Raw genomic sequence first — 57,671 nt, forward strand, 5'->3', positions numbered from 1 at the left:
GGTGGGCATGCCGGCGAACTCGCGCATGCGGCGCCGGTACGTCTTCACGCACGTCCGTACCGCCTTGTCCTGATCCTCGGTGGAGAAGCCGTTGGCCCGGCCCGCGATCACGAAGCTGGCCGCCAGCCGTTTCACGTCCCATTCGAACGGGCCGGGCAGGGTCTCGTCGAAGTCGTTGATGTCGAAGACCAGGTGGCGTTCGGGCGAGGCCAGCAGTCGGAAGTTGAGGAGATGGGCGTCACCGCAGAGCTGCACGGTCAGGCCGGTGTTGGGGAGGGGGCCGAGGTCCGACGCCATGATGGCCGCCGCGCCCCGGTAGAAGCGGAACGGGGATTCGAGCATGCGGCCGTAGCGGATGGGCACCAACTCCGGTACCCGGGCCGCCGACTGACGCTCGATCACCTCGATGGGATCGGTCCGGTCGGCGTCCGCGTCCGACTCGAACCAGCCGTGACAGGACCGGGAGGCGCGTCTGCGTGCCTCCCGGCCGTGCGCGGCCCTCTCGGCCACGGTCGGTGACGCCTTGGATGCGCTCGCACTGGTCATGACACACACCTCCTGAACCGCCGGCCCGGCGTTCCGTCCACCCTCCTCGGCCGTGCGGTGCCCGGGGATCACCCGCCGGGGGTGATCCGACCGGCGGGGTGGGGGCGGGACGCTGGCCCGGTGAGGTCACCGCACCGCCGTGCGCCGACGGTGCGGAAGCGGCCCGCTCGGCCGCGAGGACGCGACACGAGGACGCGAGGAGGAGCCATGACCGAGTCCCCTGGCCCGGCACCGCGTACCGGGGCGGACGACTACAGGCCTGGTGGGGCCGGGGCCGGTCCCGGAGCGGGGGGCGGTGTGCCCGGTGGCGCGGGCGAAGCGCCCGGTCCGGCGGACCGTGGGCCGGGGGAGGCGGGCCGCATGCCGGGCGGGGACGCCTCCGCGGTGCTGGGTGATCCGGCGGAGGTGTTGGGGAGGGTCGGCCGGTCCTGGAAGTGGATCCTCGGCTCGGCGCTGGCCACGCTCGTGCCGGGCGTCATCCTCCTGGTCTGGCCGGACGGGACCCTGCACGTCATCGCGGTTCTGCTCGGGCTGTACCTGCTCGCGATCGGGGCGTTCCGGTTCGTCGACGTCTTCGCCCGGGAAGAGGCGGGCGAGCGGCTGCCGGGGCTCCTCCTCGCGCTGCTGTACGTCCTGGCCGGTGTCCTGTGCCTGCGGAACCCGCTGCAGACCATCACCGCGCTCTCGCTGATCGTGGGGGTCGTCTGGCTGGCGACCGGCATCCTCACGCTCTACACCGCCCTCGCCGCCAAGAGCCTGCCCCACCGGGGCTTCGTCCTCGGCGTGGCGGCGCTCGGCATCGTCGCGGGGATCGTGGTGCTGGCCCTGCCGACCGAGTCGGCCACGGCACTGACCCGGCTGCTCGGGCTGTGGCTCGTCCTGCTCGGCCTGGCCGAGGCGACGGTCGCCCTCGCCTGGCGGGCCGCCCTCCGCCGGGAGGGCCTCACGGGCTCCCACGCCCGTCCGACCACGGGCGCCGTCTGAGCTTCCCGCACACCCCGAGGAGGAGCCATGTTCCCGGGCAGCCACCCCGTACCACCGAACTCGGACCCGCCGGCCGGCAACCCCGGCCCGGCCGCCGACACCGGCCCGGCCGCCGACACCGGCTCGGGTGGCGACACCGGCTCGGGTGGCGACACCGGCTCGGGTGGCGGGGTCGCCAGGGGTGGGGGGACCGAGCGGGGCGGGCAGCCCGGTCGGACCGGCGAACCCGGGCCGGAGGGCCGGTCCGGGCCGGATGACGCCCCCACCCCCGGCGGGGCCGGCCCGGGTGGGACCGAGCCGGGCAGAGCGACCGGATCAGGCGGCAGCACCGACGCAGCCGACGAGCCCGAACCGGGCGAGGGGGCCGCGGCGGGTGGCGTGATCGGCGCAGGCGCAGGCGCCGGCGCCGGAGGCGGTGGGAGCGGCTCGGGCGAAGGGGCCGAGGCGGCCGGTGGGGCCGGCTCGGCGGCCGGGGGCGGTGGGCATGTGATCAGTGCCGAGGAGCGGGCCGAGTACGAGCGGCTGCGGCGGCACGCCGGTGTGCGGCATCGAGGGCTGCGCATGGCCGGGGCCGCTGTTCTGCTCGTGGTGACCCTGTTGCTCGCTCCGCTCGCCGTCGTCGCGGCCTGGGTCGAGGACACCGTCGCCGACACCGACCGGTACGTCGAGACGGTCGCTCCGCTGGCGTCCGACCCGGCGATCCAGAACGTCGTGATCGAGCGGCTCACCGACGAGGTCGTCAAGAACGTGGACGTCGAGGCGGTGACGGACGCCCTCACCAAGGTGCTCGCCGAGAACGGCGCACCGCCGCAGGTCGTGGCCGGCGCCGGAGCTCTCGACGGCCCGCTGCGCTCCGTGGTCAGGACCGTCGTGGACCGCAATGTCACCCGCGTCATCACCAGCGAGCTCTTCCAGCAGGTCTGGGAGGGCTCGAACCGGCGGGCGCACGCGGCCGTGGTGCACATGCTCACCGGCGAGCGGGAGGGCGCGCTGCGCGCCACCGGCGACACGATCCAGCTCGACGTGGGCGCCGTCGTCGACCAGGTGCGGGAGCGTCTCGTGGACGCGGGCTTCGACAAGGCCGCCGCCATCCCCGACAGCGACCGGACGATCACCCTGTTCCACACCGACGAACTGGGCAAGGCGCAGGACGCCATGCGGTTGCTGAACATCCTCGGCACCTGGCTGCCCGTGATCACGATCGCCCTCGCCGCCCTGGCGGTGTGGACCGCCCCCGGCCACCGGGTGATGCTGCTGATCACGTCCCTCGGCCTCAGCCTCATGATGGGGGTGCTGCTCGTCGCGCTGGTCGTCGTCCGCCGCGTGTACCTGGACGCAGTACCTCCCGCGACCCTGCCGCCCGACGCCGCCGCGGCCGTCTTCGACACCTTCCTGCGCTTCCTGCGCGACAGTACGCGCACCCTGCTCGTCCTCTTCCTGGCCACGGCCCTCGCCGCCTATCTGTACGGTCCCGGGCGGCTCGCACGCAGGGTGCGGGCCCTGTCCCGGCGCGGAACCGCGGCGGCCGGGCGGTCGCTGCGGAGCGCGGGACTGAGCACCGGGCGCGCGGGGCGCGGCCTGGCGGCCCACCCCCGCTGGACCACCGGTGTTGTCCTCGGGGCGGGCGCGCTGGCCCTGCTGCTCTGGAACCGCCCCACGGTCGGTGCGGTCGTCCTGGTCGCCGTCCTGGTGGTGGTCGTACTGGCGCTGGTGTCGGTGGTCGCCGCCGCGGCGGACCCCGCCCCGGAGGAGGCCGGTCTCACCCGCCCGGGGTGAGGCCGGGCGGCTCCGGTCGTGGGCACGCTGGGATCGGTGCCGACCGTGGCGCCAGGGGCGCGCCGAGGACGGCAGGACACCTGCCGGGCGAACGCCCGGGACGGAGGAGAGACATGAGTGGTCCGACGTACCTCGCGTACGACTACCCGCTGCTGAGCGTCTTCTGGTCCATGCTCCTGCTGTTCCTGTGGATCATGTGGTTCGTGCTGCTCTTCCGGGTCGTCGTCGACATCTTCCGCGACGACGACATGAGCGGCTGGGCGAAGGCGGGCTGGCTGGTCTTCACGATCCTGCTGCCGTTCCTGGGCGTGTTCGTCTATGTGATCGCCCGGGGCAAGAACATGGGCCGCCGCGAGGTGGAGCAGGCGCGTGCGCAGCAGGCGGCCTTCGACGACTACGTCCGGCAGACGGCCAGGGGCGGCGACGGACGGTCCAGCAGCGTCGACGAGCTCGCCAGGCTGTCCGAGATCCGCTCGCGCGGCGACATCACGGACGACGAGTTCCGCCGTGCCAAGGAACTGGTCCTGAGCGGCCACGGAGCCTCGGCGGGCACGGGCGCCGGCCCGACCGCCGCCGGGCGCTGAGGACGGCTCCCACACTCACCGCACGACACCGAATCGAGGCAACGGTATGACCACACACACCGGACACATGCACTCGACCAAGCGGTCACGGCCCTTCGCCGAGGGGCTGACGGCCTTCGCCGCCGTCATGCTCATGATCGCGGGCGTTCTCGACATCAGCCGGGGCATCATGGCCATCGCCGAGGACGAGGTATTCGTCTCCACCCGCGACTACGTCTTCCAGTTCGATCTCACCGGCTGGGGCTGGGTCCACCTCGCCCTCGGCGTCGTGGCCGTGCTGGTCAGCCTGGGCCTCTTCCAGGAGTCGCTGTGGGCCCGCGTCGCCGGCGTCGTCATCGCGGGCCTGATCATCATCGCCAACTTCCTGTCCCTGCCGTACTACCCCGTCTGGTCCATGTCCTCGATGGAGACAGCTCGTGCCGAGCGGCGCGGCCGAACAGTGCCGCGCCGCCGCCGGCGCGTTGCGGGTGGAGGCTTGGGTGCCGCCCCCCCAAGGCGCCGCCCAACGGGCGCCGTTCGCCCACGGGTGTTCCCAACTCGCCGCCGCGCGGCACCGGTTGCCGTCGATCCGTTCATACCCTCGGGCAACTCGGGCGTGCCGAGGGCCGTCTCTCTGTACGCTGCGACGCCTCTGTGACGTTCGGGGGCGCGGGGCGTGGTGAGTCGTGTGGGACGCCGATCCGTATATCTACCTGCATGTAGAGTCCTGCGGGTTCGGTGATCACGACCGCCGAATGTGCAGGGGGCAGTCGACCGGCCGGGTGCGGCCGAGGTGGGGGAGGGCCGGTGAGTGGTACGGGTAGGCGGCGCGCGGGTGCCGGAGGCGGGGGGACGCGGCTGACACGGCGGGGCCGGACGGTGAGCTGGCTCGCCGGCGGCGCGGCCCTGCTCGTCCTCGGTGTCGGCGGTGTCGGGGCCTGGGTCTACAAGGACCTCGACAACAACATCACGGGCGCCGACGTCGACGGCAAGCTCGGCGGGAACCGCCCGGTCAATCTGAGCCCGGGTTCGAAGAACATCATGGTGGTCGGCTCGGACAGCCGTGACGGGGCCAACGCGAAGTACGGCAAGGGCCTGACCACCATGCAGTCCGACACGCTCATGGTGCTGCACCTCCCCGCGAACCGGGAGTGGGCCACCGTGGTGTCGTTCCCGCGTGACTCGTGGGTCGAGATAGCGGCGTGCGAGAAGGGCGACGGCAGTACGTCGGGCCCGCACCTGGCGAAGATCAACGAGGCGTTCGCGATCGGCGGCTCCAGCGGTGAGGTCGCCGGCGCGGCCGCCTGCTCGATCAGGACGGTCGAGGCCAACACCGGTCTGCGCATCGACAACTTCATGTCCGTCGACTTCCAGGGCTTCAAGGGCATGGTCGACGCCCTGGACGGCATAGAGGTCTGCCCCGAGCAGGCCATCAAGGACGACAAGGCCCACCTCGACATGGAGGCCGGCTGCCAGACCGTCGACGGCGAGACGGCCCTCGGCTATGTGCGCACCCGCTACGCCGTCGGCGACGGCTCCGACATCGGGCGCATCGGCCGGCAGCAGGAGTTCATGGAGACCCTGGCGGCCAAGGCCAAGTCCCGGCTGACCAGCCCCACTTCGCTCTACGACTTCCTGCAGTCCGCCACCAAGTCGCTCACCACGGACGAGGATCTCGACGGTATCGACCCGCTCTACGACCTCGCCTCCCAGCTCAAGGGCATCCCGAGCGACCGGCTGACCTTCCTGACCGTCCCCAACTACCCCCGTGAGGCCGACGTCCCCGCCGACAAGGCCAACATCGTCTGGCAGTACCCGCAGGCCGCCGACCTGTTCACCTCCCTGGCCAACGACAAGGAGGTCGACAAGAAGAAGCTCCAGGCGCAGGCCAAGAACGACCTGATCTACGCCTCCGCCGTGCGCGTCCAGGTCCTCAACGGCACCGGTGTCTCCGGTCGGGCCGCCGCCGTCGCGGAGAAGCTGCGCGAGGCGGGCTTCACGGTCGTCGGCACGGGCAACGCGCCCGAGAACACCGCCACCACCACGGTCGCCCACCCGGCCGAACTCGCCAAGCAGGCGCGGGTGCTCGCCTCACGGCTGCCCGACGTCAAGGCCGCACGCTCCGCGGACGCGGCGGCGGGAGTGGTGACGCTGGTGGTGGGGTCGGATCTCGATCTGGAGAAGCTGCGGTGACACGGCGGCCATGACACGGTCCGGTGACACGGCGGCCATGACACGGTCGCGGAGACGCGCGGACTCGCCGCGGTCCGGTGGTGGCCGGGCCGCGGCGAGGGCGTGACGAGGGCGTGACGGGGGATCAGCTGCCGGTGAGGGAGACGGCCACGTCCGTGATGTTCAGGGGGAACTTGGACTTGGCGGCGTCGTTCACGAGCGTGGCCTGCCCCGTGAAGAGGTTGAGGGTGTAGAGGGAGGGGGTGCTCGCGCCGGGGGCGGTGAGGCTGGCGAAGGCCAAGTTGTCCACCGTCTTGCCGCCGCTCAGCGTGCTGTAGATGTCCATGCCAGCGTTGATCTGGGCGTCGAGGCCGAGGTTGCCGGTCGCGGCGAGGGTGCCGTTGTTGGCCGGCGACTGGATGACGACCTGGTCGCTGGTCGTGTTGATGTCGAACAGCGTGGTCGCCGTGGTCCCGTCGAGGTCGTTGTTGGTGTAGGCGGCGGCCGACACGCCCTTGGTCGTGCCCTCGATCGGCGGGGTGGTGAGGTTGAGGTCCTGGATGGTCGTGTGGTCATTGAGGTTGTGCCGCAGGTTCTGGCCGTTGTCGCTGATCACGCGCAGCCGGTCGGCCGCCGGGTTGAAGTCGACGCCGAAGTTCGTGCCGTTCAGCGCGTACTGGAGCTGGGACACCTTGGTGACCACGACGTCCTGGGTGCCCGTCGGGATCTTGATCGTGTAGATCCCGCCCTTGTTGCCCACGCCGTACAGCGTGCCGTTCTGCACCCGGAAGTCGATGCCGATGAGCGCCGTGTCGCCGCTGAGGCCGGTGACGGCCCTGACCCAGTTGAGCACGTCCGCCCGGTCGGTCCAGAACGCGGCCATCAGGGTGCCGTCACCGGTGATCCCGTAGGCGCGCAGGCTGGGGGCGGCGGCGGGGGCGGCGGAACCGGTGCCCGGTGTCCCGAGCATGAGTGCGGTCGACGTGACCATGACCGCCATCGCCGCCATGATTCTCTTTCGCGTGCCTGCCTTCATCGGAGTTTCCCTCCCGTTTGGGCGTGCGCCCGTGTCCGGTGTTCGGTCGAGGAATTTCCGTACTCCTGCCCGTACTGACAGCCGGAACCGTTCCGGAGTGGAGCCGGATCGATTGCGGTGTTCTTCCCCCACGGGCGGGTACGCGGCTCTCATTAACGACGCTTTACGACTCCTACACAAGCGGAAGCGATGACGGGAACGACCCGATCCGGGAATTTTGCGCACGGTGACAAAAACCTGGTCGGCCCACTTGCCGCCGTTTTATGCGGAGTGATGAACGCCGTCCGGATCTCGACTGTCGGTCCGTTCGTCCGGAATGACATGCTCGCTTCCATGGGGAGCCTCTTCGCGGAACTGGCCCGTCAGGCGCCGACCAACGCCCGCCGGGAGGTAGAGACGTACACGCGCGAGATCGCGGAGTTCGGGTTCCTGGACAAGGACCCCCGGGCGCGGGCGCAGACGCTGGACCAAGCGGTCTGGCTCCGGCACCGAACCGTCGAACTGGCGCCGGACAACAGGGAGTTGAGCGACAGCGATCTTGAGTACGTCGCGTCCATGGGGGAGCTGCGGGCCGGTGCGGGCATGTCCCTCGACGCGCGGCAGCAGGTGCTGCGGGTGCACACCGCGCTCATGCTGCGCGAGATCAACGAGGCGACCGAGGCCCAGCGCGGCGCCGGCGTGGACGAACTCATGCGGATGATGACGTGGTTCGCCCCGCAGGGCGAGCGCGGCATCGGCGCCTACCGGCAGGGATTCGTCCGTGTACTGCGCCGTCGAATGCCGTACGTCGAACAGATCGCCCTGCTGGCCCGGTCATTGCTGAACGGGGATCCCATAGCGGCGGAACTCGCCGAGGCCGTCGACATGGAACTGCCGGACCGGTACGCGGTGACGGTGTTCCGGCTGCCTGATCCTCCCCCGGTCGACCGCGTCCTGGAAAACGAGATCGAAACACTGGTGAAGAGCCACCGGGCCCCGATCGTATGGGGTGCGCGGGGTGGCGACGGGAGCGGTGAGCTCATCGCGCTCGTCCCCGTGAATTCCGATGCCGCGCGGGCGGAGAATGTGCCACCGCACACTGTTCCCGACCTCCTGCCCGAGCTCGCCCCGGAGCATGTCGCGGACCTCGTACGGGACGTGGCCCAGGCCCTAGGCCGCCCCTGTGCCGTCGGCACCGCGGACGCGCCGCTGCCCGAGCTGTCCGACGCGCTCGACAGAGCGCGTCGGATCAGTGACACCGCCCCGCTGCGGCGGGCCTCCGCGCGTCTGCGGCCGCACACCCTGGCGGACCTCTTCGTCGAACTCTCCGTCGCGGACGTGCCGTTCGTCGACGCATGGCTGCGCGCACTGTCCGACCGGCTGGCCGCCGGCCCGGACCTGCTGGTCACACTCGACATGTACTACCGCAACGACATGCACCGCGGCGCCACGGCGACCGCCCTCAACGTCCACACCCGTACCCTCGACTACCGCCTGCGCCGGGTGCGGGAGCTCACCGGCATGGACCCGGGCTCCACCCGGGGGGTGCGCGCGCTCAGCGCGGCCGTCGCCCGGCGCCAGTCGGGAGCGTGGCGCTGACCACGGACGCGCCCGACCCCGCGGCCGCCGTTCCCGGTGCCGTCGGCGATACGGCAGGCTGGTGCCGTGAGCAACAGTGACTCCCTCTTCATCAAGATCTGCGGTCTGCGGACCGAGCAGGACGTCGACACCGCCGTCGAGGCCAGCGCCGACGCCGTCGGCTTCGTCTTCTCGGCCAGCCCGCGCCGTATCGACGCCGCGACCGCCGCACGGCTGGGCCGCCGCGTGCCGGAGCACGTCCTGACGGTGGGCGTCTTCCGCCAGGAGCCCCTGGACGACGTGCGCTCCCTGGCCGCCGAGTCCGGGATCCGGGCGATCCAGCTGCACGGTCCCGACGACCGCGCCTACTACGACGAGCTGGCGGCCGACGGCCGGACCCTGATCCGCGCCGCCGCGTTCGACGACGCCGTGCCGCGCTGCGGCGAGTTCGGGGAGGACATGCTCCTGCTCGACGCCCCCGTCCCGGGCTCGGGAGTCGCCTGGGACTGGGCGAGCAAGCCGCTGGCGGCCTCCGGGGAGAAATGGCTCCTCGCCGGCGGCCTCACCCCGGAGAACGTGCGCGACGCCGTCGCCGCCACCGACCCGTGGGGCGTCGATGTCTCCAGCGGTGTGGAGCAGCGCCGAGGCGTCAAGGATCACGCTCTGATCAGGGAGTTCATCAAGGCGGCCCGCTCCGCGAGGTGACGGACGGCGGCCAAGGCGCCACATCGACGGCTGTGCGTCACGAGACCGGAGCTGTGAGTGGTGCCGCCCGCCGTTCCCCCGGAAGTGACCCTGGGGTAGGGTCCCCACGTCCCGGCTACCGGCTGAAGGTGGTCCGGTACGGGGAGTGTCGGAGGGGCGGCATGGTGAGGGAAACCCAGTCGGGTGAGGGCGTGTCCGTGGAACGGGACGGGGCGGGGCTGGAGGAGCTGTCTCCCGAACCCCTGCTGACCCGGGACTACGAGACGCGTCCGTCGTTGGTGTACGAGCGGCTGAGGCAGCGGCACGGCGCGGTGGCGCCGGTTGATCTGCTGGGCGTCCCCGCCTGGCTGGTGCTGGGCTACCGCGAGGCGTTGCAGGTGCTCCAGGACGACGCCGGCTGGCCCAAGGGCCTGGAGAACTGGCGGGCCAGGACCGAGGGCCGGGTCCCGGCCGACTGGCCGCTCGGCCCCTCCCTGGAGGTCAACCACGTCCTCATCCAGGGCGGCCCCGGCTACCGCACCCTGCGGACCGCGTGGGACCAGGCGCTCAAGCCCTTCCAGGACCCGCGCAACCCCCAGGCCAGGCGGCTGAAGACGGCCGTCACCGCGTACGCCGACGAGCTGATCACCCTGATGGGCCAGGCGGGCGGCACGGGGCTGGCGGACCTGTCCGCCCAGTTCTCCCGGCCCCTGCCGCTGATGGTGGCCAGCCATCTGCTGGGCTTCCCCGGCTCCCAGGGCGACGACGCCCTGATGGACATGTGGCGGGTGCTGGACGCGGGTCCCGACGCGGGGCCCGCCCTGGACCGGCTGCTCGGCGCGCTGGCGGAACTGGCCGAGCTGAAGCTGAAGACACCGGGGGAGGACTTCCCCTCGTATCTGCTGGCCGCCCACCCCGACCTCTCGCTCGACGAGCTGGCCCGCGAACTCTTCATGCTGCTCGGCATGACCTCCGACCACGTCGGCATCCTCGTCTCCAACACGGTCGTCGAGGTGCTCTCCGGCGAGGACAGCGTGCGGGCCAGCCTCTCCGCCGGCATGGTCCGGGAGGCCATGAACCGGGTCGTCATGCGCAAGCCGCCGCTGGTGAACTTCGTGCCGAGGTTCGCCGCCGAGGACACCGAACTCGGCAACTACACGATCCGCGCGGGCGACCCGGTCTGGGTCTCCTCCGCCGCAGCGCACGCGGACCCACTCTTCGCCGACCATGTGGCCCCCAGCACCACGGTCAGCACCCGGGCGCACCTGTCCTGGGGCGCCGGCCCGCGCCAGTGCCCGGCCCGCGAGCTGGCCTCGACGGTCGCGGCGGTCGGGGTGGGCCGCCTGTTCGAGCGGTTCGCCAACCTGGACCTCGCCCTCCCCGTCGACCAACTGCCCTGGCGTTCCTCGCCCTTCATGCGGGGCCTGCGCTCGCTGCCCGTACGGTACGAACTCGCGCCGACGCCCGAGCGACCGGCGGCGGACGGCGCGGCGGACGGCGCGGCGGCGGAGCCGACGGGGGACAGGGAGACGGGGACGACGGAGACGGTGACGCCGGACGCGTCCGCCCGCCAGCGCTCGTCGCTGTGGCGCTACCTCGCGGGCCTGATCCGCCCCGGCCGCTGACCGCCGCCCCGCGCCCCCGCCGGGCCGAGCCGACCTGCCCCTGACGGCAGGGCACCCGCTGGAGGAGGGCACCCTCGTCGGTCTCAGTCGGCCGTGCCCGTGAGCAGGCGTCGGGGATTGGTGATGCGGAAGGCGTACGCGGTCGGCCCGCCCAGGCCGAAGCCGGGCTGTTGCGGGGGCTCGGCGTAGGGGCGGTCGGAGCCCTGGACGACGGCCTCGACGCCCAGGGCGCGGACCACGGCTTCGACGGCGCTCGGCCCGTAGGAGGACGTCTCCACGAAGACGCCCGGGTCCACTTCGGCGTCACGGCCGTCGCCCCGCGCGGCGAAGCGCTCTCCGTGGAGCGGGGCGAGTCCGGCCAGCAGGGCGAAGCAGACCCGCAGCCGGGGGTGGCGGGGGCGGCCGAAGGCGCGGAAGGCGAACCACGCGGAGTGCATCTGCTGGACGTAGGGGACCATCGCGGGCCACCAGCCGGGCCCCTCGGCGCCGCCGGGTGCGGGACCGGGGTGGACGAACAGGGGCAGGTCGCGCTCTTCGAGGAGGTCGAGGAGCGGGGCGCAGCGGGCGTAACCGACCGCGTCGGCCAGGGCGTTCGCCGGGAGCTGGAGGCCGACGAAGCCCTGGTCCAGGACCTCTGCGGTGGCCTGCGCGTCGACGTCCCGTACGCAGGCCGCGGCCCACGCGCCGAACGGTTCGGGGAGCGCGGCGGATCCCTCGTGGTAGGCGTCGAGCAGGGGGCGTGCCTCGGCCTCCGGCAGCCACTCGACACCGATGGGGGAGGAGAGCGAGACGAGAGCACGGCCCAGGCCGTCGCTGTCGGCGAGTGCGGCGCGGCGGGCGACGTCATGGTCGGCGGGCGGCAGTTCGTAGGGCGGCTCACCGTCGAGGAAGAGGGTCCAGCCGTCCAGGAACGGCGGCTCGCTGCGTGACCTGAGGGCCGTCACCAGCGAGGGGGTCCACAGATGCTGGTGCACGTCGCAGTTGGTCATGACGCTCCTCCCACCCCGAACCGTATCTCCCCGGCACTGTCGTCGTGGCCCTTCGGACAGGAGGCAGAGTCACGGAATACAGGCAAAGCGGACACGGCCGGTGTGCTTTGGTGTGAACGTAACGTGCTGTTCACGTAATTCCATTGACTGTCATTCAGACACCGGCAACTCTGCATGACTATATTCAGTCGGGTAAGGGGCAGTCTTGATCAGATTCGACGCGGTGAGCAAGAAGTATCCCAACGGCACGGCAGCGGTGGACAACCTGTCCCTGGAGCTGGCCGAGGGCGGCATCACAGTGCTGGTCGGTCCTTCCGGCTGCGGCAAGACCACCACCCTGCGCATGATCAACCGCATGGTGGAACCGACCGCCGGCACGGTGAGCCTGCGCGGCCGGGACATCCGCGAGGTCAACGCGCCCGAGCTGCGCCGGGGCATCGGCTATGTGATCCAGCACGCGGGACTGTTCCCGCACCGCACGATCCTGGACAACATAGCCACGGTTCCGCTGCTGCTGGGCTGGAGCCGCAAGAAGGCCCGGGCCCGGGCCGCGGAACTGCTCGAACTCGTGGGCCTGCCAGCCGAGATGGCCAAGCGCTACCCCAACCAGCTCTCCGGCGGGCAGCAGCAGCGCGTGGGCGTGGCCAGGGCGCTGGGCGCCGATCCGCCGGTGCTGCTCATGGACGAGCCGTTCAGCGCGGTCGACCCGATCGTGCGGGCGGAGTTGCAGGCCGAGTTCGTCCGGCTGCAGAAGGAGCTCCACAAGACGATCGTGTTCGTCACCCACGACATCGACGAGGCGATCAGACTCGGTGACAACATCGCCGTGTTCCGCACCGGCGGCAGACTCGCCCAGTTCGACACACCCGAGCGGCTCCTCGGCAGCCCCGCCGACGACTTCGTGGCCGACTTCGTGGGTCAGGACCGGGGTATCCGCCGGCTCTCCTTCGTCGACGCGACCCGACTGCCGCTGCGCGACGGCCCGGTGCTGTCGTCCGCCGCTCCGGTCGCCGAGGCGCGGGCGGCACAGGCGCCCTGGGTGCTCGTCGTGGACGATGCGCGACGACCGCTCGGCTGGGCCGCCACCGCCGACCTCCCGGCGGCCGGCACCCTCGCCGATGCCCCCCTGACCCCCCTCGGGCACACGTTCAGCCTGGCCGGTGACTCCGCGCGGGCCGCCCTCGACTCGGCCCTCCTCTCACCCGCCCGCCTCGCCGTGGCCGTCGACGCGCAGGGCGCGGTCGCCGGAGTCGTGGACGCGCATGAACTCTCCACCGCGGCGACCGTGGCGACCGAGGTGAAGGGAGCGACGGAGGCGGAAGTCCCGGACGTGGACGAGCCCGGCACCGTCGACAAGTCGGCCGCTGTCGACAAGCCGGCCGTCGACAAGTCGGCCGCTGTCGACAAGCCGGCCGTCGACACCCGAGGCGGTGAGGACCGATGACAGGCGACGAACCGCTCGTCAGGTGGCAGTGGATCGTCGATCACACCGGCGAACTCGCCGAGTACACCGGCATCCACCTCAGACTCGGCCTGCTGCCCGTGCTGTTCGGACTGATCGTCTCCGTGCCGCTCGGCATCCTGTGCCACCGCTGGCGCTGGCTCTACCCGCCGGTGCTGACCGTGTCCAACATCCTCTACTCGATCCCGTCGCTCGCCCTGTTCATGATCTTCGTCCGGTACACGGGGCTGACCGAGCAGACCGTGATGATCCCGCTCACGCTCTACACCCTGTCCGTGCTGGTGCCCAACGTCGTCGACGGCCTCGCCTCGGTCCCCGAGCACGTCCGGCTCGCGGCGACCGCCATGGGCTTCGGCACCGTACGCAGAGTCGTCCAGGTCGAGCTGCCGATCGCCGTTCCCGTCGTCATCGCCGGCGTGCGCGTCGCCGCGGTCTCCTCGATCAGCCTCGTCGCCGTGGGACAGCTGATCGGCCAGGGCGGTCTCGGCTACTACATCACCCGCGGCCTCCAACTCGACTTCCCCACCCCGATCGTCACCGCGATCGCCCTGATCATGCTGCTCGCCCTCGCCACCGACGCGTTGCTGGTCCTGGCGCAGCGACTGCTCACCCCGTGGTCCCGGAACAAGGTGGCTTCGGCATGAACGACTTCCTGAACCAGATGCAGCTCGTGGGCGACTGGCTGACCTCCTCGGCGCAGTGGCACGGCGACGACGGCATCCCCCGGCGGCTCATGGAACATCTCACCTACAGCGGACTGTCGTTGCTGTTCGCCGCCCTCATCGGGCTGACGTTCGGACTGCTCGTCGGACACACCGGCCGGGGCGCCTTCGCCGTGGCCAGCGTGGCGAACCTCGCCCGCGCGATCCCCACCTTCGGCCTGCTCGTCCTCGTCGTCACGCTCGCCGGGATCAGCACCGCGCCCGTCCTGGTCGCCCTCGTCGCGCTCGCGGTACCGCCGATCCTCATCAACACCTTCGAGGGCGTACGGGGTGTGGACCCCGCCACCCGGGACGCCGCGCGCGGCGTCGGCATGACCGAGTGGGAGGTCCTCACACGGGTCGAGGTGCCGATGGCGCTGCCTCTGATCCTGCTGGGCCTGCGGGTCGCCGCGATCCAGGTCGTGGCCACCGCGACCGTGGCCGCGTACCCGGGCCTCGGCGGTCTGGGCCGCTACATCGTCGACGGACTCTCCCGCAACGACTACGAGTTGGTCATCGGCGGCTCCACGGTCGTCGTCGTCCTCGCGCTCGTCGTCCAGCTCGTGTTCACCGCGTTGCGACGCGTCGTCGTCTCGCCGGGCCTTCGGGTCTCGGCGTCGAAGTCCTGAAACCAGAGAGGAACATTCCATGCGAGGCATCTACCGAGGCGCCGCGTTCGGCCTCATCACCGCGCTCACGCTGACCGCCTGCGGCGGGGGCGGCGACAGCGACGACAACCCGCTGGCCGAGGGCGGCGACGGCGGTGGCCAGTCGATCGTCGTCGGTTCGGCGAACTTCCCCGAGAACCAGCTGCTCGCCGAGATCTACTCGCAGGCCCTGGAGAGCAAGGGCCTGAAGGTGACCCGCAAGTTCGACATCGGGGCCCGCGAGGTCTACTACGACCAGGTCGTCAAGGGCGGCATCGGCGTCCTCCCCGAGTACAACGGCGCCCTGCTGTCGGTGGCGGTCGACAAGAACAGCACCGCGACCAGCACCGAGGACATCAACGCCGAACTGAGGGAGAAGCTCCCGTCGTCGGTGGAGATCCTCGACTCCGCAACGGCCGAGGACAAGGACTCGGTGGCCGTCACCGCCGAGACCGCCGCCAAGTACAAGCTCAAGACCCTCGCCGACCTCAAGCCCGTCGCGGGCGACCTGACGCTCGGCGCCGGCTCGGAGTTCAAGACCCGTACGCAGGGCGGTGTCGGCCTGGAGAAGGTCTACGGCGTCAAGTTCGGCAAGTTCCAGCCGCTCGACGCGGGTGCCCAGAGCACCCTGGTGAAGCTGCTCAAGGACGACAAGGTGCAGGCCGCCAACCTGTACACCACCGACCCCGCCATCGTCGCGGACAAGCTGGTGGTCCTGGAGGACCCGAAGAAGCTCTTCTCCTCGCAGAACGTCACCCCGCTCGTCTACAAGGCCGCGGTGGACGACAAGGCCAAGGAGGCGCTCAACGCCGTCTCCGCCAAGCTCACCACCGAGGACCTGCTGGAGATGATGAAGAAGCTCGTCAACGACAAGGAGGACGCCGACTCCGTCGCCGAGGAGTGGCTGAGTTCGGCCGGCCTGGTGAAGTGAGCCGCGCCGACGGGATCGGCTGCTTCACCACCGTTCACCCAACCCCGCCCCGCCCGGCATCGCGCACCTCGCCGGGCGGGGGAGGGGACCGAGCACGACGACCGGCTGGAGGACCGGATGACGGATGCCGTCGGCGCGGCCGCGCGGCTTCAGGGGCTCTTCGAAGGACGTCGGCTCACCCCCACCCAGCGCCGCATCGCGGCCTGTCTGATCCGGCGGGCCGCGGACGCGCCCTACCTGTCCAGCGTGGAACTCGCCCGGGCGGCCGGAGTCAGCCAGCCGTCGGTGACCCGCTTCGCGGTCGCCCTCGGCTTCGACAACTACCCGGCCCTGCGCGACCACCTGCGGGCGGTCGCGGCCACCGGGCACGTCTTCGACGGACCGTCGGCCAACCCCTACCAGCGCGCAGTACAGGCCGAGATCGAGAACCTGCGGCACCTGGCGTCCCTGCTCACGGACCCCGAACCCGTCGAACGCGCCGGGCGTCTGCTCGCCGCCTCCCGGCCCCTCCCGGTGCTCGGCCTGCGCGCCTCCGCGGCCCAGGCGCGCGGCTTCGCCTACTTCGCGGCGAAGGTCCACCCCGACGTACGCCTCCTCGACGAGGGCGGTTCCCTGCTCGCCGACCGCGTCGACGCCGCCCGCCGGGCCGGTGCGAGCGCGCTGCTGTGCTTCGCGCTGCCCCGCCACCCGCGTGAACTCCTCGACACGCTCGCCGAGGCCCGCGCGATCGGCCTGACGGTGGTCACCGTCGCCGACGGCACCTTCGCCCCGGTGGCGGCCCACAGCGACGTGCTGCTCCCCGCCGCCGTGGGCACCGGTCTCGTCTTCGACACCGCAGGCGCCCCCCAACTCCTGGGCCAGGTCCTCCTGGAGGCGATGTGCGACGCGCTGCCGGACGCCCAGGCCCACCTGGAGGACTTCGACGCCCAGGCCGCCGCGCGCGGCCTGTTCGTCGACTGAGGGCCCGGCCGCGTCGGCGGACGGGCCCGGCTCACCGGGTGGCGCGGCTCACTCGGTGGAGCGCAACGCCTTCCACACGCGCGGCCGTACGACGCCGTCGGTGGCCAACAGCCCCTTGTCCTGCTGGAAGCTGCGCACCGCGGCCTCCGTGTCGGCGTCGAACTCGCCGGTCACGGCCAGGCCGTAGCCGCGCTTGCTCAGCATGCACTGCGCCTGGAGCACGCGGTCGCCGCTGTCGCCGAGGCGGGTGCGTCCGTTGCCGTAGTAGTACGTGCAGTCCGTGAGCCAGGCCGGGGTCGAGGGCTCGGTGGACGTTTCGGTCGGCTCCTGGGACGGCTCGGCGGGGGCGCTGCTCCCGGGGGCGGGCGCGGGCGCGTCGGTGTGCGGGTCGTCGCCCCTGCCCGCGTTCGTGCTTTTGTCCGAGTCGGAGGGATCGGTGTCGGGGCGCTCGGCATCGCCGTCGGCCGAGGCCCGCTCGTCCTTGCCGGACACCTCCGCGTCGCTCGATCCGCCGTCGGGGGCGGCGTCGGCACCGTTTCGGCCCGAGGGCGCGGACACCGTGACGTCGTCGTCGGGGAGCGCGTCGGCGGACCGTGTCGTCCCCCGCTGCGGCGAGGCGGTCGTGGTGGAGGGGCTCAGCAGGGTCAGGACGACGACACCGGCGGTCGCCGTGCAGACGACCGCTCCGGCGGCCCCGACCAGCACCCGCTTGCGGCGGAGCCGGGAGCGGGGCGGTGCGGGCGGTGGCGGCTGCGCCGAGGCGACGCCCGCGGGACTCGGGGCGGGGCCGGCTGCCGCTGCCCGGCCGGCCCGCGCGGGGCCGGGCTGTTCGAGGGGGAGGCTGCGCAGGGTCTCGTAGGCCCGCTGCCGGGCGATGATCTTGCTGCCCAGGGGTTCGGGCCACGGGGTGTTCTCGTCCCCGCCGCCCCTACCCGTCCCTGCCCCACTCTCGGCTTCGCTCGAGCGGGAGGTGCCCCCATCCAGGGGCTGCGCCCCTGTGACCCCCACGTGCGGGTTCGGTGGGGGCTGGTCGCGCAGTTCCCCGCGCCCCTCGTCGGGCGGCGAGGGCTGCGCCCCGCTGCCCGACGAGGCCGTCTCGATCAGCTGTGCCGGTGTCGGCCGCTGTTCGGGCTCCTTGGCCAGGCAGGCGTCGAGGAGGGCGGCGAGCGGGGCGTCGGCCGCCGCGATCTCGGCGATCACCTTCGGGTTGGGCTCCTCGAACGCCACCCGGTGCATGACGTCGACGCCGGTGCCGTCACCGAACGGCGCGCTGCCGGTCGCCGCGAAGATCAGCGCGCAGGCCAGGGAGAACACGTCCGAGGCCGTGCCGCAGTCGCCCGTGCGCAGATACTCCGGCGACATGTAGGCCGGGGTGCCTACCCGGTTGCCCGTGCCGGTGATCGCGCTCGCGTCGGCGGCCTTCGCGATGCCGAAGTCGATGACGTGCGCGCCCCACGCGGACAGCAGGACGTTGGACGGCTTCAGGTCCCGGTGCACGATCCCGGCGGCGGAGAGGTCGGCGAGCGCCTGCCCCAGCTCCGTCACCAGCCGTCGGACGGCGGCCACGGGCAGCGGACCGTCCTCGTGGACGGCCGCCGCCAGATCGAGTCCCGGCAGGAACTCGGTGGCCATCCACAGCAGTTCGTCCCGGAAACCCGTCCCGGCCAGCCGCGGCATGCGCGGTGTGCGCACGCGGCCGTGGACCGCCGCCTCCCGCTCGAACCGGCGGCGGAACCGCTCGTCCTCCGCGTACTCGGGCCGGATCACCTTCACCGCGACGAGGTCGGGACCGCCGTCGGCGGGACGCGCCAGATAGACGCGCCCCATACCGCCGCTGCCGAGCAGCCCGAGCGACACGTACGGGCCGATCCGGTCCGGGTCGCCGGGACGCAGCGGCAGCGCCCCCGCCTGCCGTAGCGCCGGAGCCCTGTCCGCTGATCCCGGTGGCCCCGGCCGCTGGTCTGACACAACACCCCCGAAATAACTTTTGGCGCACGTCAGTTCGCCCCCTGGAGCTGAGGCTAGCTCAGCGCGGGCCCGCGGTCCGGGTTTCGGTCACTTCCGACCCCTCGGCATCTCAGGAGACCGTGCGTCGCACCTCCGTCGTGCCCGAGCCGACCGGACCGACCCGCGGCACCGTGCCCGTGGGATCGGTGAAGCACCCGACCCGCACGCGGCGCTCTCCGCCGGGCGTGGTGCCCTTCACCCGGTACGCCGGGTCGGCGTGACGGCTCGTGTGGCACTGAGGGTCACTTAAGTCGCGGAGGGCCCGGGGGAGTGGCTGACCATGGGCGCGTCGGGAGGGCGAAATGTTCGAATGGTGTGCAGTCTGGGTCGGGAAGTGACGGGGCTCACATGGCACTGAGTGACACGATTCCTGTGGTGCGACGGCATCATTGCCGGGACCATGGTGTCCTCATGGCAGCTCGAAGGGATCAGGGATGCTCCGCAAGGTACTGGTCGCCAACCGTGGCGAGATCGCGATCCGTGCGTTCCGCGCCGGCTATGAAGTGGGCGCGCGGACGGTCGCCGTCTTCCCGCACGAGGACCGCAACTCGCTGCACCGGCTCAAGGCCGACGAGGCCTACGAGATCGGCGAACCCGGTCACCCTGTGCGCGCGTACCTCTCCGTCGAGGAGATCATGCGCGCCGCCCGGCTGGCGGGCGCCGACGCGGTCTACCCGGGCTACGGGTTCCTGTCCGAGAACCCCGAGCTGGCCCGCGCGTGCGAGGAGGCCGGCATCACCTTCGTCGGCCCCAGCGCGCACATCCTGGAGCTGACCGGCAACAAGGCGCGTGCGGTGGCCGCGGCCCGCGCCGCCGGCGTACCGGTCCTCGGCTCCTCCGAGCCCTCCACCGACGTGGACGAACTGGTGCGCGCCGCCGACGAGATCGGCTTCCCCGTCTTCGTCAAGGCCGTCGCCGGCGGCGGCGGACGCGGTATGCGGCGCGTCGAGGACCCGGCGGCGCTGCGGGAGTCCATCGAGGCGGCGTCCCGCGAGGCGGCCTCCGCCTTCGGCGACCCGACCGTCTTCCTGGAGAAGGCCGTCGTCGAGCCCCGCCACATCGAGGTGCAGATCCTCGCCGACGGCCACGGCGACGTCATCCATCTCTTCGAACGCGACTGTTCGGTGCAGCGCCGCCACCAGAAGGTCATCGAGCTGGCCCCGGCCCCGAACCTCGACCCGGCCCTGCGGATGCGCATCTGTGCCGACGCCGTCCGCTTCGCCCGGGAGATCGGCTACCGCAACGCGGGCACCGTCGAGTTCCTCCTCGACCGCGACGGCAACCACGTCTTCATCGAGATGAACCCCCGCATCCAGGTCGAGCACACGGTCACCGAGGAGGTCACCGACGTCGACCTCGTGCAGTCCCAGCTCCGCATCGCCGCCGGAGCCACCCTCGCCGACCTCGGACTCTCCCAGGAGACCGTCACCCTGCGCGGCGCGGCCCTGCAGTGCCGTATCACCACCGAGGACCCCGCCAACGGCTTCCGCCCGGACACCGGCCGCATCAGCGCCTACCGTTCGCCCGGCGGCTCCGGTGTCCGCCTCGACGGCGGCACCACCCACGCCGGTACGGAGATCAGCGCCCACTTCGACTCCATGCTGGTCAAACTGACCTGCCGGGGCCGGGACTTCAGCACCGCCGTCAACCGGGCCCGGCGCGCGGTCGCCGAGTTCCGCATCCGGGGCGTCGCCACCAACATCCCGTTCCTCCAGGCCGTCCTCGACGACCCGGACTTCCAGGCGGGCCAGGTCACCACCTCGTTCATCGAGCAGCGCCCGCACCTGCTCACCTCCCGGCACTCCGCCGACCGGGGCACCAAGCTGCTCACCTACCTGGCCGACGTGACGGTCAACAAGCCGAACGGCCCGCGCCCCGACCTGATCGACCCGTCCTCCAAGCTGCCGAGGCCCACCACGGCCGAACCCCCGGCCGGCTCCAGGCAGAAGCTCGTCGAACTCGGCCCGGAGGGCTTCGCCCGCTGGCTCCGCGAGTCCCCGACCATCGGCGTCACCGACACCACCTTCCGCGACGCCCACCAGTCGCTGCTCGCCACCCGGGTCCGCACCAAGGACATGCTGGCCGTCGCCCCCGTGGTCGCCCGGACCCTGCCGCAGCTGCTCTCCCTGGAGTGCTGGGGCGGCGCCACCTACGACGTCGCCCTCCGCTTCCTCGCCGAGGACCCCTGGGAGCGCCTGGCCGCCTTCCGGGCCGCAGCGCCCAACATCTGCCTCCAGATGCTGCTGCGCGGTCGGAACACCGTCGGGTACACGCCGTACCCGACCGAGGTGACCGACGCCTTCGTCCAGGAGGCCACCGAGACCGGCATCGACATCTTCCGGATCTTCGACGCGCTCAACGACGTGGGCCAGATGCGGCCCGCCATCGACGCCGTACGCGCCACCGGGACGGCCGTCGCCGAGGTCGCCCTCTGCTACACCTCCGACCTGTCCAACCCCGCCGAGCAGCTCTACACGCTCGACTACTACCTCCGGCTGGCCGAACAGATCGTCGAGGCCGGCGCCCACGTCCTCGCCGTCAAGGACATGGCGGGCCTGCTGCGCGCCCCCGCCGCCACCAAGCTCGTCACCGCGCTGCGCCGCGAGTTCGACCTGCCGGTGCACATCCACACCCACGACACGGCCGGCGGACAGCTCGCCACCTACCTCGCCGCGATCCAGGCCGGCGCCGACGCCGTCGACGGGGCCGTGGCCTCCATGGCGGGCACCACCTCCCAGCCGTCGCTGTCGGCGATCGTCGCCGCGACCGACTACTCCGACCGGCCCACGGGACTGGATCTGCAGGCCGTGGGCGACCTGGAGCCCTACTGGGAGAGCGTCCGCCGCATCTACGCCCCCTTCGAGGCGGGCCTCGCCTCCCCGACCGGGCGCGTCTACGACCACGAGATCCCCGGCGGCCAGCTCTCCAACCTGCGCACCCAGGCCGTCGCCCTCGGTCTCGGCGACCGCTTCGAGGACATCGAGGCCATGTACACGGCCGCCGACCGGATCCTCGGCCACCTGGTGAAGGTCACGCCCTCCTCCAAGGTGGTCGGCGACCTCGCGCTGCACCTCGTCGGCGCCGGAGTGTCACCCGCCGACTTCGAGGCCACGCCCGACCGGTTCGACATCCCCGACTCCGTCATCGGCTTCCTGCGCGGCGAGCTGGGCACCCCGCCCGGCGGCTGGCCCGAGCCGTTCCGCAGCAAGGCACTGCAGGGCCGCGCCGACGCCAAGCCCGTCCAGGACCTGACCGCCGAGGACCGCGCCGGACTGGAGAAGGACCGCCGCGCCACCCTCAACCGGTTGCTCTTCCCCGGCCCGACGCGCGAGTTCGAGAACCACCGCCAGACCTACGGCGACACCAGCGTCCTCGACAGCAAGGACTTCTTCTACGGCCTCGGCCCCGGCAAGGAGTACGCCGTCGACCTGGAGCCCGGTGTGCGGCTGCTCATCGGTCTGGAGGCCGTCGGCGAGGCGGACGAACGCGGTATGCGTACGGTGATGTCGACGCTGAACGGCCAGCTGCGGCCGATCCAGATCCGCGACAAGGCCGCCTCCGCCGACATCCCCGTCACGGAGAAGGCCGACCGCTCCAACCCCGGCCATGTCGCCGCCCCGTTCGCCGGGGTGGTCACCCTCGCGGTCGCCGAGGGCGACGAGGTCGCGGCCGGCGCCACGGTCGCCACCATCGAGGCCATGAAGATGGAGGCCACCATCACGGTCGCGAAGGCCGGCCGGGTCTCCCGCCTCGCCATCAACAAGATCCAGCAGGTGGAGGGCGGCGACCTGCTCGTCGAGATCGCCTGACACCGCACGGTTCAGGCGCGGGGGAAGAACTCCAGCACCGCTGTGCCGCCCCGGAGGGACTTCACGCGGAAGCCGAGGCCGTTGAGGCCGCCGGTGCCGCCCGCGCCGAGCGACGAGCTGAGGACGGTGCCGGCTCCCGAGGACCGGAGCACGACCGTGTCGTCGGTGACCTTTGTGACCCGGAGGTCGCCGACGCCGAACCGGCTGTCGACCTCGATGGACCGTGGCCCGGACACGGTGAGGACGCACCGGCCGTCGAAGCAGGCGTCGGTTCTGGTGCTGGTGCTGGTGCCGGTGTCGGGGGCGGTGCCACGGCCCGTGCCGGTGCCCGTGCTGGTGTCGTCTGTCGTGTCTCGTCCCGCGTCGCGGTCGCGCGGGTCGGCGGGGGCGTACGTCGGGGCAGTCGTCGGCCGTTGTCGTTCCTCCGACCTTGACCCGGCGCCGCCGCCGGAGCCGTCGTCCGGAACGCCGCCCCCGCCGCAGCCGGTGAGCGCCCACGCCAGGGACGCCGCCACCGCGACGCCGAACCGGCCCCTGCCCGTGCCCATACGTCAGCCCTTCAACTCGTACGCCCGTACGCCCCGTTGCTCCCAGTTCACGGGACGTGTCCCTTTATACGGGGTGCGCGGGCCGGACCGGGGCGGCGGCGGCCCGGGGCGGCGGCCCGGGGGGTGAGCCGCCGCTGCGACCTGTTGACGCGGGCCTCATCCCTGCGTGACGCGCGGCCGGGTCACCGTGGCGACGAGCGACGCCGTGAAGGCGTGTTGTGGTGCGGTGAGGAGTTGGCGGGCCGGGCCTTGTTCGACGATTTCCCCCGCGTCCATGACGGCGATGCGATCCGCGACGGAGGCGGTGTCCAGGTCGTGGGTGATCAGGACCAGCGCCGGTCCGGCGGGCGTCGCGCCGGCGTCCCCGGCGGTGTCGAGCAGGCCCGTGAGGACGTCGAGGATGCCGCGTCGGGTGACCGTGTCCAGGCCCGAGGTGATCTCGTCGCAGATCAGGACGCGGGGGTGGGCGAGCAGCGCGCGTGCCAGGGCGGCGCGCTGGAGTTCGCCGCCGGAGAGCTGGGTGGGGAGGCGCCGGGCGAGTTCCGGTAGGAGGCCCAGGCGGGTCAGGGTCGCCTGCGCCTCGGTCTCGGCGGTGACCGTGTCGACTCCGCGCAGCCGGACCGCCGTGCGGGCGACCTGCGGCACGACCGGGCGGTGTTCGTCGAACGCGGCGCGGGCGTCCTGGAAGACGTACTGCACGGCCGCCAACTGCCCCCGGGTGCGGTCGCGCAGGCTGCGGGGCAGCGGTGTGCCGTCGAGGAGGACCTCGCCTTCGTGGTCGCGGTGGAGTCCGGCGAGGCAGCGGGCCAGCGTGGTCTTGCCGCTGCCCGAACGGCCGACGACGGCCAGCAATTCCCCGGCCCGCAGGTCGAGTTCGGGAGCGCGCACGGTCACCGTGGCGCCGCGTGAGCCGTCGCGGTGGCGGGCGACGAGATCACGCACGCGCAGGACGGGGCGCTCGCCGGGCGCGGCCGCCGCCGTGCGGGCGGGGAGCGGGGTCCGAGCGGCCAGGAGTCGGCGCGTCCATTCGTGGCGGGGTGCCGACCACACGTGCTGGGTCGGGCCGGACTCCACGACCCGTCCCGCTCGCATGACATGGACCTCGTCGGCGAGCGAGCGGACGACGTCGAGGTCGTGGCTGAGCAGCACGACGGCGATGCCACGCGCCGCGAGCGTCGCCAGTTGCTCGACGACGAGGCCCTTGGTCAGGGCGTCCTGGCCGGTGGTCGGCTCGTCGGCGACGATGATCCGGGCACCGAGCAGGAGGGCCTGGGCGAGCACGACGCGCTGCTGCTGACCGCCGGAGAGCTGGTGCGGGTGGCGGCGCAACAAGCTCTCGGCGTCCGGGAGCCGGGCGTCGGCCAGGGCTTGGAGCACCTGGGCCCGAGCGGCTTCCCGACGCAGACCGCGTGGCAGATGGCGTACCCGGGGGCGGGCGATGTCGGTCAGGAGGGCGCTGATCCGGCGGGCGGGGTTGAGGACGGCGGCCGGATGCTGGGGCACGTATCCGACGAGGCCCTCGGCCCCGCCGGTCCCTTCGGCTCCAGCGAGCGCTTCGGCTCCACCGAGCCCCGCGGCCGCCCGTCGGACCTCGCCGGTGACGCGCGCGCCCATAGGGAACTCGCCGAGCAGCGCCAGCCCGGTGGTCGTCTTCCCGCTGCCCGAGGCACCCACCAGCGCGGTGACCCTGCCGGGCGGCACCCGCAGGCTCACCCCGTCGACGATCGCCCGCCCGCCCACCTCGACCCGGAGCTCCGTGAGCTCGGCCAGGGGAGTCGGCACGGCCGCGCCGCTCCCGTCGTCGTACCGCTTCACGAACGTCGTTCCTTCCGTACCTGTCGCCGACCGAAGCGGCCGAGGTCACCGTGGTCGGCGGGCCTCTCCAACGCCGCGTCGAAGAGGAGGTTCGTGCCCGTGGTGAGGGCGACGATCAGCAGCGCGGGAACGACCACGGCCCACGGCTGCACGAACAGGCCCGTGCGGTTGCGGTCGACCATCACCGCCCAGTCGGCGGCGTCCGGGGTCACCCCGACGCCCAGGAAGGCGGCCGTGGCGACCAGGTACAGCACCCCGGTCAGCCGGGTGCCGGCGTCGGCGCCGAGGGTGCGCAGGATCGTCCGGCCGACGTAGCCGACGGCTGTGCGCCACCAGCTCTCGCCCTGGAGCCGCAGCGCCTCGACGACCGGGCGGGCCGCGGCCTCCGTGGCGGCGGCGCGCACCAGGCGGGCCGCGTCGGGCACGTTCACCAGCGCGACGAGCAGCGCGAGGCCGACGGCGCCCGGGGTGAGGACGGTGGCGACCAGCAGGATCAGCAGCAGCGACGGGACGGCGATCAGGATGTCCAGCGGACGCATCAGCAGTTCTTCCAGCCAACGCCGGTGCGTCAGCGCGGCGACGAGACCGACCGGCAGGGCGACGAGATAGGCCAGTGCTCCGGCGCCGAGTGCGGTGAGCACGACCGGCCGGCCGCCGTGCAGCACCTGCTGCCACACGTCCCGGCCCACGAAGTCCGTGCCGAGCCAGTGCCCGTCGCCGAGGGTGAAGGACGCGGCCCGTGCGGTCGGCTCCCCCGCGAACACCGGTCCCAGCAGGGCGAGGACGAGGGGGACGGCGATGACCGTGACGCCGAGCGCGAAGCGGCCCGTGGGTCGGCCGCGCCCGGTGCGCGGGGCGGCGCTCGTGCCGGCCCTGTCGAGGTCCGTGCCCGTCGTCATGCCGCCACCCCCGCCCGGGGCGCCAGCCGACGGGCGACCACGTCCGCGCCCAGGTTGAGTACGACGGTCAGGACGCCGAAGACCACGGCGAGGCCCTGGACGACGGGGACGTCGCGTTCGGCGACGGCGTTGAGCAGGACGGTGCCGAGTCCGGGGATCACGTAGAGGGCCTCCACGACGATGACACCGCACAGCAGCCAGTCGACGGTGCGGGCGAGTTGCTGGGCGGCGGGAGCGAGGGCGTTCGGGAGGGCGTGGGCGTAGCGGACGCGGGCGCCGGGGACGCCGTACCGGCGGGCGTGGGCGACGTACGGGGAGGCGAGGGCGTCGACCATGCCGGCCCGGACCAGCCGGACGAGGGAGCAGACGGGCCGGGAGAGCAGGACGAGAACGGGCAGGACGAGGGCGGCCGGGTGGGCGAGGAGATCGGTGCCGTAGCCGACGGCGGTCGGCGGCAGCCAGCCCAGCTTCAGCGCGAACACGGTCACCAGCAGCACCCCGAGGGCGAACTCGGGGATCGCGTACACGGCGAGCGTCAGGGAGCTGACCAGGCGGTCGACCCAGCCGCCCTCGTGGCGGGCGGCCAGTACGCCGAGGCCGAAGCCGATCGGGACGAGCAGCGCCACGGTGAGCGTGGCGAGCAGCAGCGTCGGCCCGAAGCCGTCGGCGATGTACTGGGTGACCGGGCGGCCGGAGGTCAGCGAGGTGCCGAAGTCGCCGTGCAGCAGCCCCGTGGCCCAGTCGGCCAGCCGTTCGTGCGCCGGCCGGTCGAGGTGCATCGCCTCGCGGATGGCGGCGATGCGCGCCGGGTCGGGCTGGTCGCCGGCCAGCGCGACCGCCGCGTCGCCCGGTAGCGCCTCCGTGAGCGCGAAGACCAGCAGCACGACGGCCACGGTCTGCGCGACACCGAGGAGCAGCCGCCGGGCGACGAAGGAGCGTAGCGCTGCGCGGGGGGTGCCGGGCGGGGTTGTCCTGGGGGTGCGGCGCCGTGGTGGCTGGTCGCGCGGTTCCCCGCGCCCCTTCGGGGCGCGGGTGAACGTCGGTGTCACGCGAGCCACACCTTGTCGAAGCGTGCCCAGTCGAGGGTGTTGGCGGGGGCCTTGGTCTCCACTCCCTTCACCGTCTTGGCCGTTCCGAGGATCCAGTCGGCGAACCCCCAGATCAGGAAGCCGCCCTCGGCGTACAGCCGGCGCTGCATCCGCTCGTAGACGGCGGTCCGCTCCGTCTTGTCCCGTGTCGACTGGGCCTGCTGGTACAGGGCGTCGAAGTCCTTGTGGTGCCACTTGGTGGCGTTGGTGGTGGAGTCGGTGAGCAGCCGCTGCGAGATGTGGGCCTCGATGGGCATGGCACCGGACCGGTAGCAGGCGAGGGTGCCGGAGTCGAGGATGTCGCTCCAGTACGAGTCCTTGCTGCCCATCCGCACGTCGATGGTGACGCCCGCCTTGGCGGCCTGGTCCTTGAAGATGCTGGCCGCCTCCGTGAACCCCGCGGCCACGGCCGAGGTGTCGAGGGTGACCTTCAGCTTCTCCGCACCCGCCTGCTTCAGCAGGGCGCGGGCCCGGTCGAGGTCCTGCTCGCGCTGCGGGAGATCGGCGGCGTAGTACTCGTAGCCCTTGCCGAACAGGTCGTTGCCGACGACGCCCGCGCCGGACAGGGCCCCGTCGACGAGTTCCTGCCGGTCGGCGATCAGGAAGAACGCCTCCCGGACGCGCTTGTCGTCGAAGGGCGCCCGGTCGGTCTTCATGCAGAACGCCTGCATGGCACTGTTACGCAACCGGACGATCTCGATCTGCCCCTTGCCCTCGTGGGCGCGGGCGGTGGTGGGGTTGAGCTCGTGGGCGTACTCGACCTGCCCGCCGAGGAGCGCGTTGACCCGGGCCGACTCCTCGTTGGCGACGACGAACTCGAGCTCGTCGAGGTGTGGTGCGCCCTCCCAGTAGGCGTCGTAGCGGCGGAAGACGGCCGAGCGGCCGGGGGAGAAGGACACGAAGCGGAAGGGGCCGGAGCCGATCGGCTTCCGGTCGAAGTCGCCGGCGTCCTTCCCGGCGTTCTCGGGCACGATGTACGCGCCGAACGCGGCCAGCACGTTGGGGAATTCGGCGGTCGGCCGCTTCAGCACGAACTCGACGGACCGCTCACCGGTGGCCCGGCTCGCGTCGAGGTCGATGGGTTCCAGGGACGCCTTCGCACGGAACGCCTTCTCGGGGTCGGCGATCCGGCGGTAGCTGTAGAGGACGTCCTTGGCGGTGACCGGGCTGCCGTCGTGGAAGGTGGCCTCGCGCAGGGTGACCTGCCAGCGGTCCAGGGTCTTGTTCGACTCCCACTTGGCGGCCAGGCGCGGCCGCGCGGACAGGTCGGCCCCGTAGTCGGCGAGCTTGTCGTAGAGGGCCTTGGCGCGGGCGACGTCGGCGAACAGGTTGGCCAGGTGCGGGTCGAGGGTCTCACTGGCACCGCCGCCCGCGAACGCGGCCCGCAGCCGTCCGCCCCGCTTGGGGGTGCCGCCGTCGCCCTTCGTCCCGGAGTCGGTGTCGGTGCCGCCCGCGCCGCACGCGGTCAGGGCGAGCGCGCCGAGTGTGGCGGCGCCCGTGGCGGCGAGGAATCCGCGTCGGCGCAGACCGGGGAAACGTTCGTCGTGCATGAGGGTTCCTTGGGTGTCGAGAGGAGGAGGGAACGAGGGGGGACCAGGGGTGGGGCGAGGGGGATCAGGGGTGGGGCGGAGGGGGGATCAGGAGGTGGGGGCGAGGCGCGCGACGACGTGCAGACGGTCCGCGTCGGCGGTCTGGCCCGGCAACCGGCCTTCCCGCCAGGGCGGTTCGGAGCGCGGCCCCGGCCCGTCGTGCAGTTCGAGCACGTCGAAACCGTGCGCGGTCAGCAGGTGGCGCAGCTCCTGCGGGAACAACAACCGCCAGGCGGACCGCTGTTCGACGGGTGCCGCGCCGTCGTCCGAGATCCAGACGCGGGTACGGCGCAGGAGTTGGGCGGTGCGGTCCACGGTGAGGGTGGTGGTGGACCGGTAGGCGGTGCCCCGCCAGGTGAAGGAGGCGACCGCCGGGGCGTCGAGCAGGTCGGTACGGCCCAGGAAGTAGGCGCCGTTGCGCATCTCGGCGACCAGCAGCCCGCCGGGCGCCAGAGCCCGGCGGCAGGAGGAGAGGAAGCCGTCGAGCTGGGCGTTGGTGTGGCAGTACAGCGGGGAGCTGTCCAGGCACACGACCGCGTCGAAGGCCGCCCGGCCCAGGTCGAAGCCGTGCAGATCGGCCCGTACGTACGCCGGACCGGGATACCGGGCGCGGGCGTGGGCCAGCATCGCCTCGGAGAGGTCGGCGCCGGTCACCGTACGGCCGACGTCGTGCAGGTGGGCGGCGTCGCGTCCGGTGCCGCAGCCCATGTCCAGGACCCGTGGTCCGGCCCCGTGGCGGCGCAGGCAGTCCTCGGCCCAGCGCCCGGCCAGCCGCTCCGGATCGGGGAAGCGGGCCTCGTACAGCTCCGGGTTGTCGGTGAGGAGGTTGGCGTTCGTCATGCGTTGCTCCTCTCTCCGGCCGTGGCGGGGAGGACGGCTTCGGGGTTCGCGGGCAGCGCCCCCAGCCGGTGCAGCCAGCCGACACCGGCCGCCGACACCAGACCGAACAGGGCACAGCACACCCACGGCAGCCAGGTGTGTCCGCCGCTCTCCCCGGCGTCCATGGCCCACCCGACGACGGTGTTGCCGACGGCGGCCGCGACGCCGGAGACGACGTAGAAGATCCCGAAGTACGTGCCGGTCAGCTCCGGGCGGCCGAAACGGGGGATCAGCTCCATCACGAACGGCGAGGCCACCATGAGACCGAGGTAGAGGAGCAGCGCGCCGAGGAGGACGGGTACCGCTCCCGTCCAACCAGAGGTGCCGAGCACGGCGCCCAGGGCCGGCGGCAGGAACGCCAGACCGGTCACGGCGAGCCCCACACTGATCCAACGGGCCCTGGCGCCACGTGACTTGAGCGCCTTGGTGATGCGCAGCTGGAGCGCGAGGTTGGCGAGCGTGCCGACGAGGAAGACGAGCCCCGCTGCCCCGTCCCAGCCGGTGGCCTCCCGGGCCCCGGCCGGCAGCAGCAGATACAGCTGGTTCTCCAGGGTGAACATGCCGACCATGGCGAGCGCGAAGGCCAGGAACGCCCGGTTGCCGAGCACCTCCCGCCAGTCCCCGAGGACACCGCCGCCGCTCGGCTCGACCTTCCGCGCCGGCAGGACGAGTGCCTGGGCGACGGTGAGGACGGCGAAGATCCCGGCGGCGGTGAGCGCCGACGTACGGAAGTCCACCAGCAGCAGGACGCTGCCCAGCAGGGGACCGATCAGCGCACCCGTCGTCGCGAAGACGTTGAACAGCGCGAACGCCTCCGCCTTGCGCTCCCCGGCCTCCTGCGCCAGGTACGCCCGCACCGCCGGGTTGAACAGCGCCCCGGCGAGCCCGCTGAGCACCGACGCGGCCAGCAGCACCGCCAGTCCGTCGCCGAGCGCGAACAGCCCGAACCCGACGGTCCGCAGGGCGCACCCGGCGATGATGACGCCCCGCGCGCCGAGCCGGTCCGAGGCGGAGCCGCCGATGATGAACAGGCCCTGCTGGCTGAGGTTGCGCACCCCCAGGACGACGCCGACGACGGCCGCCGACATGCCCAGGTTCTCGGTGAGATGCGTGGCGAGGTAGGGGATCAGCAGATAGAACCCGATGTTGACGCCCAGCTGGTTGACCAGGAGCAGGCGGACCGCGAACGGGAAACGGCGTATCTCATGCCACGTCCGCACGGCGTGCCTCCCCCGTCCCGTCGGCCGCGCGCGGCCGAACTCCCAGTCCGGGCGCGTCCGTCGTCCGTACGACCCCGTCGGTGCCGCCGATGCCGGTCCACGGGTCGTCGGCGAGCAGGAGGTGCCCGTCGAGGTCCACCCAGCGGGCGCGGTCGGCGAGGTGGACGGCCGGGGCGAGACCGAGACTGCTGGCGGTGAGACAGCCGAGCATCAGCTCCGTCCCGCTGCCCTCGATCAGCGCGGCGATCCGCAACGCCGCGTGGACACCGCCGCACTTGGCGAGCTTGACGTTGACCCCGTGCACCCGGCCCGCCAGCCGCCGGACGTCCTCCAGCCCCACGGCGTCCTCGTCGGCGACGACCGGCAGCGGAGAGCGCTCGGCCAGGGCGGCCAGCGCGTCCGGGTCGCCCGGGGCGACGGGCTGCTCGACCGCCTCCACGCCCAGCTCCGCGAAGCGCGGCAGCAGCGCCTCCGCCTGAGCCGCCGTCCAGGCGCCGTTGGGGTCGAGGAGGAGCCGGACCCCGGGGGCGGCGTCGCGGACCACCCGGACGCGTTCGACGTCGCTCTCGGGGTCGGGCTCCCCGGCCTTGACCTTGACGACCTCGAAGCCGCACGCGGCGAGGCGGCGCGCCTCGGCCGCGGCCCGGGCCGGCGAGGTGATGCCGATGGTCCGGGCGGTCGCGGCCGCCGGCGCGCTCGACGCGCCCAGCAGGCGGTGCACCGGTGCGCCGGCCCGCTTGCCGACGAGATCGAGGAGCGCGGCGCCGACGGCGGCGGTCACGGCCGGCGGAGTCTCCGGAGCACCGGCGGTTTCGCCGTCCCGGAGGGCCTCCAGCGCGCTCTCCGGATCGGGGAACCGGCGCAGGTCCGAGGCGGCGTCCGTGAGGAGCCGGCCCAGGGTGTCGGCGTCGAGGCCGTAGTAGACGCTGGTGACGGCCTCACCGTGGCCCTGGACACCGTCGTCGTCCTGGACGGTGAGCCACACCGCGTCACGCGCGGCCATGGTGGAGCGGGAGATGCGCAACGGCTCGGCGAGTGCGAGGCGTACGGTGCGCTGGGTGACCTTCACAGTCTCTCTTCCGAAGCGGGGACCTTGAGCGGGTCGGCGACCCTGCCGCACCGCACCCAGCCGACGGCCTCGGCCGCGCCGGGATGGGGGATCTCCACGGGCCGGGCGGCGGCGGAGGCCGGGTCGAGGCCGTGGGCGGCGGCGAAGTCGTCGTCGAAGACGCTGCCGAGGTAGCGGTGCGGGCCGTCCGGGAAGACGGTGGCGACGACGGCGCCCGGGTGGACGCGGGCCGCCCAGGCGGCGACGAGCGCGACCGCGCCGGTGCTCCAGCCGCCGCTGACGAAGCTGCCCCGGGCGAGACGTCGACAACTGTCGACGGCCTCCGCCGGGCCGACCCAGTGCACCTCGTCGAAGGCGTCGTAGGCGACGTTGCGCGGATGGATGCTGCTGCCGAGGCCGCGCATCAGTCTCGGCCGGGCCGGCTGGCCGAAGATCGTCGAACCGGTGGAGTCGACGCCGATGAGGCGCAGCGCGGGCCAGTGCCGGCGCAGCGGACCGATGATGCCGGCGCTGTGGCCGCCGGTGCCGACACTGCACACCAGGACGTCCAAGTGATCCAGCTGCACGGCGAGTTCGGCGGCCAGTGAGGCGTAACCGGCGGTGTTGTCGGGGTTGGTGTACTGGTCGGGCCAGTACGCCCCCGGCAGTACGGCGAGCAGCTCCCGCAGCCGCGCGAGGCGTGCCGCCTGCCAGCCGCCGCGAGCCGCGGGACGGTCCACCAGCTCCAGCCGGACGCCGTGCGAGCGCAGCAACTGCCGCATGGACGGCTCCAGTTCGCTGTCGCCGACCAGTACGATCGGATGGCCGAGGGCCTGCCCGGCGAAGGCGAGCCCGATGCCGAGCGTGCCGGACGTGGACTCCACCACCGGTGCGCCGGGCCGCAGTTCACCGCGGTCCCGGGCGCCCAGCAGCATGGACACGGCGGCCCGCGCCTTCATCCCGCCCGCCGCGAGCCCTTCGAGCTTTGCCCAGAATCCCGGGTGCGGGCCGGGCAGATCCGCGGTGATACGCGCCAGCGGGGTCCGTCCGACGAGGGACAGCAGCTCCGGCCGGGCGACGGGGCGCAGGACGGTCGAGGAGGTCACCGGCCGCCTCCCGGTCCGCGGTCGGCCTCGTCCAGACGATAGCGGTGCAGTGTGCCCGCGCCCGCGTCCAGCCAGAAGAAGGGGTACGGCTCCGCGCACACCGCGCTCACCCCGTGCCCGAGGAACCGCGGCAGCACCGCGCTGCCCGTCTGCGCGAACATCACCAGCTGCTTGTCGTGCGCCAGGGCGTGGCGCCGCAACGGCTCGAAGGTGCCGTTGCTCAGCGTCATCCCGGAGACCAGCAGCGCGTCACAGCGTCCGGCCGCGCCGAGCGCGTCGGCGACGACCTCCTCGCCCCACTCCGTGACCCCGCCCTTCAGATCACACGGCACATAGCGGAGCCCGCGTGAACGCAGTGCCTCCAGAAGGGAGTTGACGACCCCGACCACGAGCACGGTCGCGCCCGGCGGCAGGTCGAGCAGCTCGACGACGGCCCCCGCCCGCGCCCGGGACTTCTCCAGCGACGTACCGGCCGGGAGGGGGAACGGCCGTGCCCCGTTCTCGGGGACGTGCGGGCGGACATGCATCAGATACGCGTCCAGCGCGGCCACCCGCACCGGAGGCAGCGGATGGTCCAGGAGCCGGGCGACATCGGCGCCGACACAGTCGTCGATCGCCGCGTCCGGCAGGGCCCCGGGCTCGACCGCGCAGGACCCCACGGCCCCGGCGAGACGCAGACTGAGCACCTCGTTGCGGTAGCCGGTGCCCCGCCCGTCGTGCCGGACGGCCTGCCGGGTCACGAAGGCGACCGCGACGCGCAGCGTCCCCGGGTCCGGGCCGAGCCGACCCGCCCGTGCCCGCTCCAGCAGTTCTTCGTACGTGACCGTCCCGGCCACCGGCGCGACGGTGCTCACCGGATCACCAGCCCGGCGCGCAGCTCGCCCAGCAGCGCCTCGACCCGCCCGCGTGCGCCCGGCCCGTCCGGGTCGCACGCCATGACGTGGCCGAGGTACTCGTTGTTGCTGCCGGCCGCCTTGACCTGCCGGCCCGGCTCGGCGAGCTGGACCTCCAACACGTGCTCGGCGCTGGCGAGTTCACCCCCGTCCAGGGCTTCGAGGGTGCCCGAGGTCTCCGGTACCAGGAAGCCGACGGCCGCGCTGCGCAGGCCGGTCTCCCGCCGTCGCAGGTCGGGTTCGCGGCCGAGGGCTACCTCCACGGCGGCCGCGGCGAGGTCGATGCCGGTGACATGGCGGACCAGCTCGGTGATGCGGTTCCCGGCGGGCCGGGGGTTCACCTCGACCACCCGCGGACCGGCCGGGGTCAGCTTGATCTCGGTGTGGGCGACGACGCCGTCGGTCAGTCCGAGCGCCTTGAGCGCCCCCAGCGCGGTCTGCTCGGCCGCCTCGGTGTCGGCGCCCGTCAGCGCGGCGGGGAACATGTGCCCGGTCTCGATGAACGCGGGCGCCCCGCCGATGCTCTTGTCGGTGACACCCACGACGTGCACCGCTCCCGCGTGGGACACGGTCTCGACGCTCACCTCCGGACCGGTCAGCAACTCTTCGAGGAGGACGGCGGGCACCCGCCGCTGCCCGCGCGCGTTCAGCGGGAAGTCGGCCAACGACCTTACGGCAGCGGCGAGTTCGGTCTCGTCGTCCACTCTGCGCACATACATGCCCGCGCACAGGTCGACGGGTTTGACGACCAGCGGATAGCCGATCTCCCGGGCCGCGCGGGCGATGTCGGCCCACTCCTCGTGGAGGGCGAAGCGGGGGCCCGGCACACCGGCGTCGGCGAGGACCCGGCGGGTGGCGTCCTTGCGGCAGGCGTCCGCCACGGCCTGCGGGCCCGGCCCGGGGAGCCCGAGGTGCCCGGCGATCCGGGCCACCGTCGGCAGGTAGTAGTCGCAGGACGAGATGACCCCGTCGAAGCCGAACACCGAGTGCAGGCGTTCCGTCTCCGGCAGCAGGGTGTCGAGGTCGTTGGTGTCGGCCGTGACCACGTTCCGCGCGCCCAGCAGCGGATGGGCCGTGCCCTCGGGGGCCGAGCGCAGGTAGTGGTGCAGGTCCCGGGTGAGGAACGTGAACTCGTGCCCGCCCTCCCGGATGGCCCGTGGGAGCAGCCTGCTCATCGATCCGACCCAGCTCTCGACGACCAACAGATGAGCCACAGCTCCCCTTTTCGTGCGGTGCGTTCAGGCGTCAGGGCAGCCCGACGGCACCTCGACGAGGAGGCGCCCGGCTTGACATGAGCACCTTATCGATAATCGTTTTCATTGTCATGAGGGAGGGGGAGGGGAAACGGAGGGAGATGGAAGAGGAGGTGGAGAAGGTGCGGGACCGCCCCGGCCTAGCCGATCTGGACCACGCGGGCCCAGTCGGGCGGGTTGTCCGGCACGTAGTCGGGATCGTCCTCGTCGTACCCGCTGTGCGCGTCGTGACGGGGGAAGAGGCCGACCACCGTCCGGCACGGCGGCCGGGAGTCGGGCCAGGGCGTCTGGCCGTCGGTGAGGACCACGACGACATCGGGCTTGGGGTGGCTGCGGAGCGCCTTGGCGAACCCCGCCCGCAGGTTCGTCCCGCCGCCGCCCAGCAGCGGGATGCCCTCCGCCCGGCACAGCGGGTGGGCGATCCGGGCCGCCGCGTCGCACGGGACGACGGTGACGAGGTCACGGCGGCCGCCCACCGCCCGGGAGATCGCGGCGACCTCCAGCAGCGCGCTGCCCAGTTCCGCGTCGCTGACCGACCCCGAGGTGTCGATGATCACCGAGACATGGGGCGGACGGCGCCGCAGGCTCGGCAGCACCGTGCCCGGCACACCGGCGGAGCGCCGCGACGGCCGGCCGTAGCTGTAGTCCTCCCCGGTGCCCGGCGCGGAGGCCGCGGAGCGGACCGCCGCACCCAGCAACGCCCGCCACGGCTGCGGCGGATGGAACGCCTCCTCCGCCCAGCGCCGCCACCCCTCGGGCGCGGAGCCCGGACGGCCCTTGATGCCCTGGGCCACCCGGAAGCGGACCGCGTCCCGTTCCTGCGGGGTCAGGCCGTGCGCCCCGTCCGGGCCCAGCTCCCACTCCCGCTCCAGGCCGTCGGCGCCGCTGCCACAGTCCAGCCACGCCAACTCCAGGGTCGCGGCACCGAGTTGGAACTGGCGCAGATAGTCCTCCATCAACTGTCCCGTGGGCAGCTTCAGGAACCCCGGTTCGACGACGCCCTCGGGCTTGACCAGTCCGTCGCCGAAGATGTCGTCGTTGATCTCGCAGTCGGCGGCGATGTTCATCCGCAGCCGCTCCCCGGGGCCGGTCAGTTCACGTTCCCTGGCGACCCGGTCGCTGCGCCCGTGGTGGTCCCGCAGCAGATGGGACACCTCGTGCACCCACACCCCGGCCAACTCCTCCACCGGCGTGCGGTCCACGAAGCCGGGGGAGACGTAGCACCTCCAGTGCCGGTCCACGGCCATCGTGGGCACCCGCCGGGACTCGACGGTGTGCAGCGCGAACAGGGCCGTCGCCAGATAGGGCCGGGCCCGTGCCGCCTGGAGCCGGGCGGTGAAGAGCTTGTCGAGGTCGAGGGTGCCCTCGCCGGTGTCGTGCCCGGTGGCCGTGCTCATCGGCGTACCTTCGTCGCCGCCTTCGCACGGGCAGCCGCCTCGTCCGCCCGCCGGGAGAGGGTGACCACTCCGGCGAGGTTCTCGATCGCCGTCGGAACGTCCCAGTCGTCGCGGCGCAGCGAGGCGAGGGTGGTGGCGGGGACGACCACCAGATCCGGCGCCCCCGTCTCCAGCGCCCGGACCAGCAGCGCCCATGCCGCGTCCCAGCGTGCCTTGTCCGGCCGCGACCGGACCGCCGCCACCACCCCGTCGAGCACCGCCTGCCGCAGATCCCCCCGTCGGGGCAGTTCCTCCGCCGTCGGGTCGGCGAGCAGCACCTCGGGGTCGGGGAGGTCCAGCCGGTCCAGTCCGGCCAGCAGCTCCAGCCCCGGTCCGTCGCCCACGGTGCCCCTGACCAGGAGGGACAGCACGTCGCGCGAGACACCGGAGGCGGTCGCGAACGCGATCAGCCGCAGCGTCATCTCCCAGCTCCGCGGCGACGGCCACGGCCCACCGCGCCGGCTCTCGCTGTTGGGCAGTTGATGCACGAGCTTGGGGCGCGCGGCCAGCAGCGTGCACACCGCGCGCCGCGCGAAGTCCACCGCCTCCGCCAGCCGCTCCGGTGCCAGCCGCGGCAGGGTGGCCCGGGGCCAGGTTCCCCCCAGCCCTCGTACGACGACCTCGTGGTCGTGCGTCCACTGCAGGTGGACGAACCGGTTGGCCAGCGGCGGGCTCAGCTCCCAGCCGTCGGCCGCCGAGGACCTGGGGTTGGCGGCGGCCACGATCCTTACGTCCGGCGGCAGTTGGAGCGTGCCGATCCGGCGCTCCAGCACCAGCCGCAGCAGCGCGGCCTGGACGGCGGGCGGCGCCGTCGACAGCTCGTCCAGGAACAGCAGCCCCCGGCCGACGCGTACCAGGCGCACCGCCCAGTCCGGCGGAGCCATGGGGACACCCTGCTCGGCCGGGTCGTCCCCGACGATCGGCAGGCCCGAGAAGTCGGACGGCTCGTGCACGCTGGCGATCACGGTCGTCAGCGGAAGGCCGAGGGAGGCCGCGAGCTGGGTCAGCGCCGCGGTCTTGCCGATGCCCGGCTCACCCCACAGCAGGACGGGCAGGTCCGCGGCGACGGCCAGGGTCAGCGCCTCCAGCTGGATGTCGGGGCGCGGTTCGGTGGACGTGGTGCGCAACATGCTCAACAGGTCGGCGGCCACGTCGAGTTGGGAGAGCGGGTCGGCGTCGGAGGGCAGGGCGAACGGAGTGCGTGTGGGCATGTGGGATCACCTTGGGGTGTAGAGGGCTGAAGCCGAACGCGCGCGGTCGCAGGCGCGCGAGGGGTGTGGTCGGAAGCGTGTGAGGTGGCTGATCAGAGCGTGCGAGATGCGTGTTCAGAGCTCGGAGGCGTCCGAGGCGGATGTCGGAGGCGCGCGGGATGTGTGGTCCGAGGCGTGCGAGGCGGACGGTCAGAGGCGTGTGAGATGTGTGGTCGGAGGCGTGCGAGGTGGATGGTCAGAAGAAGGTCGCCACGCGGGGGCGGCGCCGGCGGGACGGCCGACGGCCGACGTGGGAGCGGACCCGGCCGGGGAGCGGTTCGGCGAGACCGGCCCGGTACAGGCCGTAGGCGATCCGCCGACGCGCCGCGGACTCCAGTTCCTCCCGCAGCGGGCCGTCGCGCAGGACCGCCTCGGGGCCCAGCAGCCCTTCGACGACCGCCAGCGCCCCGGCGACGTCCCCGTGGTCCAGCCGCTCGCGTACGCCCGACAGACAGTCCGGACGGCGATGCGCCTCGTCGATGGCCCGCAGACAGGGGAGCGGGGTACCGGTCAGTGCGACCAGCAGTTCCTCACGCCGGAGTTCGTCCGGGTCGTGGTCGAGTGCCACCAGCACTCCGTCGACCAGACCGATCCGGTGGTGCTCTCCCCGGCACTCCACGATCCGCGGCTGCCCCGCCCGGTCCGGCGCCTCGACCGGGCCCGACGGCACATGGTCCGGTACCAGCGCCGACGCGACCAGCGGATGCAACCGATGGACGTCGAGCGCACCGGTACGGAGCAGTTCCAGGTCGGGCAGGACCCAGGTCGCGGCGTCGGGCAGCACCGGCAGCGCGCCGAGGGCACCGTCGTCACCGGACACGGCCGTGAGCCGTGGCGCGGGTGGCGGCGTGCCGTCGTCCGCCTCCGCGTGGGCGTCCTCGCCCGGGGCCCGGTCCGTACCGGCCTCCGGGCCCAGGTCCAGGTCCAGGTCCAGGACGAGCCGCCGTCGGGCGCCGCACCGTACGAGCACGGAGCCGGTGGACCGCCCCTCGGCGCGCAGCACGATCGCCGCTTCCGCCGCCCACCGCTCGACGGCACAACCCTGCTCCGCCGCCCACGCCCACAACTCGTCCGAGTCCGTCGGCGGAGGCAGAGGCGGGCGCGGACGCAGGTACAGGTGTGCGGGCGAGGGCGAGTGAGGGTCCGCCGGTGGTGCCCACTCTGCCGTCGGCCGATCCGCTCCCGCACGGCTTCGCAGCTCACCGGCCCTGCGCGCGTCCCAGAGGTGGCGGTGCAGATCGAACCGGTGGCGACGGCTGGGCCGTGGATGGGGATGACCCCGGGCCTCGGGCCCGGACCCCTCCCACAGCGCGAGACCGATCCGCTGACCGGCGTCGGCCCACGCGGGCGGAGTGCGGGCCACCAGATGCACCGGGCCCGGGCCGGCACCCCCGGCCGGCCGGTACCGGGCAAGGGTGAGGGTCAGGCCGGGGCGCAGCAGCCCGTCGGGAGCGATCCTCGGCATGTGCCAACGCAGCAGGTCCGGCGCCAAGTGCCTTAGGTCCGAACGGACTTGGGACGCCAGCTCCGAGCCGTGACGGGCGGCCAGGGAACGCAGGTCGAGATCGATGTCGACGGCCGCTGCGGCACATGCGCCGGCCCAGTCGCCGACGGCACGGCGAGCGGCCGCGGTCTCGATCATGGAGGGTGGCACGGCGAACTCGCGCACGCGCAACCAGAAGGAAAGCCGGGGATCCCCGTTCGCGACATCGGTGAGCATCAGCACTCACCTTGCGCGGACGGAACCCCCGATCTGCTGAGGGAACGAGTAGTCATCGCCGGGATCGTAACGTCACACCTTCCGCTCCCGCACCTGTTTTTCGCCCCGATGCGCGCGCCGGAGGCCACCGTGCCCGAGTGGTGCGGGCCAGGGCACCGGCGTACGGTCGAACGGTGACCGCGGCGGTGGACGCGACCGTGCACCGCACCCTGCTTCAGCGACGCCTTTGCGACACGTCATGAGCGATTCGCAGCCGACCTCCCCAGCGCGGACCACCACCTCGGAAACAGGTGGTGGGGGAAGCGCGATGGCGCTGTTCGTCATCGCCTCGTGCCAGCTGATGGTGGTGCTGGACATCACCATCGTGAACATCGCGCTGCCGGACATCCAGCGGTCGCTGGACTTCTCGACGACGAGCCTGGCGTGGGTGGTCAACGCGTACACGCTCACGTTCGGCGGTCTGCTGCTGCTGGGCGGACGGGCCGGGGACATCCTCGGCCGGCGGCGGGTGTTCATCTTCGGCGTGCTGCTGTTCGTGCTGGCCTCGCTCCTCGGCGGCCTCGCCCAGAACGAGGGCCAACTCCTCGCCGCACGCGCCCTCCAGGGCGTCGGCGGTGCCATCGCGTCACCGACGTCCCTGGCGCTGATCAGTACGACGTTCCGCGAAGGACCCGAGCGCAACCGGGCGTTCGGGGTGTTCGCCGCCGTCTCGGCGGGTGGCGGCGCGATCGGGCTGCTCGCCGGCGGCATCCTCGTGGAGTGGCTGAACTGGCGGTGGGTGCTGTTCGTCAACGTGCCGATCGGACTGCTGATCGCGCTGGCGACGCCCCGCTGGATCAAGGAGTCCGAACGGCACCCGGGCCACTTCGACATCACCGGCGCGCTGACCTCCACCCTGGGCATGGTGCTCCTGGTGTACGGCTTCATCCGGGCCGCGCAGGAGGGCTGGCGGGACGGGCTGACGCTGGCGTCGTTCGCCGGGGCCGTGGTGCTGCTCGTGGTGTTCGTGCTGGTGGAGCGGCGGTCCCGGCAGCCGATCACCCCGCTGCACATGTTCGCCGACCGCAACCGCGCGGGCACCTACGGGATCATGCTGTGCCTGGCCGCCGCGATCTTCGGCATGTTCTTCTTCCTGACGCTCTTCACCCAGAACGTCCTGGACTTCAGCCCGCTGGCCACCGGCTTCGCGTTTCTGCCGGTGAGCGCGGTCATCGCGGTCGGCGCCGGGCTGGCCTCACGGTTCCTGCCCGTGTACGGTCCCAAGCCGTTCATGGTGGGGGGCGCGATCCTCGCGGCGGCGGGCCTGGGGTGGCTGACCCTGACCGACGTGGACTCCACCTACGCCGGCAGCGTGCTCGGGCCGATGCTCGTCTTCAGCCTGGGCATGGGCATGGAGTTCGTCGCACTGACCCTGATGGCGCTCTCCGACGTCACCTCGGCGGAGACCGGCGCCGCCTCCGGGCTGCTGAACGCCACCCAGCAGGTCGGCGGTTCGCTCGGTCTCTCCATCCTCGTCACGATGTTCGGCACGGCCAGTACCAACGAGGCGGAGAAACAGGTCCCTGACTTCCTCTCCCAGGCGACCCCGGCCCAGCGCCTGGAGTACGAGCGGACCGGGCAGTTGCCGAAGCCCTGGTCCGACGAGGTGCTGACGGCGGGTGTCTCGGCCGCCTTCGTCATGGCGGCCATCTTCACCGTGATCGCGGCCCTGATCGCCGTCCTGGCCATCCAGGTACGGCCCTCCGACCTGGAGCGGCTGAAGGGCGGTGCGGGCCCCGGCGCGCCGCCCGGCTGAGGCGCGGCACGCCGGCGCACGTCGACCGGTGGCGCGGGCGGCCCCGTTGAGCGAACCCGCCGCGGGGATGTTCGCGGTGTACGAGGCCGCGGTGACGGTCATGTCCGCGCCGGACTGGGGCGCGCCGGTACCACCCCCACAGGTCGGGGCGCGCTGACCGCCGGCGAAGGCCCAGGTGTTCCCTTTTCCGGCACGATGGGAGCGCTCCCATAAGAGGAGTCGATCGGAGGAGTCGTTGGACGGCCGTCGTGCACCCGCGCGGCCCTCCAACGGTGTCATCTCTCCGGGGCCCCCGAGCGCATGCCGTCCATGACGAGGTCGAGGAGGCGGTCCGCGCGCGGCTGCCAGTCCTCGGGGTCGATCTGCCAGAGGCCGGCGATGGCGAGGAAGAAGTCGTCCACGGTGATCCCGGGGCGGATGGTACCGGCCTTCTCGCCCGCGCGCAGCAGGAGTTCGGCGGCCTCGGACACCGGGGTGGGGTCCGGCTTGTCGGGGGCGTCGGGGCCGCAGGTGGCCTGCCGGATGGCGTCCGCGAGGCCCGCCTTGGCCATGGCGAACCGGGCGAGGTGGTCCATCCACTCGCGCAGCGCCCGGTCGGGTTCGCGGGTGGCGAGCAGTTCGGCGGCGGAGTCGGTGACCTGCCGCATCTCGTGCCGGTAGATCTCCAGGACGAGGGCCTGCCTGGTGGGGAAGTGGCGGTAGAAGGTGCCCTGTCCGACGCCCGCCTCCCTGGCGATCCTGCTCAGGGGTGTGTCGGCGGCGCGGGTCAGCTCGACGAGCGCGACCGCCAGGATGCGCTCGCGGTTCCGCTGGGCGTCCGAGCGCAGAGAGGCGTCCTTGTTCTGTCGCACGTTCTGTCGCACGCGACCTCCCGACGGATCCGTGACCGAAACCCGCGCTTGTTAAGCGGACAGCTGTCCGTTACGTTTTCCGGACCGGACAGCTGTCCGGTTGACTCATCGTAGCGTCGGCGCCACCCGCGTCGGCAGCCGCGCCGTACCGTTTTCCTGATTCGACCGCCGGCTGAGCGAGTCCCTCCCGACCTGCCCCGGATACGCGAAAGAAGGCTGATCATGTCCCCAGCCACCTCATCGACGTACAGCGCCATCACCCTGAACATCAACGGCGAGAAGCACACGCTCTCCCTCGACCACCGCACCACGCTGCTCGACGCCCTGCGCGAGCGCCTCGACATGACCGGTACCAAGAAGGGCTGTGACCAGGGGCAGTGCGGAGCCTGTACCGTCCTCGTCGACGGACGGCGGAGCGTGTCCTGTCTGCAGCTGGCGGTGGCAGCCGAGGGGCGTGAGATCACCACCATCGAGGGGGTCGCCGACGGGGACGAACTCCACCCCGTGCAGCAGGCGTTCCTCGATCTGGACGGCTTCCAGTGCGGCTACTGCACACCGGGCCAGATCTGTTCGGCCATCGCCGTCATCGAGGAGCACGCGGCGGGCTGGCCCAGCGCCGCCACCGACGACGTACGCCCACAGGCCGGACCGCCACCGCTGACGCCCGAGGAGATCCGCGAGCGGATGAGCGGCAACCTGTGCCGCTGCGGCGCCTACGTGTCGATCGTCGAGGCCGTCGCCCGCGCCGCCGCCGACAGCACCGCGAAGGCCAAGGAGGCCGTGGCGTGAGGGAGTTCGTCTACCAGCGGGCCCATGACGTGGCCGGTGCGGTCGCCCTGCTCGGCGCCGACCCCGAGGCGCGCTTCCTCGGCGGCGGCACCAACCTCGTCGACCTGATGAAGACCGGGGTCGAGCGTCCCGCCCGCCTCGTCGACGTCCGTGAACTCCCGCTCGACGGGATCGAGACGACCGGCGACGGCGGACTGCGGATCGGCGCGACCGTCACCAACAGCGACCTCGCCGCGCACCCCGAAGTCCGCCGCCGCTACCCGATGTTGGCCCAGGCGGTGCTGGCCGGCGCCTCCGGACAGCTGCGCAACATGGCCACCGTCGGCGGCAACCTCCTCCAGCGCACCCGCTGCGGCTACTTCGCCGACGTCACCCGGCCCTGCAACAAGCGGGTCCCCGGCAGCGGCTGCCCCGCGATCGAGGGCGAGCACCACAACCACGCCATCCTGGGCGCGTCCGGGCACTGCGTGGCCACGCACCCCTCCGACATGGGAGTGGCGCTGGCGGCCCTCGACGCCGTCGTCTCCTACGAAACGGCCGACGGGCGCGGCGAGTTGCCGTTCGCCGACTTCTACCTCCCGGTGGGCGACACCCCGCACCTGGAGACCGCCCTGCCACCGGGCGCCCTGATCACCGGCGTCACTCTGCCGCCCACCCCGGTGGCCGCCCGCTCCCGCTACCGCAAGGTGCGCGAACGCGCCTCGTACGCCTTCGCCATCGGCTCGATCGCCGCAGCGCTCGACGTCCGGGACGGTGTCGTCCACGACGTGCGGCTGGCCTTCGGGGCGGTCGCGTCCAGGCCGTGGCGGGCCCACGCGGCGGAACGGGCGCTGACCGGCGCGCCCGCCGACGCCGAGGCGTTCGCGGCCGCCGCCGACGCCGAACTGGCGGCCGCGCGAACGCTGCCGCACAACGCCTACAAGGTGACGCTGACGCGCAACCTGGTGGTGGCCGTCCTGTCCGAACTCACCTCGGACACAGCCTCGGACCCCACCTCCGAAGCCACCCGTGAACACCCCTCCGCGGCCACCGAGGAGGCCACCCGATGACCACCACCCCAACGGAACGCCGCGGCGTCGTCGGCACCGCGCACACCCGCGTCGAGGGCCGCGACAAGGTCACCGGAGCGGCCCGCTACGCCGGGGAGATCCCGTTCGCCGGGCTCGTCCACGGCTGGCTGGCGCTGTCGACCGTGGCCCGCGGCCGGATCCGCGCGATCGAGACCGCCGACGCGCTCGCGCGGCCGGGCGTGCTCGCCGTCCTGACCCACGAGAACGCCCCGCGCGTCGAAACCGACTACGCGGGCCTCATGGGGATGAAGCCCGACGCCACCACGGCCGTCTTCCAGCACGACCGGATCCCCCATCTGGGCTGGCCGGTCGCGCTGGTGGTCGCCGAGACCTCCGAACAGGCCAGGGAGGCCGCCGAGGCCCTGGTCGTGCACTACGACCAGGAACCGCACGACGTCACGTTCACCGCCGAGCACCCGAACGCCTACGACGCGGGCGGCTTCGGCCCCGCGGTGACCGGGAAGGGTGACCTGGAGGCCGAACTCGCCGCGTCCGCGGTCGTCGTGGACGCCGAGTACACCACCCCCGAGGAACACCACCACCCGATGGAGCCGCACGCCGTGACGGCCCGCTGGGACGGGGGCCGGCTCGACGTCGTCGACGCCAACCAGGGCACCATGTGGGTCGCCGGCGAACTCGCCAGTCTGTTCTCCCTCGACCCCGCCTCGGTGCGGGTGCGCTCCGAGCACGTCGGCGGCGGCTTCGGCAGCAAGGGCGTGCGCGCGCACCAGGTCGCCGCCGTCATGGCCGCGACCGTCCTGCAGCGGCCGGTCCGGGTGGTCATGACCCGGCGTCAGATGTTCTCCCTCGCGGGATACCGCAGCCCCACCGCCCAGCGGGTCCGGCTCGGCGCCGACGCCGACGGGCGGCTGCGCGCGCTCGAACACCGCTCGCACAGCCTCACCTCGACCGTCTACGAGTTCGTCGAGCCGGCCGCCGGACCGGCCCGCGTGATGTACGACGCCGAGGCCCACCACACGGTCAACCGGGTCGTACGGCTCGACGTGCCCACCCCGACGTTCATGCGGGCGCCCGGCGAGGCGCCGGGATCGTTCGCCCTGGAGTCGGCGTTCGACGAACTCGCCGAGAAGCTGGGCATCGACCCGATCGAACTGCGCGCCCGCAACGAACCCGAGCGCGGCCCGGTCTCCGGGCTGCCGTTCGCCGACCGCAACCTGCGGGCCTGCTTCCGCGAGGGCGCTCGCCGGTTCGGGTGGGCCGATCGCGACCCACGCCCCGGCGTGCGCCGCGACGGCCGCTGGCTGCTCGGCACGGGGACGGCGGCGGCCTCCTTCGGCGCGGGAGCCGCGCCGTCCACGGCCGCGGTGACGGCCGAGGCCGACGGCACCTACACCGTGCGGGTCAACGCGGCGGACATCGGGACGGGCGCCCGCACCGCGCTCACCCTGGTAGCCGCCGACGCGCTGGAGGTCGCGGTGGACCGGATCCGGGTGCGGCTCGGCGACAGCGACCTCGGCCCGGCCATGATCGCCGGCGGCTCGATGGGCACCCGCTCCTGGTCCTGGGCGGTCACCCTCGCGGCGGGCGAACTGCGGGAACGGCTCGCCCTCGGCGGCGGCGTCCCGCCCGAGGGCATCACCGTCCGCTCGGACACCACCGCCGCCATCGGCGCCCTCGCCGAGAAGGAACGGCACTCCTACGGCGCCCAGTTCGCCGAGGTCGCCGTGGACCCCGCAACCGGCGAGGTACGCGTACGCCGCATGCTCGGCATCTTCGCGGCCGGAAGGATCGTCAACCCCCTCACCGCCCGCAGCCAGTTCATCGGCGGCATGATCTGGGGCCTGTCCATGGCCCTGCACGAGGAGGCGGTACGCGACCGGGCGTCCGGCGGCCACTACGGCGCCGACCTCGCCGGGTACCACGTGGCTGCGCACGCCGACGTCCCCGCCGTCGAGGCCGACTGGGTGGACGACCACAATCCCGAGGACCCCGTCGGCATCAAGGGCATCGGCGAGATCGGCGTCGTCGGCGCGGCGGCCGCCGTCGCCAACGCGGTCTGGCACGCCACCGGAGTCCGTCACCGTCACCTGCCGATCCGGCCCGACCGCGTCCTGACGGCGGCCCCGGATGCTTGACCTGGCCACCGAGCTGACCGCCTGGGCCGAGGAGGGCCGCGACTTCGCCGTGGCCACCGTCGTCGCGGTCGGCGGCAGCGCACCGCGCGGTCCCGGCGCGGCCCTCGCCGTCGACGCCGAGGGCACGGTCATCGGCTCCGTCTCCGGCGGCTGCGTCGAGGGCGAGGTGTACGAGCTGTGCCGACAGGCCCTGGCGGACGGCGAGACCGTCCTCCAGCGCTTCGGCTACAGCGACGAGGACGCCTTCGCCGTCGGCCTGACCTGCGGCGGGGTGATCGACATCCTGGTCACCCCCGTCACGGCCCGGTCACCTGCCCGAGCGGTCCTGCGTTCCGCGCTCTCGGCCGTCGCCGAGGGCTCGCCGACGGCCGTCGCCCGCGTCGTCCGGGGCCCGTCGGAACTCCTCGGACAGGCCCTGCTCGTACGCGCCGAGGGGGCGTCGGGCGGGGTGCCTGAAGGCGCGTACGCCTCCGACGGTGGTCTCGGCGGGCATCCCGACCTGGACCGGACGGCCGCCGCCGAGGCGCGGGCCATGCTGGACGGCGGACGCACCGGCACGATCGAGCTCTCCGCGGACGGGTCGCACTGCCCGGACGGTCTCACCCTCCTCGTGGAGACGCGGGTGCCACCACCTCGCATGATCGTGTTCGGGGCGATCGACTTCGCGGCGGCACTGGTGCGGGCGGGCAAGTTCCTCGGGTACCACGTCACCGTGTGCGACGCCCGGCCGGTCTTCGTCACCCGCGCCCGCTTCCCGGAGGCGGACGAGATCGTCGTGGACTGGCCGCACCGCTATCTGCGGCGCACCGCGACCGACCGCCGCACCGTCCTGTGCGTGCTCACCCACGATGCCAAGTTCGACATCCCCCTGCTCAAGGAGGCCCTGCGGATGCCGGTCGCGTTCGTGGGTGCGATGGGCTCCCGCCGCACCCACGCCGAGCGCGACCGGAGGCTGCGCGAAGTCGGCCTCAACGAGCGGGAGTTGGCCCGGCTGCGGTCTCCGATCGGCCTCGACCTAGGTGCCCGGACGCCCGAGGAGACGGCCCTGTCCATCGTGGCGGAGATCGTCGCGGCCCGGCGCGGCGGCACGGGTGTGCCGCTGACCGGTTCGGACACACCGATCCACCGGGAGGCGGGGGAGCGGGGTGCCGTGGTGGCGGCCTGAGTACGTCGGACGGGGCGACCTGAGTATGTGGTCCGATACGGGACGCCCCGTCCCGGTGATGCACTGGCGTCATGGACACGCACACCTCGCGCCCGCGCCCCCTCCGCCAGGTCACCGCCACGGCCACCGCCACCGGTTCGGCCCTCGCGGTGGTGCTGTTGCCGCTGGTGGTCGGCGCGTTGGTGGCGCGGTCGGCCGGCGCCGACCCGATGGCGTCGGTCAACGCCCTGATCGCGGGCGGCGGGGAGCGGGCGAAGCTCTCCCGGAACCATCTGCCCGTACTGCGGAACATGCGTTCGGTGCCCCGCAGGGTGGGCGCGCGGTGGGCGGGGCGACGCCCGGCGACGGACGGTCCGGCGGGCTGTCCGCCGGTCCGCCCGTCGGGGCGGCGGCTACTGCCCGGCCGTGAGGACGTAGGTGTTCAGGTTCCCGACGGTCGTCAGCGGTGACGGTGAACCCAGCTCGTAGCGGTCCACAGCGAGGTAGTTGGGCTTCTTGCGCGCGGCCGGGGTGCAGAAGTTCTGCGCCCGGTTGCCCAGCTTGGCGTTGTCCGTCTCCGTCGTACCGCCGATCGTGTAGTCGCGGAAGTGGTTCATCACGAACAGCGGGTGGAAGGCGGCGGAGTCCGTGGTGAGCGGTCTGGCGGTGCCCCAGCGGCTGTAGCAGGACCAGTCGGAGCCGCCGAGCCCGCCGCCCATGGACCAGTAGTTCTCGACGGTCCACTCGCGCTGGTACATCACCCCGAACGTGTCGCGGGTGACGTAGCCGGCGGAGGTGTCGCTCGCGCGGGTGCGGTCGCTGAAGATCAGCAGCTGCTTGCCCCGGGCCGCGAGGTCCGCCATCCTCGGCCAGCCGCTCGTCGCCACACCCTCCTGGTCCGGCCGGTACAGCACGTCGGACAGGCCGTTCACGGAAGCCAGCGACGATTTCAGCACGTCCGAGGAGGTGTAGTCCTCCACGAAGACGGTGACGAACTGACCCGGGTTGGCCTTGAGGAAAGTGACCATGCGCTGGAGGCCGGTGGCGAGCGGCACCGGGTTGCTCACCCCGTCACAGCTGTTGTGGCAGAGCATCGCCTGCCCGGACACGGTGTACGCGTCCAGCATGAACCCCCTCACCCCGTCGGTGAGTTGGCGGCTCACACCCCGCGCCTGGTTCGGGAACAGGCTGACGGGGAACGACGCGAAGTTCCCGTCGGCCCCGTTCGCGTAGGCGTTGTGCGAGGTGAGGAACGAGACCTGGTCGAGCGTGCGGGTGTCGGTGGAGGGCATGGGCGACGTCGCGTAGGACACCGGTGTGAGGTGCCAGCGGGCGTAGGAGCCGTTCGGCCCGACCTGCACGAGGGCGGCGTCGGAGGACGCGCCCGTCAGGTACTGCGAGGTCCCCGGCACACCGATGGTGTACGTGCTGTTCGCGGCCTCGGTGACCGTCCACGTGGTGCCGTCCGCGCCGCAGGTCGCGGTCACCGCGGAGGTGCCGCCGCGTCCGAGGCAGATCCCCGACTGGTCGGTGCTGCGCAGTTGGTGGCCCCCGGTGACCGCGACGGGCGTCCACTGCTGGTGGTCCTCGTTGCCCTTGGGGTTGTGCGCGGCGACCGTACCGCCGGAGGCCGCCGCGTTCAGGCCGGTGACGGAGTTCTGCAGGTACACCGCGTACGTGGGGGCGGCCGCGGCGGCGGGGCCCGAGAACGCGACGGGCACGCCCAGGGCGAGCGCGGCGGCCGCGCAGAGGGCGCGGGCGCGGACACGAGGGCGGGAACGAGGACGGCGACGGGGACGGGTCTGACTCACGGGGTTCCTTCCGCTGCGGGCACGCGGGGTTGATGTCAGAGGCATGACACACCGAGGAGCGGGTCGCGCACCAGTCCCGACGCATGAAGTCCTCATGAGCGCGAACGCGCCGTTGTGTGGCGGGACTTGAGTCAGCGTCGCCACCTGGTTCGTGTTTCAATCAAGTCTTGGCGATTCCGTGGAGAAGATCTGTTTAAATTCTGAAACCCGTTCGAAGAGAGACCACGCGTGAGTGAACCGACAGCCCCTGTCTGCCCGCAGTGCGGAACGCCCCGGGCGGCGGACGGCACCCCGGCCTGTTCCTGCGGCCGCCTCGCGTCGGAAGCTCATCGGGACGTGCGCGCGGCACAGGCCGAGGCCGCCGAGGACTTCGACCCGGTGCGCATACGCCCGTTCGTACAGGTCGGCGACGACGACGGCGAGCCGCACGGCACACCGCCCTCGGCCGAGGAGCTGTTTCCCACCGCCGAAGAGGCCGCGCCGGCCGCGGCCGACGTTCCGACTCCGGACGACCACGTTGATGCTGACGTGGACGTGGACGTGGACGCACAGCGCTCGGACGGGCGGGAGCCGGGTGGTCGGCGGCGTCGTCGGGTGGCGCTGGCCGCCGGGGTGGGCGCCGCCGCGGCCGCCGTCCTGGTGACCGGCGGGATCATCGGCGGCCTCTTCTCCTACGAGGCACCGTCGCGGGACGGCTCGGACCCCGACGACATGAGGGCCGGCATCCCGGACGCGGCGGCCGCCCAGGAGGCGTCGCGGTCGGCGACCCCGTCCCCCACGGGCTCCACGGCGTCCCCGTCCGGCACCGCGTCCACCTCGCCCGGGGCGACCCCGACCACGACCGCGACCGAGGCGACGCCCGGCCCGTCGGCCACCCTGACCAGGGACCCCTCGGGAGGCGACGCCACGCTGACGGCGGCCCCCTCGCCCACCGTCCCCGACGGGCCGCCTCCCGTCCTCGGTCTCGGCGACCGGGGCGCGGAGGTCACCGAACTCCAGCTCCGTCTCCGCCAGGTCGGCCTGTACAACGGAGACGCCGACGGCGACTACGACCGTGGGGTCCAGAACGCGGTCCGCGGCTACCAGCTGACGCGCGTCCTCCTGAAGGACGAGTCGGGCGTGTACGGCGAGGCCACCCGCGCCTCCCTCGAATCCGAGACCACGGAACCGTGACCCCCACGCCCCACGCCCACCCCCCACGTGAGCCGTGAGCCGTGAGCCGGGCGTCCGGCCCGTCGCTCGCCTGAGTGCCGTACCGCCCGCCCTCACGGGGACGCGGTGGTGAGGTGGCGGCGGGCCTGGTCCGCGGCGTCGCTGTGGGGGAACTGCTCGGCGATCTGCTGCCAGATGTCGCGGGCGCGGTCGACGCCCTCGGGGTCGTCGCGCGCCTCGAGGGCCAGGGCCAGGTGCGCCCACTGACGGGCATGACCACCGGAGTGCTCGACGGCGTCCTGGAGGAGGTCGACGGCCTCCTCCAGGCGCCCCTGCCGGTAGGCGACCCAACCGCAGGCGTCCTCGCACAGGGCCATCCGACCGGGCTCCAGCACCTGCCGCGCACTCTTCAGGGCACCCTCCGCCAGGAACCGTGCCTCGTCCAGCCGGATGCCCTGCTCCGCGTAGAACATCGCGAGCCGCGCGGTGAGCGTGACCAGCGCGGCCCGCAGCGGAGGTTCCTCGTCCGTGCCGTGGAACGCCTCCAGCCGGGCCGCGCAGGCGTCCTGCGCCTCGATCAGCTCCTGCTCCACCTCCCACGGCTGCTCCCGCCCGGCGATCAGATGGGCGATCAGCTCGTGGTGCCGGCCCGCCCCCGACCGGCTCGCGGTGTCACCGATCGAGCGCAGCGCGACGACCGCGTCGTCCGAGCGGCCCAGCAGATCGAGGACGTCGGCCAGCTCCTCGTGCATCCGGGCCTCCAGATCCGCGCTCAGGGACGCCTCCAGCGTGGCGTCGACCAACTCCTCCCGGGCCCGCTCCAGCAGTCCGGCGCGCTCGTCGCCCTGCGTGGTCTCCGCCCGTCGCCGATGGGTGACGGCCAGTTCGAGGCGCGCCAGGTCCCGCTGCTCGCCGGCCGGGAGCAGCTCGATCAGCCGCAGCAGGGTCTGCTCCGCCAGGTCGTACTGGGCTCGCTGGTCGCGGTACAGCCGCGCCAGGGTGAACCGTGGATACGCGTACAGCGGCGCCAGCTTCAGCGCGTCCCGGCAGTCCCGCACGGCGTCGCTCGCCCGCCCCTGCCGTACGTACACCGCCGCCCGCCCCGCGAGGGCCCGCGCCCTGGTGGGCAGGTCCGGCGGTTCGGCGGACAGTTCCGTCAGCCGTTCCTGGCCCCGGCGCCCCGAGCGGTAGCGCGGGCACACGGTCTTCGGCGGCCGGTCGAGAACGGCGTCGTACTGCGCGACGGCCCGCCGGTAGCTCTCCGCGGCCGACTTCGCGTGCTCGGCGTCGGACAGCGAGTCGCCGAGGGCCGCGTGCGCGTCGCCGAGGTCGACGTTCCACTGCGGCGGTGCCTCCAGCCCGGCCGGCAGGCCCTCGCGGACCGCGCGGGTCAACTCCTCGACCGCCGCCGCCCAGTGGCGACGCTGACGGTCGGAGGGCCGGATCAGTCCGGCGAGCGCTCCCTGCAACAGCCCGATCTCCCGCGCGGCCAGGGATACCTCGGGCGCGGACGTGCCCGGCGCGGCCCGCAGCGACTCGATCTCGGCCAGGGCCTCCCGCAGCCCGCCTTCGTCGAAGTGCTGCTGCGCCTCCCGGGCATGGGCCCAGGCGCGCGCCCAGCGCAGGGTGAAGGGCATCTTCCGGGCCGGCGCCTCCGCACCTGCCGACCGCGCGGATCCGTCGGCGTGGTCGTCGTCCTCGGCGGCGCCGTACGGCGACGGCCAGTACGCGTTCACGATCCGGCGTACGTCCTCGCGGCCGGGTTCGAGGGCCAACGCCATGCCCGCGAGGCCCCGGGCGGCGAACTGGTTCCCCCTCCAGAACATCTGGTTGACGGCGAGCAGCAGCCAGGCCTCGGCGTCGTCGGGGTGCTGGTGGGCGGCGACGGTGAACAGGGCGGTCGCCAGCGCCCGTGTGCCACCGGCCTCCGGTGATCCGGCCGCGAACAGCCCGACGTCCCGCACCGCCACATGGTGGTTCTGCGGGTCCCGCTGGATCGCCTCCAGACACGCGAAGAGCGCGCCCTCACGGTTGTGCCGCTGCAGCATGCGCCCCCGCAGCGCGTGCAGTTCGGCCATGTCGGGCGCCCAGCGGATGGCCGTACGGATGTACCGGTCGGCCTTGCGGCGGGCCCGGCGCCCCGACCGGTCGCAGGCTTCCCCGGCGAGCCGGAACCAGCACTCGGACCGCATCGCGACGACGTGGGCGATCCGCTCGGTCAACGGCCGTACCGCCAACTCGTCGCCGTCCAGGACCAGTCGGCGGGCCCGTTCGTCGACCAGGTCCTGCTCGGTGCGGCGGAAGTGCCGCAGCGCCTCGCGCACCTTGGCGTCGGCCGGACCCGTCCCGGTGCCGGTCGGCCCCGATCCGGCGTGGACCCCGCCCGACTCGACGGGCTGCCTCCGCTCGGCGTCCTGGCGCAGCAGGGTCACCCCGAGCCAGTACGAGGCGAGCGCGGCGTCCATGGGGTGACCGTCGGCGGCCTGGCCCAGGGCGCTGCGGGCCGACTGGGCCGCCTGGTCGAGGAGTTCGGCGCGCTTCGGTGCCTCGACGTCCGGGTGCTCGGCCTGTTCGAGCGCGGCTCTGGCGAGCTGGATACGGGCGGGGGCGAGGGTCGGGTCGAGGGTGACGGCCTTCTGCCACATCAGCGTGGCCGCGCTGCGCACCACGGCCGAGGCCCGGAGCCCGATGTCGGTGCGGATGCGCCGCTGCTCCCGGTAGACCAGCCCGAGGTTGTGGTACGCGGCGGCGTAGCCGGGGCTGTGCGAGAGCGCCGCGCGGAAGTGCTCCTCCGCCGCGTCGAGATGGTGCAGCAGCCCCTCGCGCTGGAACCGCTGGTAGCTCTCCAGACCGTCCACCAGGCGTTGGAAGCTGTCGACGTCCGCTCCCGACTCCGAGGCGCCGGGCCGGTCCAGTTCGATGCGGTGGGCCAACTCCCGGGCGAGGACGGCGCTGGCCCGGCGTATGTCGGCGTCGGCGGGGACGTCCGTCTGCGCCGACCAGGTGCGGGCGTCGTGGCCGGACTGGGAGGCGACGACCCGCAGCACCCCGTCGGTCTCCACCAGCGAACCCTGCAGGGTCCGACCGAAGGCGCGCTCCACGAGCGTGAGCACCGTGCCGACCTGGAGCTGCAACGGGCCCAGGGCGACCGTCCCGATCTCGGTCGTGTTGATGTCCCCGTGCAGCCCGGTCGTCGCGACACCGGACTTGAACGGCACCCGCGCCGACGACCGCAGCACCATCTCGCCCCGCTCACCCGCCGGGTTGAGCACGTCGGCGGGTGTGATGAACGGTTCCTGTCTGACCAGCTCGGAGATCCGCTCGATCTCGCTGTGCAGCAGTTCGGCGAAGCCCGCCGCGACCTTGTCGAGCTCTCCCACGTCGTCCCCGGCGACGAGGTTCTTGAAGGAGAGGATCCGCACCGGTCGGGAGCGCCGACGGCTGACCGCCAGCAGCACGAGCACGACGGCCAGGACGAGCGCGATCCACTCCAGCGTGGACCACTGCGCGGAGACGTCCTGGATGACACCCGTCACGGCGAGGACGATCAGCGCGGCGGCCAGCGGCACGAAGGCAGAATTGGCGGTGAGCGCGGTTCTGAGGAGCACGGCGATCCGCCGTGCCCGACGCGCCCCGGCCGGCGGCCACGACCACGCGACACGGCCGGTCTCCCGGACGAGATGCTTGAGCGAGGGCATGACGTCGCGCCCTTCTGCCGCGCCCCCTGTCCGTCAAGGCCCCTCCTCGTTCCAGCGTGCGCCCGGAACCACCCGGCGGCAATTCAGCCCCCGGGGGCCGTTGCCCACGCCCCTTCGGGGGCGCGGGGCTCAGGGGTGCGGGGAACTGCGCGAACGGGCCCGGGGCGGAGCCCCGAGGCTGTGACGGGTGTCGGCCGACCCGGCGCGCTACCAGTAGTCGGGCAGGGCGTAGCGCTCGGTGTGGGTGGCGTGCCACTCGTGGTTGCCGGCCATCCACGCGGCGAGCCCGGTGACGTAGCGCGCGATCGGCGGGGAGGTCCCGGACAGTGCCGCGGACTCCTCCTCGAACGCCTCCATGATCCGGTTGTGGATCTCGACGGCCTCCAGATAGGCCGCCTTCAGCCCGCACCGCTCGTTCGCGGCGATGACGACGGGCAGATTGAGATGGCCCGGGTCGTTCGACAACTCCTTGGTGAAGGAGTACAGGTCGTTGACGATGGTGGCCGCGTTCCCGGCCAGCGCGGTGATCCGCTGGACCTCGGGCCGGGCGTACAGGCTCTCCGGCAACTCCCAGCCGTCCACGGCGTCGACCACCGACAGACAGGGCCGGAAGTTGTTGAACTGCCGCATCACCAGGTACTCCCAGACCTGCGGCATATGGTTCGTCTCGGCCCAGGCCGCCTCACCGAGGTAGCCCAGATGCAGCCGGGCGAGGTCGTGGACGAGCCGGTCGGTCTGGCTGGGCGTGGCCAGGGCGGCGTAGTCCCGCAGCGCGAAGTGGTACGACCGCAGCGGACCGTCGGCCCGTACGCCCCGCGCCCACCGCTCCTGCGTCTCCGGGGTGGCGTGCAGCGGGTCGAGTGCCGACTGGGCCATCAGCAGCCGGCCCCCGAGGCCGCGCGGCGAGCCGCCCTTGCCCTCGTCGACCTCGCAGTAGACGTTGTCGACCAGATGCTCGGCGAGCAGCAGCTTCCCGGCGGCGGCGAGGTGTTCGAGACCGGCTCCGCCCGGATGCGCCAGCACGATCGCCCGGCCCAGACCGAAACGCTCGAACTGCCCCCGCCACTCCCGGGGGAACAGGTCGAGGCGCTCCGCCCACTCCTCCAGCCGGCGGTCCACCTCCGCCGCCCGCACCGGATCGGCGGGCACGGCCGGCCGGTACCGCAGCCCGGGGATCGCCCCCGACCGCCGGGCCTGCCGCGCACGCGCGGGACTCGGCGGCTTCGGCAGCTGCGTGCGCGCGGGACTCGCTTGCCCCGGCAGCCGCGTGCCGACGGTGCTCGGCGGCTCCGGGGCCATGCCGGGGGAGGGCGGCGCCACGGCCCTTGACGGCTCGTTCATTCCGGCATCCACCCGATCTGCACGTTCTCCAGGATCCCGGCCGCGTCGGGCACCAGGACGGCCATCGAGTAGTAGGCGGTGACCAGATAGCTCATGATCGCGGTGGTGTCGACGCCCATGAAACGCACGTTCAGCGAGGGCTCGTACTCCTCGGGGATGCCCGTCTGGTGCAGCCCGACGACGCCCTGGTCCTTCTCGCCCGTGCGCAGTGCGATGATGCTCGTGGTGTGCTGCGGGGTGATCGGGATCTTGCTGCACGGGAGGAGCGGCACCCCGCGCCACGCCGGCATCTCGTGCCCCTCGACGTTCACCGTCCCGGGGACCAGGCCGCGCCGGTTGCACTGCCGGAAGAACGCCGCGATCGCCTTCGGATGGGCCAGGTAGAGGCGGGTCCTGCGGCGCATGGACAGCAGTTCGTCCATGTCGTCGGGGGTCGGCGGCCCGGAGAACGTGCTGATGCGCTGGCCGTAGTCGATGTTGTGCAGCAGCCCGAACTCACGGTTGTTGACCAGTTCCCACTCCTGGCGTTCGCGGATCTCCTCGATGGTCAGGCGGAGTTGCTGCTCCGTCTGGTTCATCGGGTGGTTGTACAGGTCCGCGACCCGGGTGTGGACCCGCAACACGGTCTGGGTGAGGGAGAGTTCGTACTCGCGGGGCGCGAGATCGTAGTCGACGAAGCCGCCCGGCAGCGTCAACTCGCCCACATGCCCCGCCTCCAGGGGCACATCGGCCTCGCCCTTGCGGTTCATGGGCTTGCGCTGCCGCTCGACGAACGCCTCGAACTGCGCCGCCAGCGACGGCGTGCGCTCCACGAACGCCATCAGCACGTCCCAGTTGAGCGCCAGCACCACCCCGGCGGTCTCGGCCCGGACCGAGCTGAGCCACAGCGGATCGGCGTGTCCGATGGCCTCGTCGCCCAGCCCGTCGCCGTCGCTGATGACGCCGAGGACCTCTTCCTCGCCGTACTTGCCGGTGGTGTACCGGGTGAACCTGCCGTGCACCACGAGATACGCCTCGGTCACCGGCTGCCCGGCGTCCACCAGCACCTGGCCGGCCCGCACCTCTCGCACCCGGAACCGGGCGGAGATCTCCCTGAGGGCCGGGATGTCGGAGTAGCCGCGCAGCGCCGGGAGTTCGGTCAGGGTCTCCGGGATGACCTTGACGTCGTCGGCGCCGTTCTGGTCGAACTGCACCCGTCCCCGGCCGATCCGCAGCTGAAGACGGCGGTTGACCCGGTAGGTGCCGCCCTTGACGTCCACCCACGGCAGCGTCCTGAGCAGCCAGCGCGAGGTGATGGCCTGCATCTGCGGTTCGGACTTGGTGGTCGTCGCGAGCTGCCGCGCGGCCCGGGTGCTGAGACTGGTGAAGTGCTGCTCGTCGGCGGGCTCCGGTGCGCTTTCGAAGGAGCTTACGGGGGCGGTCACATTCCCTCCCGAGAGGTGAGCGGATGTGCGTGGACGTACGGGGACGCGCCCGGACACGGGCGGGCACCGGACGCTGTGGAGACACGGGACTCGGGTGGCGCGCGTACGACGTGGTCGTGGGCGGATGCCGAGGCGGTGGACGCCGGCGAGGCGGCGAGGTGGGGCGACACGTGCGGATGGGCGGCACGTGTCGCAGGTCAAGCCAAACAGGCGGGGCGGCCGGTCGGGGACGGCGTGAAAGGGGCGACTTCGCGTCCCGGGGATGCGGAAACCACCGGCTGAGGCAGAGCATCGGCCGGTCCGCGCCCACGCGCCCCTCACCCACCTCCGACGACCGGCGCGGAGGGCGCACGAGGGTGCGTGGCAGGAGAGCGTACGACGTGGCCGCGCGGAAGGTTCGCGAAGGTGCGCCGCTCGGACGCCGGACGAGGCGGACCGACCGGAAGGGCGCGCCCCCGCCCGCACGACGAGCGGCCACCCGAAGGCGTCCCCTGATCAGCGGCGGTTCACCTGTGTCGTCATCCCGGCCGGACCCGCCACATGTACCCGGTGTCGTCGCGGCAGAGCGTCCCCGATTCGACGTACAGCCGGTGCGGCGAAATGATCGGCCGAGCCACGGAGCGTTCCGTTTGCACGTCATGACATGGGTAGGAGATGTCACCGGTGCCACACTCCGCCCCCTGCGGGATCCTGTGGAGCGCCTGAGGAGACGAGAACCGGAGGTGGTCGCCGTGAGCGAGCGCACCGCACCGAGTGCCCTCGCGGCCCGGCTCACCGGCCGCCCGGCGGCCGGCGAGCGCCGACTGTCCGGCACCCTGACCGAGGTGACCCTCGACGACGGCCGGAAGGTGCTCGTCAAACAGGGCGACGGCCCCGGCGCCGCCCGGGCCGAGGCGGCCGGACTGCGCTGGCTCGCCGAGGCGGACGAGGTCCGCGTGCCGACGGTCCACGGCCACGAGGGGAACCGCCTGGTGATCGACCTGGTGGACCAGGGGGCACCGAGTGCCGGCGCGGCGGTCCGCCTCGGCGCCGAACTGGCCGCCCTGCACGGCTCCGGCGCACCCGCCTTCGGCGCCCCACCGCCCGGCGGCCCGACGGACGCGTACATCGGACGCGCCCCCATGCGCAACGCCCCCGGCGACGACTGGCCCGCCTGGTACGCCGAGCACCGGGTCCTGCCGTATCTGCGCCGGGCGGTCGACGACCGGACGATCCGCCCCGCCGAGGCCGCACTGGTCGAGGAGGTCTGCGCACGGCTGCCCGCCCTGGCCGGCCCCGCCGAGCCACCCGCCCGGCTGCACGGCGAC

44 protein-coding genes and 1 pseudogene (2 of these 45 running past the window's edge) are annotated in these 57,671 nt (G+C 72.8%); 22 read left to right on the plus strand and 23 right to left on the minus strand.

The features are described 5' to 3' along the window. Positions 1–546: the 5' end (the start) of a DUF2252 domain-containing protein gene (locus tag ACZ9QC_RS38660; RefSeq protein ID WP_472917361.1), read on the minus strand. The gene continues 870 nt to the left of window position 1, outside the view; the window shows 546 of its 1,416 coding nt (coding positions 1–546); the start codon lies at positions 544–546; its stop codon lies off the left edge, out of view. A 207-nt stretch (positions 547–753) separates the two neighbouring features. Here ACZ9QC_RS38660 and ACZ9QC_RS38665 point away from each other — a divergent pair, with 207 nt between their 5' ends. The 5 genes and pseudogenes from ACZ9QC_RS38665 (at position 754) to ACZ9QC_RS38685 (ending at position 6,062) form a co-directional block, all read left to right on the plus strand. Continuing rightward, positions 754–1,530 carry an HdeD family acid-resistance protein gene (locus ACZ9QC_RS38665; RefSeq protein WP_472917362.1) on the plus strand — a complete coding sequence of 259 codons (777 nt, stop codon included), beginning with the start codon at positions 754–756 and terminating at the stop codon, positions 1,528–1,530. 486 nt (positions 1,531–2,016) lie between these two features. Then, positions 2,017–3,306: a hypothetical protein gene (locus tag ACZ9QC_RS38670; protein WP_472921926.1), complete on the plus strand. Its 1,290-nt coding sequence runs from the start codon at positions 2,017–2,019 to the stop codon at positions 3,304–3,306. 113 nt (positions 3,307–3,419) lie between these two features. Next, on the plus strand, positions 3,420–3,890 hold the full coding sequence (locus ACZ9QC_RS38675; protein ID WP_472917363.1) for an SHOCT domain-containing protein: 471 nt from the start codon (positions 3,420–3,422) through the stop codon (positions 3,888–3,890). 46 nt (positions 3,891–3,936) lie between these two features. Beyond that, positions 3,937–4,287: pseudogene (locus ACZ9QC_RS38680) on the plus strand (DUF7144 family membrane protein); the annotation flags it as partial. Positions 4,288–4,676: 389 nt separating this feature from the next. Beyond that, the gene (locus ACZ9QC_RS38685; RefSeq protein ID WP_472917364.1) at positions 4,677–6,062 is read left to right on the plus strand and encodes an LCP family protein; all 1,386 of its coding nucleotides are present in this window, start codon (positions 4,677–4,679) and stop codon (positions 6,060–6,062) included. Positions 6,063–6,186: 124 nt separating this feature from the next. Here the strand turns inward: ACZ9QC_RS38685 and ACZ9QC_RS38690 are convergent, their stop codons facing one another. Beyond that, on the minus strand, positions 6,187–7,050 hold the full coding sequence (locus ACZ9QC_RS38690) for a DUF4394 domain-containing protein (RefSeq protein ID WP_472921927.1): 864 nt from the start codon (positions 7,048–7,050) through the stop codon (positions 6,187–6,189). Between the two features lie 360 nt (positions 7,051–7,410). Between ACZ9QC_RS38690 and ACZ9QC_RS38695 the strand changes: the two genes are divergently transcribed. The 3 genes from ACZ9QC_RS38695 to ACZ9QC_RS38705 all read left to right on the plus strand — a co-directional run bounded on the left by ACZ9QC_RS38695 (position 7,411) and on the right by ACZ9QC_RS38705 (position 10,943). Then, positions 7,411–8,655 (plus strand): PucR family transcriptional regulator, encoded by a 1,245-nt coding sequence (locus ACZ9QC_RS38695; RefSeq protein ID WP_472917365.1) that lies wholly within the window; start codon positions 7,411–7,413, stop codon positions 8,653–8,655. Positions 8,656–8,721: 66 nt separating this feature from the next. Then, entirely contained in the window at positions 8,722–9,339 is a 618-nt protein-coding gene (locus ACZ9QC_RS38700) for a phosphoribosylanthranilate isomerase (RefSeq protein WP_472917366.1), read from the plus strand. A 161-nt stretch (positions 9,340–9,500) separates the two neighbouring features. Further along, a complete protein-coding gene (locus tag ACZ9QC_RS38705) occupies positions 9,501–10,943 on the plus strand; it encodes a cytochrome P450 (protein WP_472917367.1) in 1,443 nt (480 codons plus the stop codon). An 83-nt stretch (positions 10,944–11,026) separates the two neighbouring features. On the opposite strand, the gene ACZ9QC_RS38710 is transcribed toward ACZ9QC_RS38705, so the two are convergent. Next, positions 11,027–11,932 carry an amidohydrolase family protein gene (locus ACZ9QC_RS38710; RefSeq protein ID WP_472917368.1) on the minus strand — a complete coding sequence of 302 codons (906 nt, stop codon included), beginning with the start codon at positions 11,930–11,932 and terminating at the stop codon, positions 11,027–11,029. Between the two features lie 205 nt (positions 11,933–12,137). Between ACZ9QC_RS38710 and ACZ9QC_RS38715 the strand changes: the two genes are divergently transcribed. The 5 genes from ACZ9QC_RS38715 (at position 12,138) to ACZ9QC_RS38735 (ending at position 16,633) form a co-directional block, all read left to right on the plus strand. Further along, positions 12,138–13,376: an ABC transporter ATP-binding protein gene (locus ACZ9QC_RS38715; RefSeq protein WP_472917369.1), complete on the plus strand. Its 1,239-nt coding sequence runs from the start codon at positions 12,138–12,140 to the stop codon at positions 13,374–13,376. Then, positions 13,373–14,038 carry an ABC transporter permease gene (locus tag ACZ9QC_RS38720; protein ID WP_472917370.1) on the plus strand — a complete coding sequence of 222 codons (666 nt, stop codon included), beginning with the start codon at positions 13,373–13,375 and terminating at the stop codon, positions 14,036–14,038. Before ACZ9QC_RS38715 ends, ACZ9QC_RS38720 begins: the two co-directional genes overlap by 4 nt. Further along, positions 14,035–14,724 carry an ABC transporter permease gene (locus ACZ9QC_RS38725; protein ID WP_472917371.1) on the plus strand — a complete coding sequence of 230 codons (690 nt, stop codon included), beginning with the start codon at positions 14,035–14,037 and terminating at the stop codon, positions 14,722–14,724. Before ACZ9QC_RS38720 ends, ACZ9QC_RS38725 begins: the two co-directional genes overlap by 4 nt. A gap of 28 nt (positions 14,725–14,752) precedes the next feature. Beyond that, a complete protein-coding gene (locus ACZ9QC_RS38730) occupies positions 14,753–15,673 on the plus strand; it encodes an ABC transporter substrate-binding protein (RefSeq protein ID WP_472921928.1) in 921 nt (306 codons plus the stop codon). 117 nt (positions 15,674–15,790) lie between these two features. Further along, positions 15,791–16,633 carry a MurR/RpiR family transcriptional regulator gene (locus ACZ9QC_RS38735; RefSeq protein WP_472917372.1) on the plus strand — a complete coding sequence of 281 codons (843 nt, stop codon included), beginning with the start codon at positions 15,791–15,793 and terminating at the stop codon, positions 16,631–16,633. 48 nt (positions 16,634–16,681) lie between these two features. On the opposite strand, the gene ACZ9QC_RS38740 is transcribed toward ACZ9QC_RS38735, so the two are convergent. Then, positions 16,682–18,601, minus strand: a complete 1,920-nt coding sequence (locus tag ACZ9QC_RS38740) for a protein kinase domain-containing protein (protein ID WP_472917373.1) — start codon at positions 18,599–18,601, stop codon at positions 16,682–16,684. A gap of 473 nt (positions 18,602–19,074) precedes the next feature. Here ACZ9QC_RS38740 and ACZ9QC_RS38745 point away from each other — a divergent pair, with 473 nt between their 5' ends. Then, positions 19,075–22,449 carry a pyruvate carboxylase gene (locus tag ACZ9QC_RS38745; protein WP_472917374.1) on the plus strand — a complete coding sequence of 1,125 codons (3,375 nt, stop codon included), beginning with the start codon at positions 19,075–19,077 and terminating at the stop codon, positions 22,447–22,449. A gap of 11 nt (positions 22,450–22,460) precedes the next feature. Here ACZ9QC_RS38745 and ACZ9QC_RS38750 read toward each other — a convergent pair whose 3' ends face one another. From ACZ9QC_RS38750 to ACZ9QC_RS38815, 14 genes are all read right to left on the minus strand, one after another. Further along, positions 22,461–22,997 carry a hypothetical protein gene (locus tag ACZ9QC_RS38750; RefSeq protein ID WP_472917375.1) on the minus strand — a complete coding sequence of 179 codons (537 nt, stop codon included), beginning with the start codon at positions 22,995–22,997 and terminating at the stop codon, positions 22,461–22,463. A gap of 156 nt (positions 22,998–23,153) precedes the next feature. Next, the gene (locus ACZ9QC_RS38755; RefSeq protein ID WP_472917376.1) at positions 23,154–24,812 is read right to left on the minus strand and encodes an ABC transporter ATP-binding protein; all 1,659 of its coding nucleotides are present in this window, start codon (positions 24,810–24,812) and stop codon (positions 23,154–23,156) included. After that, positions 24,809–25,711 (minus strand): ABC transporter permease, encoded by a 903-nt coding sequence (locus tag ACZ9QC_RS38760; RefSeq protein ID WP_472917377.1) that lies wholly within the window; start codon positions 25,709–25,711, stop codon positions 24,809–24,811. The genes ACZ9QC_RS38755 and ACZ9QC_RS38760 overlap by 4 nt, the downstream gene beginning before the upstream one ends. Beyond that, positions 25,708–26,628, minus strand: coding sequence for an ABC transporter permease (locus ACZ9QC_RS38765; RefSeq protein WP_472921929.1), 921 nt, complete (start codon positions 26,626–26,628; stop codon positions 25,708–25,710). Before ACZ9QC_RS38765 ends, ACZ9QC_RS38760 begins: the two co-directional genes overlap by 4 nt. 128 nt (positions 26,629–26,756) lie before the next feature. Further along, positions 26,757–28,349: an ABC transporter substrate-binding protein gene (locus tag ACZ9QC_RS38770; RefSeq protein WP_472917378.1), complete on the minus strand. Its 1,593-nt coding sequence runs from the start codon at positions 28,347–28,349 to the stop codon at positions 26,757–26,759. An 87-nt stretch (positions 28,350–28,436) separates the two neighbouring features. Continuing rightward, positions 28,437–29,228, minus strand: coding sequence for a class I SAM-dependent DNA methyltransferase (locus ACZ9QC_RS38775; protein WP_472917379.1), 792 nt, complete (start codon positions 29,226–29,228; stop codon positions 28,437–28,439). Further along, positions 29,225–30,487, minus strand: coding sequence for an MFS transporter (locus ACZ9QC_RS38780; protein ID WP_472917380.1), 1,263 nt, complete (start codon positions 30,485–30,487; stop codon positions 29,225–29,227). The genes ACZ9QC_RS38775 and ACZ9QC_RS38780 overlap by 4 nt, the downstream gene beginning before the upstream one ends. After that, positions 30,471–31,556: a mandelate racemase/muconate lactonizing enzyme family protein gene (locus ACZ9QC_RS38785; RefSeq protein ID WP_472917381.1), complete on the minus strand. Its 1,086-nt coding sequence runs from the start codon at positions 31,554–31,556 to the stop codon at positions 30,471–30,473. Before ACZ9QC_RS38785 ends, ACZ9QC_RS38780 begins: the two co-directional genes overlap by 17 nt. Next, a complete protein-coding gene (locus tag ACZ9QC_RS38790; RefSeq protein ID WP_472917382.1) occupies positions 31,553–32,641 on the minus strand; it encodes a PLP-dependent cysteine synthase family protein in 1,089 nt (362 codons plus the stop codon). The genes ACZ9QC_RS38785 and ACZ9QC_RS38790 overlap by 4 nt, the downstream gene beginning before the upstream one ends. Then, positions 32,638–33,495, minus strand: coding sequence for a Rossmann-like domain-containing protein (locus ACZ9QC_RS38795; protein WP_472917383.1), 858 nt, complete (start codon positions 33,493–33,495; stop codon positions 32,638–32,640). Before ACZ9QC_RS38795 ends, ACZ9QC_RS38790 begins: the two co-directional genes overlap by 4 nt. Further along, positions 33,492–34,748 (minus strand): ATP-grasp domain-containing protein, encoded by a 1,257-nt coding sequence (locus ACZ9QC_RS38800; RefSeq protein WP_472917384.1) that lies wholly within the window; start codon positions 34,746–34,748, stop codon positions 33,492–33,494. Before ACZ9QC_RS38800 ends, ACZ9QC_RS38795 begins: the two co-directional genes overlap by 4 nt. A gap of 179 nt (positions 34,749–34,927) precedes the next feature. After that, positions 34,928–36,184, minus strand: a complete 1,257-nt coding sequence (locus ACZ9QC_RS38805; RefSeq protein WP_472917385.1) for a vWA domain-containing protein — start codon at positions 36,182–36,184, stop codon at positions 34,928–34,930. Further along, complete coding sequence (locus ACZ9QC_RS38810) at positions 36,181–37,434, minus strand: AAA family ATPase (protein ID WP_472917386.1); 1,254 nt, start codon at positions 37,432–37,434, stop codon at positions 36,181–36,183. The genes ACZ9QC_RS38805 and ACZ9QC_RS38810 overlap by 4 nt, the downstream gene beginning before the upstream one ends. 235 nt (positions 37,435–37,669) lie before the next feature. After that, on the minus strand, positions 37,670–39,193 hold the full coding sequence (locus tag ACZ9QC_RS38815) for a hypothetical protein (protein WP_472917387.1): 1,524 nt from the start codon (positions 39,191–39,193) through the stop codon (positions 37,670–37,672). 307 nt (positions 39,194–39,500) lie between these two features. Between ACZ9QC_RS38815 and ACZ9QC_RS38820 the strand changes: the two genes are divergently transcribed. Then, positions 39,501–40,988, plus strand: a complete 1,488-nt coding sequence (locus ACZ9QC_RS38820; RefSeq protein WP_472917388.1) for an MFS transporter — start codon at positions 39,501–39,503, stop codon at positions 40,986–40,988. Between the two features lie 275 nt (positions 40,989–41,263). Here the strand turns inward: ACZ9QC_RS38820 and ACZ9QC_RS38825 are convergent, their stop codons facing one another. Continuing rightward, positions 41,264–41,839 (minus strand): TetR/AcrR family transcriptional regulator, encoded by a 576-nt coding sequence (locus ACZ9QC_RS38825; RefSeq protein WP_472921930.1) that lies wholly within the window; start codon positions 41,837–41,839, stop codon positions 41,264–41,266. A 222-nt stretch (positions 41,840–42,061) separates the two neighbouring features. On the opposite strand from ACZ9QC_RS38825, the gene ACZ9QC_RS38830 reads away from it, so the two are divergent. From ACZ9QC_RS38830 to ACZ9QC_RS38850, 5 genes are all read left to right on the plus strand, one after another. Beyond that, positions 42,062–42,628, plus strand: coding sequence for a (2Fe-2S)-binding protein (locus ACZ9QC_RS38830; protein WP_472917389.1), 567 nt, complete (start codon positions 42,062–42,064; stop codon positions 42,626–42,628). Then, on the plus strand, positions 42,625–43,677 hold the full coding sequence (locus tag ACZ9QC_RS38835) for an FAD binding domain-containing protein (RefSeq protein ID WP_472917390.1): 1,053 nt from the start codon (positions 42,625–42,627) through the stop codon (positions 43,675–43,677). The genes ACZ9QC_RS38830 and ACZ9QC_RS38835 overlap by 4 nt, the downstream gene beginning before the upstream one ends. After that, the gene (locus tag ACZ9QC_RS38840; protein WP_472917391.1) at positions 43,674–45,794 is read left to right on the plus strand and encodes a xanthine dehydrogenase family protein molybdopterin-binding subunit; all 2,121 of its coding nucleotides are present in this window, start codon (positions 43,674–43,676) and stop codon (positions 45,792–45,794) included. The genes ACZ9QC_RS38835 and ACZ9QC_RS38840 overlap by 4 nt, the downstream gene beginning before the upstream one ends. Beyond that, positions 45,787–46,959 (plus strand): XdhC family protein, encoded by a 1,173-nt coding sequence (locus ACZ9QC_RS38845; RefSeq protein ID WP_472917392.1) that lies wholly within the window; start codon positions 45,787–45,789, stop codon positions 46,957–46,959. Before ACZ9QC_RS38840 ends, ACZ9QC_RS38845 begins: the two co-directional genes overlap by 8 nt. 71 nt (positions 46,960–47,030) lie before the next feature. Then, complete coding sequence (locus tag ACZ9QC_RS38850) at positions 47,031–47,408, plus strand: hypothetical protein (protein ID WP_472917393.1); 378 nt, start codon at positions 47,031–47,033, stop codon at positions 47,406–47,408. On the opposite strand, the gene ACZ9QC_RS38855 is transcribed toward ACZ9QC_RS38850, so the two are convergent. Further along, positions 47,352–48,749, minus strand: a complete 1,398-nt coding sequence (locus ACZ9QC_RS38855) for a phospholipase (protein ID WP_472917394.1) — start codon at positions 48,747–48,749, stop codon at positions 47,352–47,354. The genes ACZ9QC_RS38850 and ACZ9QC_RS38855 overlap by 57 nt on opposite strands. A gap of 228 nt (positions 48,750–48,977) precedes the next feature. On the opposite strand from ACZ9QC_RS38855, the gene ACZ9QC_RS38860 reads away from it, so the two are divergent. Beyond that, positions 48,978–49,922, plus strand: coding sequence for a peptidoglycan-binding domain-containing protein (locus ACZ9QC_RS38860; protein ID WP_472917395.1), 945 nt, complete (start codon positions 48,978–48,980; stop codon positions 49,920–49,922). A gap of 92 nt (positions 49,923–50,014) precedes the next feature. On the opposite strand, the gene ACZ9QC_RS38865 is transcribed toward ACZ9QC_RS38860, so the two are convergent. From ACZ9QC_RS38865 to ACZ9QC_RS38875, 3 genes are all read right to left on the minus strand, one after another. Continuing rightward, entirely contained in the window at positions 50,015–53,599 is a 3,585-nt protein-coding gene (locus ACZ9QC_RS38865; protein ID WP_472917396.1) for a tetratricopeptide repeat protein, read from the minus strand. A gap of 207 nt (positions 53,600–53,806) precedes the next feature. After that, positions 53,807–54,940 carry a family 2 encapsulin nanocompartment cargo protein terpene cyclase gene (locus tag ACZ9QC_RS38870; protein ID WP_472917397.1) on the minus strand — a complete coding sequence of 378 codons (1,134 nt, stop codon included), beginning with the start codon at positions 54,938–54,940 and terminating at the stop codon, positions 53,807–53,809. Then, positions 54,937–56,364 (minus strand): family 2B encapsulin nanocompartment shell protein, encoded by a 1,428-nt coding sequence (locus ACZ9QC_RS38875; protein WP_472917398.1) that lies wholly within the window; start codon positions 56,362–56,364, stop codon positions 54,937–54,939. The genes ACZ9QC_RS38870 and ACZ9QC_RS38875 overlap by 4 nt, the downstream gene beginning before the upstream one ends. 731 nt (positions 56,365–57,095) lie before the next feature. Between ACZ9QC_RS38875 and ACZ9QC_RS38880 the strand changes: the two genes are divergently transcribed. Next, positions 57,096–57,671 carry the 5' portion of a fructosamine kinase family protein gene (locus tag ACZ9QC_RS38880; protein ID WP_472917399.1) on the plus strand. The gene runs 288 nt beyond the window's last position, so the window shows 576 of its 864 coding nt (coding positions 1–576); its start codon is at positions 57,096–57,098; its stop codon lies off the right edge, out of view.

This window comes from Streptomyces sp. HUAS MS02 (assembly GCF_055702265.1).

Excerpts from the sequence above, each read along its gene's own strand:
- ACZ9QC_RS38665 (WP_472917362.1), top strand. The coding sequence starts at position 754 with ATGACCGAGTCCCCTGGCCCGGCACCGCGTACCGGGGCGGACGACTAC.
- ACZ9QC_RS38675 (WP_472917363.1), top strand. The coding sequence starts at position 3,420 with ATGAGTGGTCCGACGTACCTCGCGTACGACTACCCGCTGCTGAGCGTC.
- ACZ9QC_RS38690 (WP_472921927.1), bottom strand. The coding sequence starts at position 7,050 with ATGGCGGCGATGGCGGTCATGGTCACGTCGACCGCACTCATGCTCGGG.
- ACZ9QC_RS38695 (WP_472917365.1), top strand. The coding sequence starts at position 7,411 with ATGGGGAGCCTCTTCGCGGAACTGGCCCGTCAGGCGCCGACCAACGCC.
- ACZ9QC_RS38705 (WP_472917367.1), top strand. The coding sequence starts at position 9,501 with ATGGTGAGGGAAACCCAGTCGGGTGAGGGCGTGTCCGTGGAACGGGAC.
- ACZ9QC_RS38710 (WP_472917368.1), bottom strand. The coding sequence starts at position 11,932 with ATGACCAACTGCGACGTGCACCAGCATCTGTGGACCCCCTCGCTGGTG.
- ACZ9QC_RS38720 (WP_472917370.1), top strand. The coding sequence starts at position 13,373 with ATGACAGGCGACGAACCGCTCGTCAGGTGGCAGTGGATCGTCGATCAC.
- ACZ9QC_RS38725 (WP_472917371.1), top strand. The coding sequence starts at position 14,035 with ATGAACGACTTCCTGAACCAGATGCAGCTCGTGGGCGACTGGCTGACC.
- ACZ9QC_RS38735 (WP_472917372.1), top strand. The coding sequence starts at position 15,791 with ATGACGGATGCCGTCGGCGCGGCCGCGCGGCTTCAGGGGCTCTTCGAA.
- ACZ9QC_RS38745 (WP_472917374.1), top strand. The coding sequence starts at position 19,075 with ATGCTCCGCAAGGTACTGGTCGCCAACCGTGGCGAGATCGCGATCCGT.
- ACZ9QC_RS38750 (WP_472917375.1), bottom strand. The coding sequence starts at position 22,997 with ATGGGCACGGGCAGGGGCCGGTTCGGCGTCGCGGTGGCGGCGTCCCTG.
- ACZ9QC_RS38760 (WP_472917377.1), bottom strand. The coding sequence starts at position 25,711 with ATGACGACGGGCACGGACCTCGACAGGGCCGGCACGAGCGCCGCCCCG.
- ACZ9QC_RS38770 (WP_472917378.1), bottom strand. The coding sequence starts at position 28,349 with ATGCACGACGAACGTTTCCCCGGTCTGCGCCGACGCGGATTCCTCGCC.
- ACZ9QC_RS38775 (WP_472917379.1), bottom strand. The coding sequence starts at position 29,228 with ATGACGAACGCCAACCTCCTCACCGACAACCCGGAGCTGTACGAGGCC.
- ACZ9QC_RS38805 (WP_472917385.1), bottom strand. The coding sequence starts at position 36,184 with ATGAGCACGGCCACCGGGCACGACACCGGCGAGGGCACCCTCGACCTC.
- ACZ9QC_RS38810 (WP_472917386.1), bottom strand. The coding sequence starts at position 37,434 with ATGCCCACACGCACTCCGTTCGCCCTGCCCTCCGACGCCGACCCGCTC.
- ACZ9QC_RS38815 (WP_472917387.1), bottom strand. The coding sequence starts at position 39,193 with ATGCTCACCGATGTCGCGAACGGGGATCCCCGGCTTTCCTTCTGGTTG.
- ACZ9QC_RS38820 (WP_472917388.1), top strand. The coding sequence starts at position 39,501 with ATGGCGCTGTTCGTCATCGCCTCGTGCCAGCTGATGGTGGTGCTGGAC.
- ACZ9QC_RS38830 (WP_472917389.1), top strand. The coding sequence starts at position 42,062 with ATGTCCCCAGCCACCTCATCGACGTACAGCGCCATCACCCTGAACATC.
- ACZ9QC_RS38840 (WP_472917391.1), top strand. The coding sequence starts at position 43,674 with ATGACCACCACCCCAACGGAACGCCGCGGCGTCGTCGGCACCGCGCAC.
- ACZ9QC_RS38845 (WP_472917392.1), top strand. The coding sequence starts at position 45,787 with ATGCTTGACCTGGCCACCGAGCTGACCGCCTGGGCCGAGGAGGGCCGC.
- ACZ9QC_RS38850 (WP_472917393.1), top strand. The coding sequence starts at position 47,031 with ATGGACACGCACACCTCGCGCCCGCGCCCCCTCCGCCAGGTCACCGCC.
- ACZ9QC_RS38865 (WP_472917396.1), bottom strand. The coding sequence starts at position 53,599 with ATGCCCTCGCTCAAGCATCTCGTCCGGGAGACCGGCCGTGTCGCGTGG.
- ACZ9QC_RS38870 (WP_472917397.1), bottom strand. The coding sequence starts at position 54,940 with ATGAACGAGCCGTCAAGGGCCGTGGCGCCGCCCTCCCCCGGCATGGCC.